The 54,703-nt window shown below is 69.5% G+C and carries 55 protein-coding genes and 1 tRNA gene (1 of these 56 running past the window's edge); 23 read left to right on the plus strand and 33 right to left on the minus strand.

Features of this window, described 5'->3' with window-relative positions; all coding sequences use genetic code 11:
- Positions 1-218 carry the 3' end of a flavin-containing monooxygenase gene (locus ACIQMX_RS33850; protein ID WP_402483867.1) on the plus strand. Its footprint begins 826 nt before the window's first position, so the window shows 218 of its 1,044 coding nt (coding positions 827-1,044); its start codon lies beyond the left edge, outside the window; its stop codon occupies positions 216-218.
- A 48-nt stretch (positions 219-266) separates the two neighbouring features.
- Here the strand turns inward: ACIQMX_RS33850 and ACIQMX_RS33855 are convergent, their stop codons facing one another.
- Genes ACIQMX_RS33855 through ACIQMX_RS33875 form a run of 5 tightly spaced genes read right to left on the minus strand, consistent with a single transcriptional unit; the run spans position 267 to position 2,906 of the window.
- Complete coding sequence (locus tag ACIQMX_RS33855; protein ID WP_402483953.1) at positions 267-1,244, minus strand: arsenic resistance protein; 978 nt, start codon at positions 1,242-1,244, stop codon at positions 267-269.
- The gene (locus ACIQMX_RS33860) at positions 1,178-1,792 is read right to left on the minus strand and encodes a MerR family transcriptional regulator (protein WP_402483869.1); all 615 of its coding nucleotides are present in this window, start codon (positions 1,790-1,792) and stop codon (positions 1,178-1,180) included. The genes ACIQMX_RS33855 and ACIQMX_RS33860 overlap by 67 nt, the downstream gene beginning before the upstream one ends.
- A gap of 34 nt (positions 1,793-1,826) precedes the next feature.
- Positions 1,827-2,150 carry a hypothetical protein gene (locus ACIQMX_RS33865; protein ID WP_402483871.1) on the minus strand — a complete coding sequence of 108 codons (324 nt, stop codon included), beginning with the start codon at positions 2,148-2,150 and terminating at the stop codon, positions 1,827-1,829.
- Positions 2,131-2,577 carry a MerR family transcriptional regulator gene (locus ACIQMX_RS33870; RefSeq protein WP_402483872.1) on the minus strand — a complete coding sequence of 149 codons (447 nt, stop codon included), beginning with the start codon at positions 2,575-2,577 and terminating at the stop codon, positions 2,131-2,133. Before ACIQMX_RS33870 ends, ACIQMX_RS33865 begins: the two co-directional genes overlap by 20 nt.
- Complete coding sequence (locus ACIQMX_RS33875) at positions 2,574-2,906, minus strand: hypothetical protein (protein WP_402483874.1); 333 nt, start codon at positions 2,904-2,906, stop codon at positions 2,574-2,576. The genes ACIQMX_RS33870 and ACIQMX_RS33875 overlap by 4 nt, the downstream gene beginning before the upstream one ends.
- Before the next feature lie 274 nt (positions 2,907-3,180).
- Between ACIQMX_RS33875 and ACIQMX_RS33880 the strand changes: the two genes are divergently transcribed.
- On the plus strand, positions 3,181-3,654 hold the full coding sequence (locus ACIQMX_RS33880) for a GNAT family N-acetyltransferase (RefSeq protein WP_402483955.1): 474 nt from the start codon (positions 3,181-3,183) through the stop codon (positions 3,652-3,654).
- Between the two features lie 57 nt (positions 3,655-3,711).
- Here ACIQMX_RS33880 and ACIQMX_RS33885 read toward each other — a convergent pair whose 3' ends face one another.
- From ACIQMX_RS33885 to ACIQMX_RS33895, 3 genes are read right to left on the minus strand one after another with little or no spacing between them, the layout of a single operon-like run.
- Complete coding sequence (locus tag ACIQMX_RS33885; RefSeq protein ID WP_402483876.1) at positions 3,712-4,791, minus strand: ArsO family NAD(P)H-dependent flavin-containing monooxygenase; 1,080 nt, start codon at positions 4,789-4,791, stop codon at positions 3,712-3,714.
- 4 nt (positions 4,792-4,795) lie between these two features.
- Positions 4,796-5,917, minus strand: coding sequence for an ACR3 family arsenite efflux transporter (arsB, locus tag ACIQMX_RS33890; protein WP_402483878.1), 1,122 nt, complete (start codon positions 5,915-5,917; stop codon positions 4,796-4,798).
- Positions 5,914-6,222 carry a helix-turn-helix transcriptional regulator gene (locus tag ACIQMX_RS33895; protein ID WP_145764059.1) on the minus strand — a complete coding sequence of 103 codons (309 nt, stop codon included), beginning with the start codon at positions 6,220-6,222 and terminating at the stop codon, positions 5,914-5,916. The genes arsB and ACIQMX_RS33895 overlap by 4 nt, the downstream gene beginning before the upstream one ends.
- Before the next feature lie 95 nt (positions 6,223-6,317).
- On the opposite strand from ACIQMX_RS33895, the gene ACIQMX_RS33900 reads away from it, so the two are divergent.
- A complete protein-coding gene (locus ACIQMX_RS33900; protein WP_402483881.1) occupies positions 6,318-6,740 on the plus strand; it encodes an arsenate reductase ArsC in 423 nt (140 codons plus the stop codon).
- Positions 6,737-7,741: a thioredoxin-disulfide reductase gene (trxB, locus tag ACIQMX_RS33905; protein WP_402483883.1), complete on the plus strand. Its 1,005-nt coding sequence runs from the start codon at positions 6,737-6,739 to the stop codon at positions 7,739-7,741. Before ACIQMX_RS33900 ends, trxB begins: the two co-directional genes overlap by 4 nt.
- Positions 7,742-7,788: 47 nt before the next feature.
- On the opposite strand, the gene ACIQMX_RS33910 is transcribed toward trxB, so the two are convergent.
- The 7 genes from ACIQMX_RS33910 to ACIQMX_RS33940 all read right to left on the minus strand — a co-directional run bounded on the left by ACIQMX_RS33910 (position 7,789) and on the right by ACIQMX_RS33940 (position 14,164).
- Positions 7,789-8,862 carry a serine hydrolase domain-containing protein gene (locus tag ACIQMX_RS33910; RefSeq protein ID WP_402483885.1) on the minus strand — a complete coding sequence of 358 codons (1,074 nt, stop codon included), beginning with the start codon at positions 8,860-8,862 and terminating at the stop codon, positions 7,789-7,791.
- 99 nt (positions 8,863-8,961) lie between these two features.
- Entirely contained in the window at positions 8,962-10,083 is a 1,122-nt protein-coding gene (locus ACIQMX_RS33915) for a glycosyltransferase family 4 protein (protein ID WP_402483887.1), read from the minus strand.
- Positions 10,080-10,616: a dCTP deaminase domain-containing protein gene (locus ACIQMX_RS33920; RefSeq protein ID WP_402483889.1), complete on the minus strand. Its 537-nt coding sequence runs from the start codon at positions 10,614-10,616 to the stop codon at positions 10,080-10,082. The genes ACIQMX_RS33915 and ACIQMX_RS33920 overlap by 4 nt, the downstream gene beginning before the upstream one ends.
- Positions 10,613-11,152, minus strand: a complete 540-nt coding sequence (gene dcd, locus ACIQMX_RS33925) for a dCTP deaminase (RefSeq protein ID WP_402483891.1) — start codon at positions 11,150-11,152, stop codon at positions 10,613-10,615. Before dcd ends, ACIQMX_RS33920 begins: the two co-directional genes overlap by 4 nt.
- Entirely contained in the window at positions 11,133-12,383 is a 1,251-nt protein-coding gene (locus ACIQMX_RS33930; RefSeq protein WP_402483893.1) for a metallophosphoesterase, read from the minus strand. The genes dcd and ACIQMX_RS33930 overlap by 20 nt, the downstream gene beginning before the upstream one ends.
- Positions 12,380-13,663 (minus strand): UDP-N-acetylglucosamine 1-carboxyvinyltransferase, encoded by a 1,284-nt coding sequence (locus tag ACIQMX_RS33935; RefSeq protein ID WP_402483957.1) that lies wholly within the window; start codon positions 13,661-13,663, stop codon positions 12,380-12,382. Before ACIQMX_RS33935 ends, ACIQMX_RS33930 begins: the two co-directional genes overlap by 4 nt.
- A 39-nt stretch (positions 13,664-13,702) precedes the next feature.
- Positions 13,703-14,164 carry an ATP-binding protein gene (locus ACIQMX_RS33940; protein WP_402483895.1) on the minus strand — a complete coding sequence of 154 codons (462 nt, stop codon included), beginning with the start codon at positions 14,162-14,164 and terminating at the stop codon, positions 13,703-13,705.
- Positions 14,165-14,312: 148 nt separating this feature from the next.
- Here ACIQMX_RS33940 and ACIQMX_RS33945 point away from each other — a divergent pair, with 148 nt between their 5' ends.
- Together ACIQMX_RS33945 and ACIQMX_RS33950 are read left to right on the plus strand one after the other, a co-directional pair.
- Entirely contained in the window at positions 14,313-15,584 is a 1,272-nt protein-coding gene (locus ACIQMX_RS33945; RefSeq protein WP_402483897.1) for a helix-turn-helix domain-containing protein, read from the plus strand.
- The gene (locus tag ACIQMX_RS33950) at positions 15,581-16,138 is read left to right on the plus strand and encodes a flavoprotein (protein WP_402483899.1); all 558 of its coding nucleotides are present in this window, start codon (positions 15,581-15,583) and stop codon (positions 16,136-16,138) included. The genes ACIQMX_RS33945 and ACIQMX_RS33950 overlap by 4 nt, the downstream gene beginning before the upstream one ends.
- Here ACIQMX_RS33950 and ACIQMX_RS33955 read toward each other — a convergent pair whose 3' ends face one another.
- From ACIQMX_RS33955 to ACIQMX_RS33975, 5 genes are all read right to left on the minus strand, one after another.
- Complete coding sequence (locus ACIQMX_RS33955; RefSeq protein ID WP_402483901.1) at positions 16,139-17,842, minus strand: mobilization protein; 1,704 nt, start codon at positions 17,840-17,842, stop codon at positions 16,139-16,141. It abuts the gene before it with no gap.
- 4 nt (positions 17,843-17,846) lie between these two features.
- Positions 17,847-18,248, minus strand: coding sequence for a plasmid mobilization protein (locus ACIQMX_RS33960; RefSeq protein ID WP_402483903.1), 402 nt, complete (start codon positions 18,246-18,248; stop codon positions 17,847-17,849).
- 392 nt (positions 18,249-18,640) lie between these two features.
- On the minus strand, positions 18,641-19,510 hold the full coding sequence (locus ACIQMX_RS33965; RefSeq protein WP_402483905.1) for a DUF2637 domain-containing protein: 870 nt from the start codon (positions 19,508-19,510) through the stop codon (positions 18,641-18,643).
- Positions 19,511-19,980: 470 nt separating this feature from the next.
- A complete protein-coding gene (locus ACIQMX_RS33970) occupies positions 19,981-21,294 on the minus strand; it encodes a DUF3631 domain-containing protein (RefSeq protein WP_402483907.1) in 1,314 nt (437 codons plus the stop codon).
- Positions 21,295-21,509: 215 nt separating this feature from the next.
- Positions 21,510-21,740, minus strand: a complete 231-nt coding sequence (locus tag ACIQMX_RS33975) for a hypothetical protein (protein ID WP_328900683.1) — start codon at positions 21,738-21,740, stop codon at positions 21,510-21,512.
- A 94-nt stretch (positions 21,741-21,834) separates the two neighbouring features.
- On the opposite strand from ACIQMX_RS33975, the gene ACIQMX_RS33980 reads away from it, so the two are divergent.
- Positions 21,835-22,515 carry a transcriptional regulator gene (locus tag ACIQMX_RS33980; protein WP_402483909.1) on the plus strand — a complete coding sequence of 227 codons (681 nt, stop codon included), beginning with the start codon at positions 21,835-21,837 and terminating at the stop codon, positions 22,513-22,515.
- Positions 22,512-24,173: a tyrosine recombinase XerC gene (xerC, locus tag ACIQMX_RS33985; protein ID WP_402483911.1), complete on the plus strand. Its 1,662-nt coding sequence runs from the start codon at positions 22,512-22,514 to the stop codon at positions 24,171-24,173. Before ACIQMX_RS33980 ends, xerC begins: the two co-directional genes overlap by 4 nt.
- A 47-nt stretch (positions 24,174-24,220) precedes the next feature.
- Here xerC and ACIQMX_RS33990 read toward each other — a convergent pair.
- Both ACIQMX_RS33990 and ACIQMX_RS33995 read right to left on the minus strand, forming a co-directional pair.
- Positions 24,221-24,293: transfer RNA gene (locus ACIQMX_RS33990), tRNA-Arg, on the minus strand.
- 499 nt (positions 24,294-24,792) lie between these two features.
- Positions 24,793-26,493 carry an FG-GAP repeat domain-containing protein gene (locus ACIQMX_RS33995; RefSeq protein ID WP_402483913.1) on the minus strand — a complete coding sequence of 567 codons (1,701 nt, stop codon included), beginning with the start codon at positions 26,491-26,493 and terminating at the stop codon, positions 24,793-24,795.
- Between the two features lie 224 nt (positions 26,494-26,717).
- Between ACIQMX_RS33995 and ACIQMX_RS34000 the strand changes: the two genes are divergently transcribed.
- The 3 genes from ACIQMX_RS34000 (at position 26,718) to ACIQMX_RS34010 (ending at position 29,332) form a co-directional block, all read left to right on the plus strand.
- Entirely contained in the window at positions 26,718-27,530 is an 813-nt protein-coding gene (locus ACIQMX_RS34000) for an RHS repeat-associated core domain-containing protein (protein WP_402483915.1), read from the plus strand.
- Between the two features lie 399 nt (positions 27,531-27,929).
- A complete protein-coding gene (locus ACIQMX_RS34005; protein ID WP_402483917.1) occupies positions 27,930-28,232 on the plus strand; it encodes a hypothetical protein in 303 nt (100 codons plus the stop codon).
- Between the two features lie 836 nt (positions 28,233-29,068).
- A complete protein-coding gene (locus ACIQMX_RS34010; RefSeq protein ID WP_402483919.1) occupies positions 29,069-29,332 on the plus strand; it encodes a hypothetical protein in 264 nt (87 codons plus the stop codon).
- 273 nt (positions 29,333-29,605) lie between these two features.
- Here ACIQMX_RS34010 and ACIQMX_RS34015 read toward each other — a convergent pair whose 3' ends face one another.
- The 10 genes from ACIQMX_RS34015 to ACIQMX_RS34060 all read right to left on the minus strand — a co-directional run bounded on the left by ACIQMX_RS34015 (position 29,606) and on the right by ACIQMX_RS34060 (position 38,584).
- Positions 29,606-31,123 carry an AMP-binding protein gene (locus ACIQMX_RS34015; RefSeq protein ID WP_363069156.1) on the minus strand — a complete coding sequence of 506 codons (1,518 nt, stop codon included), beginning with the start codon at positions 31,121-31,123 and terminating at the stop codon, positions 29,606-29,608.
- Positions 31,120-31,545 carry an acyl-CoA thioesterase gene (locus ACIQMX_RS34020; protein WP_363069158.1) on the minus strand — a complete coding sequence of 142 codons (426 nt, stop codon included), beginning with the start codon at positions 31,543-31,545 and terminating at the stop codon, positions 31,120-31,122. The genes ACIQMX_RS34015 and ACIQMX_RS34020 overlap by 4 nt, the downstream gene beginning before the upstream one ends.
- Positions 31,542-31,880: a holo-ACP synthase gene (locus tag ACIQMX_RS34025; RefSeq protein ID WP_363069160.1), complete on the minus strand. Its 339-nt coding sequence runs from the start codon at positions 31,878-31,880 to the stop codon at positions 31,542-31,544. Before ACIQMX_RS34025 ends, ACIQMX_RS34020 begins: the two co-directional genes overlap by 4 nt.
- Positions 31,870-32,835, minus strand: coding sequence for a hypothetical protein (locus ACIQMX_RS34030; protein WP_363069162.1), 966 nt, complete (start codon positions 32,833-32,835; stop codon positions 31,870-31,872). The genes ACIQMX_RS34025 and ACIQMX_RS34030 overlap by 11 nt, the downstream gene beginning before the upstream one ends.
- 26 nt (positions 32,836-32,861) lie before the next feature.
- A complete protein-coding gene (locus ACIQMX_RS34035; protein ID WP_219575382.1) occupies positions 32,862-33,122 on the minus strand; it encodes a hypothetical protein in 261 nt (86 codons plus the stop codon).
- Between the two features lie 54 nt (positions 33,123-33,176).
- A complete protein-coding gene (locus tag ACIQMX_RS34040) occupies positions 33,177-33,779 on the minus strand; it encodes a TIGR03086 family metal-binding protein (RefSeq protein WP_402483923.1) in 603 nt (200 codons plus the stop codon).
- Positions 33,780-34,075: 296 nt separating this feature from the next.
- A complete protein-coding gene (locus ACIQMX_RS34045; protein WP_363069167.1) occupies positions 34,076-35,524 on the minus strand; it encodes a cytochrome P450 in 1,449 nt (482 codons plus the stop codon).
- Between the two features lie 74 nt (positions 35,525-35,598).
- Complete coding sequence (locus ACIQMX_RS34050; protein WP_402483925.1) at positions 35,599-36,939, minus strand: PLP-dependent aminotransferase family protein; 1,341 nt, start codon at positions 36,937-36,939, stop codon at positions 35,599-35,601.
- 3 nt (positions 36,940-36,942) lie between these two features.
- Positions 36,943-37,893 (minus strand): alpha/beta hydrolase, encoded by a 951-nt coding sequence (locus ACIQMX_RS34055; RefSeq protein WP_363069169.1) that lies wholly within the window; start codon positions 37,891-37,893, stop codon positions 36,943-36,945.
- Between the two features lie 46 nt (positions 37,894-37,939).
- Positions 37,940-38,584, minus strand: a complete 645-nt coding sequence (locus tag ACIQMX_RS34060) for a TetR/AcrR family transcriptional regulator (RefSeq protein WP_363069171.1) — start codon at positions 38,582-38,584, stop codon at positions 37,940-37,942.
- A 66-nt stretch (positions 38,585-38,650) separates the two neighbouring features.
- Here ACIQMX_RS34060 and ACIQMX_RS34065 point away from each other — a divergent pair, with 66 nt between their 5' ends.
- Both ACIQMX_RS34065 and ACIQMX_RS34070 read left to right on the plus strand, forming a co-directional pair.
- Entirely contained in the window at positions 38,651-39,808 is a 1,158-nt protein-coding gene (locus ACIQMX_RS34065; RefSeq protein WP_402483927.1) for an alpha-hydroxy acid oxidase, read from the plus strand.
- 436 nt (positions 39,809-40,244) lie between these two features.
- Positions 40,245-41,549: a class I adenylate-forming enzyme family protein gene (locus tag ACIQMX_RS34070; RefSeq protein WP_402483929.1), complete on the plus strand. Its 1,305-nt coding sequence runs from the start codon at positions 40,245-40,247 to the stop codon at positions 41,547-41,549.
- A gap of 5 nt (positions 41,550-41,554) precedes the next feature.
- Here the strand turns inward: ACIQMX_RS34070 and ACIQMX_RS34075 are convergent, their stop codons facing one another.
- Positions 41,555-42,223, minus strand: a complete 669-nt coding sequence (locus ACIQMX_RS34075; protein WP_363069175.1) for a 4'-phosphopantetheinyl transferase superfamily protein — start codon at positions 42,221-42,223, stop codon at positions 41,555-41,557.
- A gap of 17 nt (positions 42,224-42,240) precedes the next feature.
- Between ACIQMX_RS34075 and ACIQMX_RS34080 the strand changes: the two genes are divergently transcribed.
- The 10 genes from ACIQMX_RS34080 to ACIQMX_RS34125 all read left to right on the plus strand — a co-directional run bounded on the left by ACIQMX_RS34080 (position 42,241) and on the right by ACIQMX_RS34125 (position 54,487).
- On the plus strand, positions 42,241-42,504 hold the full coding sequence (locus ACIQMX_RS34080) for an acyl carrier protein (protein WP_363069177.1): 264 nt from the start codon (positions 42,241-42,243) through the stop codon (positions 42,502-42,504).
- Positions 42,505-42,685: 181 nt separating this feature from the next.
- A complete protein-coding gene (locus ACIQMX_RS34085; protein ID WP_402483931.1) occupies positions 42,686-44,335 on the plus strand; it encodes a class I adenylate-forming enzyme family protein in 1,650 nt (549 codons plus the stop codon).
- Positions 44,332-45,597 carry a beta-ketoacyl-[acyl-carrier-protein] synthase family protein gene (locus ACIQMX_RS34090; RefSeq protein WP_363069181.1) on the plus strand — a complete coding sequence of 422 codons (1,266 nt, stop codon included), beginning with the start codon at positions 44,332-44,334 and terminating at the stop codon, positions 45,595-45,597. Before ACIQMX_RS34085 ends, ACIQMX_RS34090 begins: the two co-directional genes overlap by 4 nt.
- Before the next feature lie 17 nt (positions 45,598-45,614).
- A complete protein-coding gene (hppD, locus tag ACIQMX_RS34095) occupies positions 45,615-46,679 on the plus strand; it encodes a 4-hydroxyphenylpyruvate dioxygenase (RefSeq protein ID WP_363069182.1) in 1,065 nt (354 codons plus the stop codon).
- 76 nt (positions 46,680-46,755) lie between these two features.
- On the plus strand, positions 46,756-47,673 hold the full coding sequence (locus ACIQMX_RS34100) for a phytanoyl-CoA dioxygenase family protein (RefSeq protein ID WP_402483934.1): 918 nt from the start codon (positions 46,756-46,758) through the stop codon (positions 47,671-47,673).
- Complete coding sequence (locus ACIQMX_RS34105; RefSeq protein ID WP_363069186.1) at positions 47,673-48,569, plus strand: prephenate dehydrogenase; 897 nt, start codon at positions 47,673-47,675, stop codon at positions 48,567-48,569. Before ACIQMX_RS34100 ends, ACIQMX_RS34105 begins: the two co-directional genes overlap by 1 nt.
- Positions 48,570-48,638: 69 nt before the next feature.
- Positions 48,639-50,612, plus strand: coding sequence for an FAD/NAD(P)-binding protein (locus ACIQMX_RS34110; RefSeq protein ID WP_402483936.1), 1,974 nt, complete (start codon positions 48,639-48,641; stop codon positions 50,610-50,612).
- Positions 50,609-52,063, plus strand: a complete 1,455-nt coding sequence (locus tag ACIQMX_RS34115) for an adenylosuccinate lyase family protein (RefSeq protein ID WP_363069190.1) — start codon at positions 50,609-50,611, stop codon at positions 52,061-52,063. Before ACIQMX_RS34110 ends, ACIQMX_RS34115 begins: the two co-directional genes overlap by 4 nt.
- A complete protein-coding gene (locus tag ACIQMX_RS34120) occupies positions 52,060-52,920 on the plus strand; it encodes an alpha/beta hydrolase (protein ID WP_363069192.1) in 861 nt (286 codons plus the stop codon). Before ACIQMX_RS34115 ends, ACIQMX_RS34120 begins: the two co-directional genes overlap by 4 nt.
- 109 nt (positions 52,921-53,029) lie before the next feature.
- On the plus strand, positions 53,030-54,487 hold the full coding sequence (locus tag ACIQMX_RS34125; protein ID WP_402483939.1) for a DHA2 family efflux MFS transporter permease subunit: 1,458 nt from the start codon (positions 53,030-53,032) through the stop codon (positions 54,485-54,487).
- Positions 54,488-54,703 lie beyond the last annotated feature (216 nt).

The following is a 54,703-nucleotide window of genomic DNA, read 5'->3' on the forward strand; positions in this document are numbered from 1 at the left end:
TCCTGCTCGCCACCGGCTACCAGCTCACCTTTCCCTACCTGCACAGCAGCGGCGCCCTCGGCTCCGACGGCGCACCGCTCCACAAGGGCGGCATTGCCACCACCGTGCCGGGCTTCGGTTTCGTAGGCATGGAGTTCCAGCGCAGCTTCTCCTCCAAGACTCTGCGCGGCGTCGGCCGCGACGCGGGGTACGTGCTGTCCCGTCTGCAGAGGCGCTGAGCGACAGCGGCTCTGTGCGTGAGAACTGGTTCTGGCTCAACTTCTGTTTTAGCCGCGAGGCGCTGTTCCTGTACGGGAGTGGGCGCTGGGGGCTGGAAGCAGGCGTGGGACCGTGCGGACGTACACGACCATGCCGATCACCTCGACGAGGGTCTGGGTGACCACGACAACTGCGGCGACGGCCAGGGTGTCAGGCAGCGCCAGGGCGAGGGGGAGGACAACGAGGGAATTGCGGGTCGCGCCGGTGAACACGATGGCCCGCCCGTCGGGGGCGTCAAGACGGAAGAAGCGGGCGACGCCGAGTCCGGCGAAGGCCATCACGAGCAGGAACAGGACGTAGAAGGGCACCACTCGGGCCATGTCGGCCAAGCTGTCGCCGAGCTTGGGAACCTGGGAGGCCACCACGGTCAGCAGGGTCGCGGCCATCAGCGGGACCATGGTGGTCCCCATCGCATCAGCGACCTTCTGCCCGGCTGTGCGGCGGGCCGCCCATGCCTGGGTGAGCCAGGCCAGGGCGAGCGGGATGACGATCAGGATCAGGAACGCTTCGAGGAACGGGCCGGCTTCCACGATGCCGGCCAGGTCGGAGCCCATGAACAGGAACAGGAACAGGGGCAGCAGGATCATCTGGGCCAGCAGGAGCAGCGGGGTCGCGGCCAGGAGGCGCTGGCTGCTGCCGCCGGCTAGCCCGCTGAAGACGATGACGTAGTCGACGCACGGCGCCAGCAGGACCAGGAGCATGCCCAGGCGGACGGCCTGGTCGGCGGGCAGGAACGGGAACATGGCCGCCACGACAAGCGGCACTACCACGAAGTTGACCACCAGGGTCGCGGTCAGGAACCGGCCCGCGCGCAGTGAGCGGAGCAGGTCGGCGGCGGGCACCTGCAGGAACGTGACGTAGAGCAGCACGGCGAGCACCGGGTTGATGGCGTGCTCCAGGCTCGGCCCGGCAGAGGGGGCTACCCAGCCGACCAGGCCACCGGCCGCCAGGGCGCCGATGTAGACGGCGACCTGATGGCGCTCCATGGCTTCGACCAGGCCGGATGACTGCGACAACGTATGTGCTCCTTGCTCAGGGACATAGCGAGGTGGGGGAGAGCTCCTGGCCGCAGAGGCACGGAACCGAGGTGTGGGCGGTCGAGGGTCACGCCGGGGTGTGGGCGGGGACCAAAGGCGAGGAAGGCGCAGTGCGGGTCGCAGCGGTCCTCACGGTCGGGCAGCTCGTCCAGATGCTTCACTGCCTGGTGGAGGGAGGCGGTGAACGCGGCCAGCTCGACTGCCCGTCGCTCGGCCTCCGCGATCCGGGCCACGACCCGCTCGCGCAGGTCGGCCTTCACCTCCTGGCAGGCGCTCGCCTGCCACACCCCGAGCAGTTCGGCGATCTCCTCCAGCGGCAGGCCCAAGTGCTTGGCCGCCCCGATGAACGCGAGGCGGTCGACCGCGTCCTGCCCGTACAGGCGGTACCCGGCCGGGGTCCGCTCGGCGGGCAGCAGACCGGCGGTCTCGTAGAACCGCAGGGTGGTCGCCGGGACGCCGCTGCGTTCGGCGAGCTGGGAGATCCGCATCGTGCTCATCGGTCGACCGTAAACCTTCACCTCGACTCGAAGGTCAAGCCCGGCGGCCCCCGCCCGTGATCTTCAACGGGTCCCCCGACGCCTTGCAGCCACACCCTTCCCCGCCCATGGCCTTCGTCGAGGAGGAGCAGGAACAGGAGCCACGACGCCGACCGAGCCACCAGGTCCCTGCCGCGAGTACCGAAAGGACGAGGGCGACAGTAGGCAGCCAGCCCACCACCGCCCCGGCGCCTGCGCCGACGACCCCGGCCGTGATCAGGACCGGAAGCGCGCAGCACGCCACGCAGGCCAGAGCGGCCAGGCCGCCCAGGGCCTTCGGCGCCTGGTGAGGGCGTGGATCAGCAACAGGGTCCGGCATGACGGTTCTCCTCGGCAAGGTCGGTGAAGGGGATGGGGCAGCAGGGGCTTCCGGCACAGACGGCCAGGTCGTCGCACCCGGCCTCGACTGCCGCGGCCAGGGTGGTCCGGATGGTGGTCAAGTCGGAGATCTTCGCGTCGACCTCGGCGAGCTTGGCCGCAGCGCGGTCATGGAGCCCCGCGACGGGGCGGCCGTGCCGATGGCGACCCGCCTCCAGCAGCTCGGCGACCTCCTCCAGCGTGAACCCGAGTCGCTGCGCGGCCTTGATCACCCGCAGCGCGGTCACCGCTTCCTCGCCGTACAGGCGGTGACCGCCGTTACTGCGGTCCGGCTCGGCCAGCAGACCGCGCCGCTCGTAATAGCGCAGGGTCTGGACGTTCACCCCGGCCGCCTCTGCGACCTGCCCGCTGCGCAGCCCCGCACTCACCGCCGGCCTCCGGCGGCGGTCCGTGCGGCCAGGGCCTCCAGGACCACGGCGTGTTGCTGGTCCACCGCAATGTCCAGGCCGATCAGGTTCTCGCCCGGGGTGACGGTGAAGGCGAAGAACGAGCAGCAGCCGCCCTCCCGCTCCGCCAGATCCCGCACCTGCTCCTCGATGCCGGGTCCGCCGGCCAGGTCCAGGTGCAGCCGCAGCGGTCCCGGCCGCGACATCGAGGTCAGGTGCTCGGTGAACAGCTCATCCCACTCTGCGACCCGCAGAGGGCGTTCCTCGGTGGGCAGCGTGCAGGACTGCGGCACCCACGCCAGATCACTCATCGCGCTCACTCCCGTCGTCGCGTCCCCAAAAAAGGGGGAACACCTCCGACGGTAAACCTGTACCTAGGTACCGATTGCAAGTGTCCTGCGTGACCGACCGGGCCATAGACCGGGCCGGCGGCATACGGCCGCACCCGCGTCGCATCCGTCCGTAAGCCGGAGCACTGAGATGGGAGGGGGCCTGTTCGACCCGTCGCCGCAACGCGGCACAATCGGCGCCAGCATCGTGCGGCAGGAAGGAATCGCAGTGCCCGCGCAGTTCACCCTCACCCCCATGCTTGCCGAACACGCCCAGCAGGTCCTGGCGATCTACCAGTCCGGGATCGATGAAGGCAACGCCACCTTCGAAACAGCCGCCCCCTCTTGGGAGGCGTTCGACAAGTCCAGGTTGCCTCATCACCGCCTGGTCGCGCTCACCCCCGACGCGGCCGTGGTCGGCTGGATTGCCGTCTCGGCTGTCTCTGCCCGCGCCGCATACGCCGGCGTGGTCGAGCATTCCGTCTACGTGCACCCGGACGCCCGCGGGCTGGGTATTGCTCGCGCTCTGCTGCACGCATTGATCGCGTCCACGGAGGCGGCCGGGATCTGGACCGTCCAGTCGGGGATCTTTCCGGAGAACGCGGCCAGTCTCGCCTTGCACCAGCAGGCTGGGTTCCGCGTCATCGGGACTCGGCAACGCGTCGGCCGACTCCATGGCATATGGCGGGATGTGCAACTGATCGAACGCCGCAGTCATCACGTCAATTGAGCCGCCCCAGTCGTGCCGCAATCGAGTCCGTTGCCGGAGGCGCCGGCTCGGATGCCTTCAGCGGCTGAGGAGTTCAGCGATCTCTGCGGCGGCGTCGCGGGCCGGGCGGCCGACGCCGATGAGGGTGGCGGAGGCGGGGCCGGTCCAGTCGCCGTAGCCGAGCAGGTGCAGGCGCGGTTCCCCGGCCGCCCGCGTGCCGTGCGTGGGGATGTGGCCGCGTGGTCCCCGAAGGCCCAGCGGGGCGAGGTGGGACAGGGCGGGGCGGAAGCCGGTGCACCAGATCACGGCGTCGGCTGCGGCCCGTATGCCGTCCGCCCACTCGATGCCGTCGGCGGTGAGCCGGGTGAACATCGGGGACGCCTTGAGCAGTCCGGCATCCCGCGCCTCGCGAACGGGCGGGACGGCGACGATGTCGCCCAGGGAGGCGACGCCGCCCGTATCGGTGCGCCCTTCGTCCAGTGCGCGGCGCCGGGCGGTCGCGGCGTCGAACAGGGCCCGGCCGTCGATGTCGTCGGCAAGGAAGCGTGGGGGGCGCTGGGTGACCCAGGTCAGGTCGATGGCGTCGTGAGTGGCGAGGTCGGCGGCGATCTGCGCCCCGGAGTTCCCGCCGCCGACCACGACGACTCGCTGCCCGGTGAAGTCGGACGGTCTCCGGTAGCCGCTGGTGTGCAGCTGACGGCCGGCGAAATCGTTCCGCCCGGGGGTGGCGGGCAGGAAGGGGCGCCACCAGGTGCCGGTCGCCGAGACGACGGCCCGGGCGGACCAGATGTCCTTGTCCGTCTCCACCCGCAGCCGGTCGCCGTCCCGGCGTACCTGGTGGACCCGGACCGGGCGGTGAACGGGCAGTTCGTAGCGCTGCTCGTAGTCGCTCAGGTACTCCACGACGTGCCCGGCATCCGGGTACTCGTGGCCCGGCTGGGCCGGCATGATCCGGCCGGGCAGCGAGGAGAAGGCAGCCGGCGAGAACAGGTGCAGGGAGTCCCAGGTGTGCTGCCAGGCCCCGCCGGGTGCCTCCTGCGCGTCCAGGATCACGAAGTCCAGCTTCTTGCGGCGCAGGTGGTATCCGGCGGCGAGCCCGGCTTGCCCGCCGCCGATCACCACCACGTCCGTCTGCCTGGTCACGGCGTCAGGACGCATCGCCTCAGGCGTCCTTTTGCGGGGTGGCGAGGGCTGAGGGGGCGAACTTCTTGCGCCAGGCCAGTGCGACGTACACCAGGCCGATCAGGACGGGGACCTCGATGAGCGGGCCGACGACGCCCGACAGCGCCTGGCCGGAGGTGACGCCGAAGGTGGCGATGGCGACGGCGATGGCCAGCTCGAAGTTGTTGCCCGCGGCGGTGAACGCGAGCGTGGTGGTGCGGTCGTACGCGAGGCCGAGGCCCTTGCCCAGGAGGAAGGTCCCGAAGAACATGATCGCGAAGTAGACCAGGAGCGGCAGCGCGATCCGCACGACGTCCAGCGGCTGGGAGGTGATGGTCTTCCCCTGGAGTGCGAAGAGGATGACGATCGTGAACAGTAGCCCGTACAGCGCCCAGGGGCCGATCTTCGGCAGGAACTTCGCCTCGTAGTTCTCGCGGCCCATCTTCTGCTCGCCGATGCGGCGGGTGAGGAAGCCGGCCAGCAGCGGGATACCGAGGAAGATGACGACGTTCAGCGCGATGTGCCAGACCGATACGTCCAGGCCCTGACCGTCGCCGAGGTTCATCCAGCGCGGCAGCAGGTCGAGGTAGAACCAGCCCAGCAGGCCGAATGCGAACACCTGGAACACCGAGTTCAGGGCGACGAGAACAGCGGCGGCTTCGCGGTCGCCGCAGGCGAGGTCGTTCCAGATGATGACCATGGCGATGCAGCGGGCGAGGCCGACGATGATCAGGCCCGTACGGTACTCGGGCAGGTCCGACAGGAAGATCCACGCCAGGGCGAACATGACGGCGGGCCCGACGATCCAGTTGATGACCAGCGAGGACACCATCAGTTTGCGGTCGCCGGTAACGGTGTCGAGCTTGTCGTAGCGGACCTTGGCCAGCACCGGATACATCATGACCAGCAGGCCGAGCGCGATCGGCAGGGAGATCCCGCCGATCTCGATCTTCGCGAGCGCGTCGTTCATCCCCGGGATCAGGCGGCCCAGGCCGAGACCGACGGCCATGGCGAGCAGGATCCATACCGCGAGGTAGCGGTCGAGGGTGGAGAGCTTCTTGACGATCGAATCGTCCCCACCGCCGACCGGAGCGGGAGAGGTGGTGGGCTCGGTGGACGTCACGGGCAGGCCCTCTTGTTCTCGGAAGCGGTGCGGGCGGAGTCGGCCAGTGCGGCGAACTGCTCGGAGAGCCCGGCCAGGACCTCGGGCTTGAGCTTGTAGTAGGTGAAGCGACCGCAGGGCTCGGTCTCCACCACCCCGGCCTCGCGCAGGACCTTCATGTGGTTGGAGAGGTTGGTCTGCTTCGCGCCGGTCTCCTCGACCAGGTGCGTCGTACAGAGCGTCTCGCGCGCCAGCAGGGTCACGATCTGGAGGCGGAGCGGATCGCCCAGCACCCGGATCAGATCAGGATCGACTGAAGTCAGCATGCACTGATACTCTCACATCATTACCCGCTGATACCAGCGGGGGCTGAAGTCATTGGCGGGTGAGTTCCGCCGTGCGACGAGAGAGAACGATCATCATGGCCGACTCTTCCGGCAAGCCGTCCGTCCTGTTCGTCTGTGTCCACAATGCGGGTCGCTCCCAGATGGCGGCCGCCTGGCTGACCCATCTGGCCGGGGACCGGGTCGAGGTCCGTTCCGCCGGCTCGAATCCGGGCGCCGCCGTCAACCCCGCCGCCGTCGAGGCGATGGCCGAGGTCGGCATCGACATCTCCGCCGAGACCCCGAAGATCCTCACGACCGACGCGGTCCGCGAGTCCGACGTGTGCATCACGATGGGCTGCGGCGACACCTGCCCCGTCTTCCCCGGCAAGCGCTACCTCGACTGGAAGCTGGACGACCCGGCCGGCCAGGGCGTGGAAGCCGTCCGCCCCATCCGCGACGAGATCAAGACCCTGGTCGAGGGCCTGATCAAGGAGATCGCCCCGGAGGCCACGGCGTGAGCGAGATACGTGACGTCGTCATCATCGGGTCCGGCCCCGCCGGCTACACCGCCGCCCTCTACACCGCCCGCGCCCAGCTGCGGCCCGTCCTCTTCGGCAGCAGCATCTTCGTCGGCGGCTCCCTGACCACCACCACCGAGGTCGAGAACTTCCCCGGCTTCCCCGACGGTGTCGACGGCCCCGACCTCATGGACAAGATGCGGGCCCAGGCCGAGAAGTTCGGCGCCGAGATGATCGACGACGACATCACCGACGTCGACCTCGCCGGCCCCGTGAAACTCCTCACCGACTCCGCCGGCACCGTCCACCGAGCCAGGACGGTGATCGTCGCGACCGGCTCCGGCTACCGCAAGCTCGGCATACCCGGAGAAGAAGAACTCTCCGGCCGCGGTGTGTCCTGGTGCGCCACCTGCGATGGATTCTTCTTCCGGGACCGCGACATCGTCGTGGTCGGCGGCGGGGACACCGCCATGGAGGAGGCCACCTTCCTGACCCGCTTCGCGAAGTCTGTGACCGTCGTCCACCGCCGCTCCGCCCTGCGCGCCTCGAAGGTCATGCAGAACCGGGCTTTCGCCGACGACAAGATCTCCTTCGCCTTCGACACCGAGGTCGCCGAACTCAGACAGGACGGTCCCATGCTCGGCGGCATTGTCCTCCGGGACGTCTTCACCGGCGCCACACGCGATGTCGCGGCCACCGGGCTGTTCATCGCGATCGGGCATGACCCGCGTACCGACCTCTTCCGCGGTCAGCTCGATCTGGACGAGGAGGGATACCTCAAGGTCGCCGCACCCACCACCCGGACGAACATCCCCGGTGTCTTCGGCGCAGGCGACGTCGTGGACCACACGTACAGGCAGGCCATCACCGCAGCCGGCAGCGGCGCTTCGGCGGCTCTGGACGCCGAGCGCTACCTGTCCGCACTCACGGCCGGCGACCTGGCAGGCGCACCTGACGCGGCGAGACTGGACCTCAGCGAGGTGTCGCCCAGCGTGCTGTGAAGCGCGTACCTGGGGGCGTCGGCCGCGGGCATCGTCCTTCGCGTGTCTTATGCGACCGCGAAGGACAGCCTGCGGTCTAAGTCGAAGGCGAGCCCACGAAAGGCGTTGCGGATGTCCGTCAGGGGCTGGCGGTCGCGGGTGTAGTAGAGCTTGTTGGTCAGGAGCACTGCCCAACGTTGTTGACGGGGCGAGATCCACATGCCCGTGCCGGTGAAGCCGTAGTGGACCCAGATATCGTCGGTTGGGGTAGTACCGGGCGCGGGGTGCCAGAACAGGCCGCGTACCGGCTGCAGGTCGCCGGTCTGGATGGTCAGGGATTCCGCGGTCCAGGCGGAGCCGAACCCTGCCCGGCTGGGCGCGTTGACGGGGTCGAGCATGTAGCGCAGGAAGACGCAGAGGTCGTCCATGACGGTGAAGGCGCCGGCAATCCCGCACACTCCGCCCAAGAGCCGTGCGGAGAAGTCGTGGGCGATGCCCTTGAGGTGGGCGTCGGTCTCCGGGTCGAGTTCGGTCGGGGCGCATCGTGAGGCGGTCTCGGCGGGCAGCGGCCCGAAGCGGGTCGTATGCATGCCCAGCGGCTGCCACGTCCGCTGAGTCGCGAGCTCGTTGAGGCGCTGGCCGGCGAGATGCTCGGCGAGGTATCCGAGGATGAGAGCGGCTCGATCGGTGTACTCGACGGCCTCGCCGGGGGGACGGTGCAGGGCTTCGTGGAGGACTCCGTCACGAACGTCTTGTGGGTCCGTGCCATAGAGGTTCTTGAGCTGGGCTCGCAGCGGAACGCCGGCCGTATGGGTCAGCAGTTGGCGGGCGGTTGCGCCCCCGAGCGGATGGCCGTCGACTTCGGACCAGAAGGTGCCGAGTGGGATGTCGAGAGCGAGTTTGCCTTCCTCCCAGAGGGCGCCGATCGATGCCCACACCGCGAGGATCTTCGTCAGGCTGGCGGCATCGAAAATGGTGTCGGGCCGCATCGGCGTACCTGGGTCGTCGGGGTCTAGCACTCCGGCGGAGCCGGAGACGTGGATGCCGGCAGCGTCACCGACGGCCCATACGGCGCCTGGGTAGACCTTGTCGCGGACGCCTTCGCTCAGGAGCTGTTCGATGCTGTCGGTGCGGTACGTCATGGTCTCCCTGTTCGCCGTGTGCATCCCGCCGGGTCAGCGTAGTGACGTGGGCGGGTCCGATGGGCGATCGGCGTGGCGGCATCGTCTGCTGTGCGACGTTCATGTGAGCCGGCGGCCCAGGTCGGTCAGGGCTTGAGCAGTCGTCGAAAGTGGGTAGCGGGCGGCATTCGCGTAGCCCGCCTGCCGCAGAGCGGGCAGCAGTCCCGGTGCGGTCCGCAGCCGGTTCAGGTCGCGGGCGAGTGCGGTGGACTGCGTGAAGTCGGTGACCACTCCGGACCCTGCGAGGACCTCGGTGAGGCCGGGCACGGGCTGGTACAGAACAGGCAGGCCGCAGGCTTGGGCCTCCAGCGCGACCAGGCCCATGGCCTCCAGGGTGGTCGATGGCAGGACCAGCACGTCGTGCTCGGTGAAGGCTTTCCACAGCTGTGGACGGCGGAGCCAGCCGAGATAGCGGGCCCGCACGCCGGCCCGCTGGAGCAGCGGGGTCAAGGCGCGGAACTGGGCTCTGGGGGCGGCGAGGCTCAGCTCGACGCCCGGAATGGGAGCCAGGCCGGTGATGAGGCGCTCGACGCCCTTCTCGGATGTCAGCCGTCCTGCGTACAGGACTCGCAGATGGCTGGTTGACGTGCGGGCGGGCCGGGCCGGTGGATCAGTGAGCAGATGGTCGGGGATGCCCCACGGGATGTGGACGACCTTGCGGCGGTCTGTTTGCGGGGCGAGTTTGAGCAGGTGATCGGCCATGGCGCCGGTGGATACCACGATTGCGTCGGAGGCCCTCGCCGTCTCGCGCAGTACCTGGAGCTGGTCGCGGTGGGCTTCGGCAAACAGCAGGTCGGTGCCGTGGACCATCGCGATCCTTGGGTGTGCCGGCAGAGCCCGCAGCAGGGCGGGGGTGGCGCCGAACGCGAGATGGTGCAAGTGCAGAACGCCGATCTGCGCGGGATCGATCGCTGTCACCAGGGCGCGGCGCAGGGTCGCAACGTAGCGACTGAAGCCGGCGCCTTCCAGGCACTTCCCGGACACGGAGAGCAGGTCGAGGCCCGATGGGAGGCGAGGTCTGGGGCTCGCGGGCGCCAGCATGAAGGCGCGCGCCGGGATGAGGGGCTCGGCGCCGGTATAGAGATCGAGGAAGAGTTCGACGCTGCCGCCGGGGCTGCCGGCTGGAAGGTCCAGGAAGGTAGCTGCCAGAGGGCCCGCGGTTGGGCGAACGACGGACTTCACAACGCTCCTTGGGGGATCTCTTCGTACAGGCGGGAGATGTCGATGCCGTTCGTCGCCGCGTACTTCGCGCGTTGTTGCTGGTAACTGGACGGGCTGCCGACGGTGGTGAGGAAGACGAGCTTGCCGAAGGTCATCCCCGGGTAGACGCGGGCGGGCCTGGCGACACGGATCTCCAAGGTCCAGCGGATCGCGTGGCCCTGGTGGCCGAGCGGCGCGGAGACGTGGACCCAGATGCCGAGGGCGCCGATGGTGCGGTCCCCGTTGAGGAGCTGTGCGTATGTTTCCGAGCCGGTCTTCTCCAGGGTGACGCCGAGGTAGAGCACTCCGGGTCGCAGGACCAAACCGGAGGTGGGGATGGGGTGTTCGGTGAAGGTGGTGCGGGTGGCGGCGTCGAGGTCGCCGTCACAGATGCGGATCGTGTCGCCCAGCCGCCAGTCGTACGCATTGGGTGAGATTCGCGCGGGCTCATAGGGGGAGATGGTGATCTGTCCCGTGCTGACGGCAGCGGCGATGGCTGAGCCTGTGAGGATCACGAGGCGACCGCCTGGATGGGCGTGGTGTCCTGCCAGTAGCGGGAGGGCTGGGGGCCGGCGGCGCCCTGGTACTTGCCGCGGTACAGGTCGACGTCGCCGGTGGAGACGAAGAACATGATCTGTCCGATCTTCATGCCCGCGTACACCCGTAGAGGGCGGATGGGCGAGAGCATCAAGGTCCACTGTCCGTGGAAGCCGATGTCGCCGATCGGTGCGGTGATCTCGACGAACAGGCCGAGGCGTCCGACCGAGGAGCGGCCGAAGAGCAGGGGGACGAAGATGTCTGAGCCGACCTCCTCGACGGTGTGGCCGAGGTACAGCTCGCCGGGCTGCAGGACGTATCCGTTGTCGCCGATCTGGATTGAGCGTGTGGGATTGGTCTGGTGGGCGTCGATCACCTTGGCGGCATACGTCAGCAAGGTCGGACCGAGGCGGACGTTGTAGCTGTTGGGGTTCGTCTGGTCCGGGGTGAAGGGGGAGATTCGTAAGCGCCCGTTGGCCACGGCAGCCTTGATCTCAGGTCCGGTGAGGATCATTACTGGCCTCCTTCTTGGGAGTCGGCGGAGCTGGCGAGCGAGTGGTCAGGACATGGCTTACGGCTTGGCGAAGGCGTAAGCCTGCTTGATGAGTTCGCCCGCCGAGGTAGCTGTCGGCGAGGTAGTCGGTGGTCAGCACGGTTCGGATCGCCGGGGGAAGAGGTGCAGGGACGACGATCAGAGGGCCGACAAGTTCGGTGAGGTGGTCGAGCAGCTTGTCGTGGTCCTGGACGTGCTGCTCGGGGAGGAAGGCATGCACGAGCTGGTTGCCGAAGGGCTCGATGGCCAGCAGGTCGCCGAGGGTCAGCGTGGCGCCGAGTGGCACGGGACGCAGGGCGGTCTCGTTGAGGATGACCGCGTCAGCGCCGAGGCCGGAGTGCAGTCGGCCGGCGATCTCTTCGAGCAGTCTGCGGCGAGCCAAGGGTGCATCGCGGAGGCGCTCGTCCACAGCGCCGATGGGGCTTCTCAGCCGCAGTCCGATGGCTGAGATCTTCTCCATCAGCGAGGTGAGTTCGTGAGGAACGGAATGAGCATCGGGGAAGCACCCGATGCGGGCGCCCCAGCCGCTGCCGACAGGCTCGGCGGCGGCGTATCCGGCACCGAGTTCGCGGCCCTTGACCACGAGGGTGTCGCCGACGTGCACGGGGCCGAAGCGGTCGCTGTGGCAGTGCCCGGCGAAGATGACATCGGCGCGCGGGCAGGCTGCGGCCAGCTTCAGGTCCTCCTCGAAGCCGGAGTGGGACAGCACCATCCACGCGTCAGCGCAGTGGTGGTTCTCCTGCATCACTTCGTGCAGCGCCTGTGCGGGGTTGCTGATGCGGTGGCCGGCGCGCTGGTCGGCAGGGATGGCGTTGAACGCCTGCGGGCCCATCACCGCGGTGACAGCGACTCGTCGTCCTCCGATGTCCTGGATGCGTACTCGGTCGAAGAGTGGCGTGCCGCAGTCGTCGGTTGTGTTCGCGCACACCGTCATCCGGTGCAGCCGCGGCTCGAAGTAGTGCGGCCACCCGTGGTTTCCGGGCGCGAGCAGGTCGTACAGAGTGGTGAGGACTTCGCGCTCGATGCGTCCTTCGCCGAGGTGGTAGTAGCCGCTCCCCTCGAAGAAGTCTCCGCAGTCCACGATCAGGCTGTCGGGCCTCGCAGCGTGGAGGTGGGCGAGCATCGGAGCGGCCGAGTCGAAGGCGGAGTGGACGTCGGTGGTCGCGATGATTTGCCGTAGTTGCCGGTTCACGGGATCACCTCGCAGATGTCGGCTCCGAGGGCGTGCAGCTTGACGGGCAGGTCGGCGTGGCCGCGCCGGAGCTGTTCGAGGCCGCCGAGGGTGGTCACGCCGTGAGCGGTGAGGCCAGCGATGAGCAGGGCGGAGCCCGTGCGGATGTCGGTGGCCTCTACTCCGGCGCCGGTGAGCCGTTGCGGCCCGGCGAAGCGGCACTGTGTGGGCGAGAGCTCGTCGATCGTGGCTCCGAGGCGGGCGAGCTGGGGCAGCAGGTTGCGGTGGCGGCCGGGGTTGATGTCGTCGGCGAACAGGTGGGTGCCGGGCAAGGTGAGGGCCAGGGCCAGCAGCGCGGGCTCGAAGTCCGCGTCCAGGCCGCCAGGGGACAGAGAGGCAATGGCTCGCAGTGGTCGGCCGGTGGGCTGAGCGTCCTGGGCCTGCACGGTGAGGGTGCCGTCCTCGGCCTCGGCTGGAATGCCGAGCCAGCGCAGCGCGGTGATGAGGGGGGTGATGTCGTCGCGGTGTACGCCGAGGATGCGCGCGTTGCCGCCTGTTACCGCGACTGCGCAGGCCAGGGTGCCCGCTTCGATCTTGTCGCCGGGCACCCGCCACGCGATCTCCTCGCCGGAGATGGATCGAGGCGGCTGAAGGGTGAGGACGGCCTCGCTGACCCGGCACTCCCACCCGGAGATCCTCAACGCTTCTACGACACTGAGCACTTCGGGTGACAGGTTCGGTTGGCCCAGTCGCAGCGGCCGTCCGGCGACGACCGTGCGCAGGACAGCGGCGATGCTCGCTCCGCGGGACCGGAAGGGGAGCATGATCGACACCGTCCCGCGTCCGCCAGTGGCTGCTTCCACGAGGTAGCCGCGGTCATCGACGGTCGAGCGGTCACCGAACCGCTCGTACACCTTGAAGTGCTGCTCCATCCCGCGTTCCCCGATGGCGCAGCCGCCCGGCCACGGCAGCCGGGCCCGCCCATAGGCGCCGAGAAGTGCCGGGACCAGGTAGTACGAGGCCCTGATACGAGCAGCGACCTCGGGGGCGGGGTCCGGCCGTTGCTTGTCGCTCGGCAGGATCACCGTGGTGTGTGGATCGCTGACCGGGCGGGTCGCGTGCCAGCCGGTCTGCTGGAGGAGGGTGAGCATCGTTCTGACATCCGTGTTGGCCGGGACGTTGCTCAGGTGCACCGGGCGGTGCATGGCTGCGGCGGCGGCCAGCAGGGGCAGGGCCGCGTTCTTCGACCCGTCTACGGTCACGGCCCCGGCGAGCGGAACGCTCGGGCGCACGGCGACCACTTCAGCGGCGACTGGGGGAATGCGTACGGCTGGCAACAGTCAGCTCCTCATCTGGGGCACGTGTGTCGCGGCGGCTGGAAGCGGAGCGCTGAGATCGAGCTCGGCCCAGCAGCGCTTACCGGAAGGCAGTGGGTCGAATCCGTGGCGGTCGGCGAGTGCGGCGACGAGGAACAGGCCGCGTCCGTCTTCCTCTTCCGCATCCGGCAGGCCGACTTCCGGGATGTCGAAGCTGGTGTCGATCACGGCGATCCGCAGCGCCTTGCCGCTGAGGTAGGCGCCGGCTGTGATCGGTCCTTTGTGTGCGTGCCGTACCGCGTTGGTGATCAGCTCCGAGGCCACCAACACAGCCGCATCCAGGAGTGCAGGTCCGAGAACGGCGCCCCAACCCCGTATCTCCTCGGCGATCTGCCGGCGCGCCGACGCGGCGCCGGCAGGTGTGCCGGGGACGGGAATCCGGATGTGGTGCGCTTCCATGAGCGGCCTCCTGATCGGTTCGGCCACTCCACGTAACCGCTGGACGGGCCTCTCGAACCAGGGCGTGTGCGGGTGCTGCATCGTCTATGCAGGAGCTGCATCACAGTGCACTGCCAGTCCCTTACGCTCGGTTGGGAAGGCAGGATCGGCGACGGCGGGAGGAGCCGTGGCACAGATGGCCGAAGAGCACAGCGAAGCGAGACGGATCGGTGAAGTGATCCGTCAGGCCCGCGTATTACAGCGGCGTTCGCAGAGGGAAGTCGCCTCCGCCCTGGGCTATCACCAGTCCAAGGTGAGCCGCCTGGAAGGCGGCAGGGGCACGGACGACATCCGCATGCTGCGCGAGGTCGCGCGCGTGCTGGCGATTCCGCCCCACCGCCTCGGCCTCGCCGCCACCTCGGACATCAACCACTCCGAACCCGAGACAGAGGACATGCACCGCCGTACCGTTCTCGCCGCCGGCGTCGCCGCGCTCGCGGCCCCTACCCTCCCCGGCACCGCCCATCAGGACCTGGTCCAGTCCCTGCTGCCTGGATCAGCCCGTGTGAGTGACGAACCGGTGCCGGATCTCCAGAGCGTGCGAGACCAAGTCGCAGGTGTGCGACGCCTCTTCTGCACCTGCGATTACACAAAGCTGGAAGGCGCGCTGCCCGTCCTGATCGGGCAGTTACGGCAGGCCATCAGCGATAGTCCCGGATCGAGCGACCTGTCCGGGCTCCTCGCCACGGCGTACCAGACCTCGGCGAGCCTGCTGCTCAAGCAGAGCGACCAGGGCAATGCCTGGCTCGCGGTCGGACGCGCCATGGCCGAGGCCGAACGCTCCGGCGATCCTGTCGTCCTCGCCTCCAGCGTCCGCGTTCACGCCCACGCTCTGGCCCGTGACAGCCACACCGCTCAAGCCGTCGTTCTCGTCCGGCACACCGCCGACCAGCTCACGGGCTCGTACGACCAGCGCTCCCCGAAGTACCTCGCGGCACTCGGACTGCTGCTTCTGCGCGGGGTCACCGCCGCCAGCAGCGGCGGCGACCGCTCCGCTACCCGGGACTTCCTCACCGAGGCGAAGGAAGTCGCCCGCTACGTGGCACTCGACAGCCCCGACGCCTGGGCCAACTTCAGCCCGACCAACGTCGCCCTGCACGGACTCAGCGCGGCGGTGGCCTTCGGCGACGCCGGCGTCGCCCTGGACACCGCCCGGCCTCTCATGCGCCGCCACATCCCCGTCCCCGAGCGTCGTGCCGCCCTGTGGATCGAGGCCGGCCGCGCCTACAGCCAGCAGGGCCGCCTGGCGGACGGGTACCAGGCCCTTCGCATCGCAGAAAGCTGCGCGGCCCAGGACATCCGCCGACCTGCCGTCCGTGAGCTGGTGGCCGACATGGCCGCCCGCGACCGCCGTCGTACGCTGCCGGAACTGCACCGTTTCAGCCGTCAACTGGGAGTCCCCGCGTGAGTGATCAGCCGGACCGGCAGACCAAGAAGCCCTTCCTCTACGTCGTCGTGTGCGCCTCCGGCATCGCCGGCGACGTCGGCATCCTGATCACCGCGGCCCAGAAGGCGAACTGGGATGTGGGTGTCGTCGCCACCCCGCAGGGCCTCGGATTCATAGACGCCGAGGCGGTCGAGGCACAGACCGGCTACCCGATCCGCTCCGCCTGGCGCTCGCCCGGCGACCCACGGCCGCTACCGCCCGCCGACGCCATCGCGGTGGCCCCGGCCACCTTCAACACGATCAACAAATGGGCTGCCGGGATCTCGGACACCCTGGCGCTGGGCATCCTGTGCGAGGCGTACGGCTTCGGCATCCCTACTGCCGTCATGCCCTACCTGAACTCGGCGCAGGCCGCCCATCCCGCATACAGCCAGAGCCTGGAGCGGCTGCGCGAGATGGGCGTCCTGATCGGTTCGTACGAGCCCCATAAGCCGAAGGCCGGCGGTGGCGCGGACCAGTACCGCTGGGAAGAGGCGCTGGAGCTGCTTACTCCCAAACTGTCCGCACCGGCCTGATCACCGCCGCCGTGCTGGTAGTGGTGCCTGTGGCGGCGGAGGTGCTGCTGCCTGGTGGATAGGGGCAGCAGCGCGTAGTGGGGTGCTGCGCGCCCTGGCCGCCTGTGCGCGGGGACCAGGGGCGTGACGGTCACCAAGGCGGCGGATGCGCCAGGTCAGCGCGCGGGCGGGGCTGTGGGCGTCGTCCAGGGTGCGCTGGCCGAGGGCCTGACCGAGGACGGTCGTCGCGTTGTGCCCGACAGCCTCTGCTTCGGCGAGCACGGCGGTGAGTGCGTCCCAGGCGGGGTCGTTGAGAATGCGCTCGGCGTGCTCCGGCACGGCCTGCTGGAGGTGGTGGGCGTAGCGGTGCTTCATCTGAGGGCTGGGGGCACGCTGTGCGAGGCCAGTCAGGACCGGCTCGGCGACCTGGGCGTACGCGACCTGAAGGTGTACGAGAGCCTGTTCTGCTGCCGCTTCCTGCTGGGCGTGCTGGTGGGTGCGGTGCCAGTGCATGGCGAGCACTACTGCCGTGAGCACGGTGTCCAGCAGCATGGCGATTCCCGACCCGTCGCCGTCCGAGGGCCGGTCTCGCCAGATCGTTTGGATTCCCCGCCGCAGAGCGTGGGTGCTGGCGAGGTCGGCCGCGATGCGGGAGCGGGTGGCGCGCTCGAAGACGACAGCGGCTCGTTCCAGTTCGGCCTTCGCCGCGGTCGGTGCGTTGATCGGCAGTAGATCCAGCGTCGCGCCGAGTAGGACCAGTTGGCCTTGGGCGGTCCGGTCGTCGCCGTGGGTGAGGTGGTGGGGGATGCGCTCCGCAGCGGCGGTGGCTTGGTGCCATGGGTTGCCCGGCCGGATGGTGACCGGTTCGGGGCTGGTGGTGGCGAGGCTCTTGCGGATCTTGGGCAGAGACAGGTCGGGGGCGAGGGTGGAGCCCGCGTAGAAGACTGGCTCGCCCTTGTCGTTGGTGTCGTGGGGCAGGGCGAAGTTGCAGCCGAGCGCATCACCGGAGGGGCAGCGCTTGAAGCGCACAGCTACTCCTGTGCTCTCCAGCAGTGCGAAGAACTCGGCCTCGTCGGACGCTGCGGCAACCGCGCGGCGTACCTGCAGACGCAGGACATCACGGGCGGCGGCGCCCTGGCCCAGGCGCTTGGCCTTGAAGTGCTCCTTGCTGGTGTGGTGCTTGGCGCCGGTGCCGTCTCCTGGCTTCAACCGCCGGAGCCCGTAGTCGATTTCGATTGAGCGTGCCTCGCGCTGGACTGCGCGCTGGTCGTAGCCGCGCTCGGGCCGACGGCCGTCGTGGCGTACGAGGGTGGCGGCGATGTGGATGTGGTCGTCGGCGTGACGGACGGCCACCCAGCGGCAGGCTTCCTCGTCCCCGTCGGGGGCTATGCCGGCGGCGGCCACTATTCGGCGGGCGATGTCCGCCCACTGCCCGTCGCTGAGGATCGGGTCTTCGGGCGCGGCGCGGACGGGGCAGTGCCACACGGTGTCCCTGGGGGCCTTGTCGCCCAGCATCTTCACGGGCTGGTCGAGTTGTGCAACGAGCTGGGCCTGCACGTCCTTCGGGTCGCGGTGGGGGCTGCGGCCGGGGTCTGGGGCGAAGCCGTTCCAGGAGGCCACCAGGTGTGGGTCGGTGTGCTCGTTGGCCCGTCCCTTGCCGAAGAGGTAGGCGATGGTGTGTTGTGTGGCTTTCGGGCCCGCGCCGAGGATGATTTTGGGTATCACCAGCTCACCGGGCCTCGGTGACCTGGGCGATGGCGGTGTCCAGTTCGTCGATGGACGCCTCGACGCGGGCCAAGAGCCTTTGGACGGTAGCGGGGTGGGGCCAGGCGCCGTCCTTGTTGAGGTGATGGGTGAGCTGATTGAGGTTGCTGCCGATCTTGCCGAGCTGTCCGTTGGCGGCCATGAGCGTCTTCACCATGGCGCGATAGTCGGCGACAGCTGCGGTGGGGTCGCTGGCACGGGCAGCGGCAAGGGAGCACTCGGCCACGTAGCCACCGGTCGCCATGCCGCTCAGAGCGGCGGCGTTCTTGACGAGGGCGAACTCGTGGTCGTTGTAGCGGGGGTGGACGCGGCGCTCGCGCAACTGCTTGTCACGCAGGCGGCGACGCGGCGCTGGCTGCTGCGGCACGCTCGACGACGGCTTGGTGTCTCCTGACCCGGCCAGCTCCCCCGGGCCGGCCGACTCCGGTGCTGCCTCGGCGCCGGATGCCTCCGCCTCCCCTGGGGCGGAGGTCGGGTAAGGACTCCTTACCCGACAACTTGCTCCGTCTGAAGCAGCCCGTCCGAGTGCCTGCCGTACGCGTTCCGTCAGCGCAGGCGACTTCGTCAGCGGTATCTGTTCCTTGGGGTGGTGTGGATCGTGCGTCATGAACGGTTCTCCAGACGAGGGGGTGGGGTGGGCTCTCGGGACGGGTCCGTGAGCTGCGAGCGGTCACACGGACCCGTCCATGGGCGTGATGAGCCAGTAGTGACCGGCTGGCCGGGTGACCGGAACGGGTTCCGGTCACCCGGCGGGTTTGGTCAGCCGCTGGATGGACCGCTTTCGGCGGAGGCTGTGAGTTCGTTCCGGAGGACGTTCGTCACCTCGGTCAGCCGCTCACTGGAAATCGGAAGGCCCTTGTCCTCAACTGCCTTCCGGACAGTGGCTCGGGTGAGTTTCCCCTGCTCAGCACAGGCAGCCCTGCCGATCTCCACGAGATCCCTGAGCGGGGCGCCGGGCGGGCGGCCACCGCGGGACTTGGTCTCCGTAACGTCCGCAGGAGGTTCCGGAGGCCCATCGGGCACGGCGGCCGGTGGCTCGGTGAGCGTGCCGGGTTCCGCTGGCTCCGCTGATATTCGGGCGGCCCGGAGGGGGGTGGTGACCGATGCCCTCAGCACTTGCCCGGAACCTGCGAGCGGGTGCTGGTCCACGAGCTGGTGGATCTGCCGCATCAGTACGGCGAAGGCCACCATCGCGGCTGCCGGTGGAACCGCGGCCACCACGTAGTCGAGGAAAGGGACGTCACCGGTTTCGCGTGTGCCGCTGACCCCGGCGACGTTCAGGGCGATGGAGCCGACAGAGCCGATGGCGGTCACGGCGATGGCCCATCGGTCGGTGACCTGGCGCAGTCCTGCGCGGAGCATGAGCAGCTCACCCGCGACGATGAAGGCGTCCAGGGTGGCGGGCCACGCCCAGCGGCGGACCGGTGAATCTCCCAGCCCGTGCTGCCCGGCGACGTCGGCCAGGTGCGCGTAGGAGAGACAGAACGCTCCGGCGGTCAGGGCGACGATGACGATGCCGGCCGCGATGAGCGCGTAGCGCTCGGCAGCGCCATGGGGCGCTGCGGGCTGTCCTTCGGTCGTTCGGTTGTCCGGCTGGTGGTGCGGGGGTGAGAGGGGAGGGGTGGGCAAGCGGGTGCTCCTGGGGTGGTGGTGTGGGGCGTCTTTGGCGTCTTGGCCGTTGCAAGTGCAGGTCAGGGGCGGTACGGCAGCGGCTCGGGCTGTCCGTCTCGGCGGTGCCGCCAGCCGTCTTCAGCGCTCTCGCAGTACGCCGCAGGCGGTTCGCCGCGCCAGTGCCCCACCGGGGTGCCCCTGTCCCGAGTCGGGACACGGCGTCTGTCCCTGCTCGGGACAGGGGCAACTGTCCCGAGTCGGGACAGCGGCATTGCGTCTTCCGTCTCACTGGCCAGGGCTGTGACCTGCACCGATACGGCAAGGACGCGGGAGACGGTGCAAGACGGATCCGGACGGCGTCTTGGACGGCCACGCCGGTGGCCGTGATCGCGTTGCCGTCTTGGCCCCGGTCGCCGTCTCGCTTGCAGGCCGTATGACCTGCGAGATCACGGCAGGGACGGCAGGGACGGCAACCAGGGCGGCGGGACTCAGCCCCTGCCGGGGGCGGGGCGGGTGCCGACGGGGTGGACAGTGGGGCAGTACCGCCGCCAGCTGTCGAGGAACTTGTTGCGCGTGTAGCCCTTGCGCTGCGTTCCGTCGGCCATCCGGACGTTGCCCGGCCCCACGCCGAAGCCTCGCAGCAGCCTGCCCAACTCACGGGCGTTCAGCCCGCCGCGCCCCCACTCCGCCCACGGACTCTCGGGGTCCTGGCGCAGGTGGTGCAGGAGTTCCTCGGTGGACAGGCTGTCCACCTCCCGCTGGGCAGCGAAGATCCGACGGATGTCGGCGAGGATCCGTGCGCCGCCGGGGTTGTCCTCCTCGGCTGTCACCTCGGCGGCGACCATGCGTGCGCACGCCATTCGAGCCCGTCGCGGCCAAGACCCACCGGCCAGCTCGGCGACGATCACCAAGGGTTCCCAGGTGTCGGCGGCACGGTCCTCGACCGGCATGTCCGGCTCAAGGATTGCCGCCTCCTCCAGGAGCGGCCCGGCCCACGCGTTGACCCGGTCGCGCAGTTCGTGAAGGGCAGGAATGTCACGGCGGGAGCGGAAGGGCTTCACCTTCTCCCCCTCGGCCCGCCGACGCATCCGGATCACGACCGACCGGTCCATGATCGTGTCGGGCAGGTTGCCGATCCCCGCGATGGCCGCCATGGCGAAGGTGGCGAACTTGTGCGGGGTGTGGTCGTTACCGACGACCCGAGTCACGTAACGCCCGCGCTGATGACCGGCGTTGAGCAGGCCACGCGTCTCCTCGTTCCGCTCTGCCTGCTTCGGCGTACCGAAAATGGTGTCTGCCTCGTCCACCAGGAGCGTCGGCGGCTCCTCCTCGGTGATCGAGCGGAAGATCGCCGCCGGCGTGGTGTTGATCGTCAGCATCGGCTCGTGGACCGTCTCGGTCAGCACGTCCAGGAGCCGCGACTTGCCGCACCGCTTCTCCGGTCCCACCACCGCCAGACGCGGCGCGTGCTGCCACGCGGTCTGCAGGTGCGTGGCCACCACCCACAAGGCGATCGCATCGAGCGCCTCCGCTGACGGCGGGATCACGAACTGGGCTATCTGCGAGTGCAGTTCATCCAGCAGCGTGGAGCCCTGCGTCGGCTCCGCGTCGGGGACGTCCTCCAGCCCGCTCGGCGCCTGCGCCTCAGCGGCGCTGTCGGCGGCCGAACCGCCGGTCAGGCCCGGATCGGTGTCCACGGGCTGGGCGGCGCCCAGGTGTGCACCTGGCCGACCAGGGATGGCGGTCGTGGGCCAGCTCGTCTTGGCGGGCTCGGAATAGTCCTTGGGGTTCTCTGGTTCCACTGGGCAGCTCCTCGTCTGGCGGTGGTGGGCTTGCGCGCCCTTGCCGCCGGGTTGGTTCTTGCAGGGCCGATCGGGGTTGCTCGGGCCTCCGGCGTTGCATCGCCGGAGGCCCACCTTGTTCCCTGAGGGAACACGGACCGTACGGCCATACCTGGCAACAGTCCAGCGTTTCTGTGTCAGCTCAACGCAGAACCGTTTGCTACGCTCCCGCCCTTTCACGCAGCCAGACCCAACAGGATCAGCAGATCCGCGGTCACGACCCGATAGGCGTTGCCCAGCCGCAGGACCTTGCACGGGTACGCCCCGCGCTTCGCCAGCTCATACCCCTTGCTCCGCCCGAGCCCAAGAGCGCGATTGCTGGTTTCGAGGTCAACGGCTACCGGTAGGGCCAGCAGGTCCTCACGACTCATCCCTTTCGGCGATCCCTCTGCGGTGTTTTCGCGCATGCGCCATGCCTTTCGGTACAGCCGTCGGCGAACGCGGGCATCACGTCCGGCTCCAGGCAGCCACCAATCAGGATCCACAAGCTAATGTGTCTACATGACACAACGCCGTGTGGATGATGAAGCGGATGACTTCCCGGAGTGGGTGGACCGGGTCCAGGCAAACGTGGCCGGCGAAGTCCGCCGCAGGCGAAAGGAGATGGGGTGGAGCGCGCAGGAGCTGGCCGACCGGTGCGAGCAGCTCGGGCACCCGATCCCGCGCAATGTGATCGCCAACATGGAGTCCGGCCGCAGGGCCGGCCTGCCGCTGGTGGACGTCTTGGTCCTGGCCGCCGCCCTGGAGACGTACCCCGCCTGCCTGATCTTCCCGGTCGGCTACGTCGAGGAGACCCAGGAGCTCCCCTTCCAGAGCCTCGTCCCCACTTGGGACGCGCTGCGTCGCTTCTCCGGCGAACAGGAAGTCTTCGGGCGCGACCTGGGTCTCGTGCCCGACTTCGAAGCCCACACGAGCCTCGTACGCACCGCCCTAGCAGCGCTTGACGAAGAGGAGCAGGCACGGTTCGCGGCCAAGACGGCAACCAGCCGCGCCCAACAGGAAGAAGCCGAACGAAAACGGACCGAGTACGCCGACCAGGCCATCTCGGCCAAGTACAAGCTCCGTCACCTCCGTCGAGACCTCCTCGACGACGGAGCCGTCCCGCCCGACCTCCCACCCTCACTCCACGACGTCGACCCGCCCGAATGGACCCCCGATACCACCACGGAGGAACGCCCTTGAAGGGATCCACCCACCGCCGCTGCTACTGCCGCGACGCCGAGACTGGTAAGCCGCTCGGCAAGAAGTGCCCCAAGCTCACCAGCCGCAAGCATGGCTCCTACTCCGTACGCCAGGAGCTCCCTCCCCGAGCCGATGGCACTCGCCGATCCTTCAGCCGTGCCGGCTACGAGAGCCTCAAGGCCGCCCAAGCCGACCTCGACCACATACGCGCGCTTCTCGGCCTCGCCGACTCCGATGACTCCGAAGGTCTGGATCAGATCGCCGGGTTGCTGGAGAAGGTGGCAGACGAGAAGGCTCCGCTTCCGGACATCGAGTCGACCCGTCGGCGCCTGAGCCACGGCCTGGACCTCACCAGCCGCCTCACGGTCGGCGAGTGGCTGGACATCTGGCTGGCGGGCAAGAAGGGGCGGCAGAGTGCAATCAGCCGCGACGGGAGCAATATTCGCGTCCACCTTCAACCGCGCATCGGGCACGTTCGGCTCGACCGCCTTCGGGTCACTCACCTCTCGGAGATGTTCGAGGCCATCGCCGAGGCCAACGTCGAGATCGCCGAGGGGAACGCCGCACGACGCAAGGCGGTCGAGGATCTCGCACAGATTGCCTGGAAGGGGCGCGAGCCCCGCGCCCGCCGTAAGGCGATGAAAGCGGCCATCGCCGAGATGGACCCCTACCGCCGCATTGTCGGTCCGGCGACGCGGCAACGTGTTCGTTCCACACTGCGGGCAGCGCTGAACGCGGCGATCGCCCAGCAGCTGATCACCTTCAACCCGGCCGCCCACGTCGAGCTGGAGGCCGGCAGGCGCCCCAAGGCGCTTGTGTGGACTGAGGAGCGCATCCTCCATTGGAAGCGCACCGGAGAGAAGCCCTCGCCGGTGATGGTCTGGACGCCGGAACACACCGGGCTCTTCCTCGACCATGTAGCCGAGGACCGGCTGTACGCGCTGTTTCACCTGGTCGCCTTCCGCGGACTTCGGCGAGGCGAGGCGTGCGGTCAGAGGTGGACCGACACGAACCTGGACGCCGGGCTCCTCACGGTCGCCAAGCAACTCGTGGTGAACGGCTGGGAGGTGTACGAGGACGATCCCAAGACCGACGCCGGAGCGCGCACCATCGCCCTCGACTCCGACACCGTCCAGGCCCTCAAGCAGCACCGCGCCCAGCAGGACAAGGACCGCCAGGAGTGGGAGAGCGCCTGGGTGGAGACCGGAAGGGTCTTCACCCGCGAGAACGGAGAACTGCTCCACCCCGCCAACATCACACGGCGGTTCATCGAGCTGCACGAGGAAATCGGTCTTCCGCCGGTCCGGCTCCACGACCTCCGTCACGGTGCCGCGACGCTGGCTCACGCGGCCGGTGCCGGCCTGAAGGACATTCAGGAGATGCTCGGCCACTCCTCGATCACCATCACGTCGGACACGTACACGAGCCTGCTCCCCGAGGCAGATCTGGCGATCGCAGAGGCCGCGGCCCGGCTCGTGCCGCGAGCGCGCGCCACTGCCGAGGGCATCCCGTCCGGGGCTGGCGCCCAGCCAGGCGAGGCTGACGAGTCCGTGCCGGATGGTGCTGATCGGTTGGGGAAAATCCGGGAGATCAACTCTCCGTCCGCTCACGCACCGCTCACGCAAACGGCCTCGGACGAGAAGTCCGAGGCCGAATAAGACCCCTTCCTGGGGGAGAAACCCCAGGTCAGAGCGGTAATGCGTTGTGCCCCCGGCAGGATTCGAACCTGCGACACCCGCTTTAGGAGAGCGGTGCTCTATCCCCTGAGCTACGAAGGCGGGAACTTGCCGAAAACCCTGCCGGAATCCCCAGGGGGATACCGGGCGGAGCGAGGCAAAAGCCCTGGTCAGGCTCCCTTGCGGGCGACGCCGGGCAGGGTCCGGAGGGACGCTTTCCCGGGCGGGCGCACTGAAGGTCGACTGACCGCTGACAGCCTAGCGGATGGGAGTTGCCGAGGTCGCCCCCGTTGTTGCCAAGCGCTGCCATGGGTTGGTGGCATACGTGCTGACCTGGTCTTTTGCTGCCGGTGTGGGTAGGGCTGGGGCTGGTGCGATCAAGGTGTCGGCCGTCTGCGGGTGGCGCGGGAGGTTCGTGCTGGAGCCGAGTCCCGTAGTGAGCGGCCTTGCGACGCCTTCCCGTGCGGGGGAGTCAGCTCCTGGTGCGGTGGAGGGTGCTGCTTCCGTCGGTGCTCACCAGGGTGGGCATCGCTGCCCGCTCCGTGGGGTGGTGGTCGGCGCTTCGGAGGAAGCGCCGACCGGTGTGCGTGCGCCGACCGGATCAGGTGAGGGCGTTGTAGATCGTCCAGCCGGCACCGATACGGGCCCGGGACTGGAGCGGTGCGTTGGCGTTGCTCGTGCCGCGGTAGAGCCACAGGGCGCCGTTGGGGTCGGTGGCGAGCAGGTCGTTGATGCCGTCTCCGGTCGCGTCGCCGGTGCTGACGAGGCGGGTGTACGCGTTCCAGCCGCCGCCGACGCGGGTGCGGGCGGCGTAGGGGGTCTTGATGCTGGAGGTTCCGCGGTAGAGCCAGAGGACGCCGGTGGCGTCGCGGGCGAGGAGGTCCGCCTTGCCGTCGCCTGTGAGGTCCGCCCCGCCGGTGAGCTGGTTGTAGGTGTTCCAGCCGGCTCCGATGCGGGTGCGGGCGGTGAAGGGAGTGGTGGTGCTGTCGGTTCCGCGGTAGAGCCACAGGACGCCGTCGCGGTCGCGGGCGATCAGGTCCGGCTTGTGGTCGCCGGTGATGTCGCCGGGGCCGGTGAGCTGGGTGTAGGTGTTCCAGCCGCCACCGACCTTGCTGCGTGCGGTGAAGGGTTGGGTGATGTCGCCGGTGTCCTTGTAGAGCCAGAGGGTGCCGGTCTTGTCGCGGGCGACGAGGTTGCCGGTGCCGTCGGCCTTGAGCGTGGCGAGTTTGGTGAGGGCGTTGTACGTGTTCCAGCCGCCGCCGACCTTCGCGCGCCGGGTGTAGTGGGCGGGGTCGTTGTCCCGGCTGGACTGGTACTGCCAGAGCGCTCCGGAGCTGTCGCGGCCGTAGAACGCCGCCCGGTCGGCGGTGAAATTGAGGGTTTGGGGCCTGTTGCTGAGCTGGGTTCCATCGGGGTCGAGGGTCTGGAAGATGCCCGAGAGGTGTCCGGCGGGCAGGCCCCAGGCCGCTGTGAAGCGGAGGTGGTCGCTGATCTTGAGCGTGCCTTCTGTCCAGACCTGCTCGGAGATCTCGAGGTACACGGAGCCGTCGGCGCCGATCGTCCAGGGGCGGGCGCTGTAGGTGTTTCCGTCACTGGAGTGCTGGACGTGCACGTCGCGGGTCAGCTGCGCGGCGGTGTAGCCGGCCTTGGCGACCTGCTGTGCGGTGAAGAGCAGTCGGAGCCGGGTGGAAGGCGGCGGGGTGCTCAGCTGCATCAGGGTGTCCAGACGGACGCCCGCGGCTTTTGTCGTTCCCGCCGCGACTGTGTAGCTGCCCGGCCACTGCCAGTACGGGATCACGCTCGGCTTTCTGATGTGGACGTTGGCGTGTGCGGGGTTGATCGGTATGCGACTGCCGGTGGCGCCGTCGATGTAGTAGGCGTTGATGTTCAGACCGTCGCCCACGTATCCGTCCGCGGTGACCTGTACGTGCAGTGACCCCGGGGTGAGCGGGGCGCCGGGTATGCCGTCGTGATCGCTGTCCTCCTTGCCGAAGCGGAAGGTGACCAGGGAGTCGTCGGCGTAGACGGGATCAGGGGCCAGGACCGCCCCGGTGTCGTCGGTGACGGTCAGGTGGGCTGCGTTCTCGGTGGTCAGATCGAGTTCGACGAAGCTGTCGGCGGTGGGCGGGGTGGTGAGGGTGATGTCGATGTCCTCGGGGGTACCGACCGTGTCGATGGTGTCCGAGGTGCGCAGGGTCATGGCGACGGCAGCGGCGTTGGCCGTGGTCAGCGGGGTGACGCCGAGCGCCGTGCCGATGAGTGCCGCGGTGAGAGCGGCGCGGTGCCGCTTGGTGAGACGCATGACGGAGCCCTTTCAGAACCGGTCACCGTTTGGTGGCCAGGCGGCGGAGAAGGAGTATCGCTCAAAGGGGCGTGCGCGAAAGCAGCAGTGAGAAGGTGATCACGGCGAACCGGTGGACATATGCGACCGAGTTCTGTCGTGTGTCAGGCCCCAGCGGGGGGCCTGACACACGACATTCAGGTCAACTGAGCGATGTGAAACCGCTCCAGCCTCCTGGTCCTACCATGGCCCCGCCGGCGAGGTCAGAGTGCAGCACCCTCACCCTCCCCGACGGCAACGAGCTCACCGTCGCCGCCAACGGCACCAAGACCGGCACCCGCTACTACACCCACAACGGCGAAACCGTCGCCATGCGCACCGGCGGAACCATCTCCTACCTCATCAGCGACCACCAGGGCACCGCGATGACCGCCGTCACCGTCGTCACCCTCGCCCTGACACGCCGCAAGCAACTACCCTTCGGGCAACTCCGAACCGAACAATCCAGCGTTTTCGGCACCCGCGGCTACGTCGGCGGCACCAACGACCCCACCGGCCTCACCCACCTCGGCGCCCGCGAATACGACCCCACCCTCGGCCGCTTCCTCAGCGTCGACATCAACCAACCAGCCCAGATGAACGCCTACAGCTACGCCCACAACAACCCACTCACCCTCTCCGACCCCGACGGCCTCTGCCCCGCAGACCTCTGCGGCAACGGCTACCCCATCGGCGGCACCGGCCAGGTCAAGGGCGACAAAACTCGCTACACCAAAAACACCTCCACGGGAAACCGGTGGAAACTCGGCCCCTACGTCAGCAAGAGCGGGAAAGCCGTCACCTTCCCAGGCAAGAAGACCAAACAGCAAGCAGACGCTATGCGCCGGGCCAAGGACGCAATCGCCGCCGCAAAGAAGGCTGCAGATAAGGAACGCCGGAAGCGGGATGGAATTTTCGGTAAAATCAAGAGTGGGCTAAATGATGTTAAGGGTGCGGCGAATGGCGTTTCATCGGGTTTGTCAAGTGCGGTTGGTGGTTACGCAAAGGATCATTGGTGAGGTATAGCGCAGGTGGCAATAGTAGTGGTTGGGACTGTAGCCATCGGTGTCTGCACAGCGGCTACAGCAGGGGTATGCGCAGGGGCGGGAGGCATAATTTTGAGTGCGGCGATCGGCGCATCGCAGGGTATTGCGACATATGGGGTATCTGGCGGGCAGCATAGTGCAGAGGGATATGCGCAGTCTGGCTTGGGAGTAAGCCCTCCAATGCTCAACCAGGATCGTGATTGATCGAATTTGAGAGAGTCGAGAATCATGGAAGAGCAGCAACTACGGGTCATTCGAAACGAAAGCGGCTCAAAGACCCCTACGTCCGCTCGCCTCCTTCTTTGGTATGCAAAGAGGCGTAGGAAGTCGGGGCTGCTCTTCCAATGTGCAATGCGAGACAATTTTCGCAGCATGACGCTCAAGTGGTCGATCGTGACGATTGAGTGGGGAGGAAAGGCGCTTTGCGAGATGAGCGGTACTACGTTCAAGCGCCCCATGTTCGTGGACTTGCCGCCAGGGGAGTACGAGCTCGCCTTTCGTGTTATCCGGGCACGCAGGAATCGCGGTACTGTGTTTCGCGAAAAAGTGCTCCTTCGCGAGGGCGATATTCTCCTGGCCCTGTGTGAACCGATCCAGCCGAATGTGTTTTATCGGAAGAGCCCGACGGAAGACACCTGGAGGATCCGCCTAGTGGAGTCCGACCCTCGGGCATGACCGTCCGCGACCTGGCACCCAATTAAGAGGATGTCTTACGTGGTGGTCTGTTGATACAGCATCATGCCGCATCAACAGACCACCACGTGAGACATCCTCCTATTCTGTGCGCTGCCATTTCAGGCGAGCGCTCTCTGGACGTAGCGATCGAGCGTTTACCGTGTGGCCATCGATGGGGTGACGGCGACGAGGGCGCAGCGCACGAGAGCGAGGTGCCCCGATGCCGACACCTGAACGTCAGGTCGCGTGCGGTCTGCAGGTGGAAGTGGACTGCCACGCAAGGGCGCCCTCGCGATGAAGCACGGCGTGCACGAAGAAGCGAGATGACGAGCAGCGCCGCCAGAAGGAAGGCATCTGGAGCAGCATCAAGAAGTCTTGTTTCGGCCGAGCTGTGAGTTCGGCTGGGAAGAAGGTTTTGGATAACCGTGGAAACATCGTAAAGACGGCCGCTGGTGCAGCATTCTTGGCATGCACTGTGGGTGCAGCCGGCGTTTGCGCAGCTGTAGGTACTGCAGCATTTCCCCTATCTGTAGCGAATCGCGGTATCGCTTTCAGTCAGAGTGGAAAAAGGGTGGCGACTGGGCAGCCTTTGGCAGTGGCGTGGCGATAGATATGGTTGGCTGGAGAGTCAACGTGGTGAGACAACCAGGAATGTTCATCAAGAAAATTCCCCTCCTCGTGGCGCTTTTCACTCGAGCCGGACAGGCGCGCCTATATCAACAAACTTCAGCCTTGGGTTTGGGGAACGCTAGGCTGGTGAAGTCTAGATGTTGCGCCACATCGGCCGATGTGGCGCAACATCTAGACCATGGCAAACCTTAAAGGAGAATATTTCTGTGGCGGTTAATGTAACTCCTGACGGGATTCCCGTGGTGGGAGTTCTCGTCATGGTGGGGCTCTTTGGATTCTTTGTCTGGGATTCGCTGAGATTGCCCGCCGGGCTCTGGTTTCGTTGGTTCATGCCTATCGGACTCCTGCCGTTTATGGCGGGGGCTAACTTTGACGTCATATGGCTAATTTTGATCGGAGTTCTCGTGATGGCTACTGGCTTCGGCATGGGGAAAAGCTGGCGTCAGAAGAATCATGTGAACTGGTTCTAGGGTTGACCATAAAGGTCCTCTAGAACTGACGTGCGGCGATGCTCGGTGCGTTCCAGGAATGGCCATGGAACGTTTTCAGTCGCCTGCTTAGCAGCGGTCTGACCTGCGCTTTCAGGGTTTTCTGCAAGCCCCACGAAGGCGGGGCTCAGCCGCTCACAACCTGGTGGATAGGGGCTGCGGAGGCCGCCCCGGTAGTCGCCGTGCGCGGCCGGGCTTCGGGTGAGGGTGTCCGCGCTGGGGGTTTTCCCCTGGGGTGTGCGGGGCCGTCGGGCGTCAGCCCAGCGTGCCCTGTTCCAGTTGCGCGGCCATGTGGGTGCGGGCCGGCTTGCCGCTCGCTGTTCGGGCGACCGCGCTGTGGGACACCTCCATCACGCGCTCCGGGGCCATGCCGAAGTCGGCGGCGATGCGGGTGGCCACCTGGGTGGTGTCGATGTGCTGGGAGCGTTCGGGGACGACGACGACGGCGAACGAGTCGGCGGACGGCAGCACCACGCATTCGGCGACGCCGGGGACCGTTGCCGCGACCTGTTCGATGTCCGTGGCGAAGATGTTCACGCCGCTGACGGAGATGCGGTCGCCGCGGCGGCCGCTCAGGTGGAGGCGGCCCGAGCGCAGGCATCCCAGGTCGCCCGTGTCGAACCAGGTGGTGCGGTGGTCGGTGGTTCCGTCGTAGCCGTCGAACAGCGTGGCGCCGCGCAGTTGTACCGCGCCGACCTCCGCCTCCGCGCAGTCGAGGCCCGACTCGTCCACGATGCGCAGGTCCAGGCCGGGCATGGTCCGGCCGAGGCAGGCGGATGTGGTGGGGCCGTCCGTGCGGAAGCTGGTCGCGGCGTCGACGTAGCGGTGTGAGGTGGCCATCAGGGCGGCCTCGGCGAGGCCGTAGCAGAAGACCAGGGCCGTGGGGTCGAACCCCCAGGGGCCGGCGGCCTCCAGGAAGGTGCGTACGGACTGCGGGCGGATGGGCTCGGCGCCGCAGAACACGGTGCGCCAGACGCCGAGCAGCCCCGGGTCGACCGCTTCCCGGTCCGTGGCCGCCTCGTCGATCCGGGCCGCGAGGTAGCGCAGCATGAAGTCGGGCAGGGCGCTGTGGACGCTTTCCGCGTCGCGCATGAGCCGCAGGGCCGCCATGGGTCTGCGCAGGAAGGTGCCCGGGTCCTCGACCACCAGGTCGATGCCCTGGACCAGGGAGGTCAGCACGCCGATGAGGCCCATGTCGTGGTGGAGCGGCAGGGCGATCAGGCCGGCGTGGCCCGGCTTCATGCCCGCGACGACGCGGATGGCCTGGATGTTGCCGAGTACGGCCCGGTGGCTGAGCGGGATGGGGCGGGGCATTCCGGTGGAGCCGCTCGTGTACTGGACGAACGCGAGGCCGTCACGGTCTCCCGGAGCGGGCTCGGGCGTGGCGCGGGGGCGGAGCACCAGCTGGAGTTCGTTCAGGCCGTGTCCGGCGATGCGGAAGGCGTGGCGCACGTGCTGCTGCTGCGTCACCCTCGCGAAGTACTGCGCGGTGATCGCGCCCGGGACGCGCGGCTTCACGGAGACGGGGACCGCGCCCATGTGCATGAGGCCCAGGAGGGCGAGTACGCCCTCGCGGGAACTGCCGATGCGGATCATCACCCGGTCCCCGGGCCGTACCCCCTGCTGCACGAAGCCGCCGGCGACGGCCGCGATCTGTTCGGCGAACGCGGGGTAGGTCAGGCGCTCCCGCTTGGCGGAGGTGCCGAAGGTGACGGTCGCGTCCTGGCGGTGGGCCTGTCCGGCGACGGCTTCCTGAAGTGTGTTCGTGGTCATGCCACCCTCCCGGGCGTGCTCAACAGCGCCTGAAGGTCCGCCCGGTGGATCTTCTTGGTGTCGCGGTCGACGAGCCCCAGCCGGACCTTGCCCCGGGCGGCCACCGTGCCGTCGGTCCGTTCGATGTCCTGGTTCAGCGTGAAGCTGTACGCGGACTGGCCCGCCAGCGACGTACGGACGACGAGGTGGCCCACCGGGTCCCAGTCGACGGTCTTGAGGTAGTCCAGCTGGAGCTGGAGCACGACGGCGACCAGGGAGCTGTCGCGCAGGTCGGCGCCCAGGGCGAGTCCCCACTGCCAGCGCCCCGACTCCAGGAGCTGGACGTGCACGCTGTTGTTCAGGTGCCCGGCCCAGTCGAAGTCGTTGGGGCGCAGGGCGATTTCGCAGGTGTGCTCGAAATCCTGTGGTGTGACGGCGTTCATGGGGTCGGGCCTCCGCTCCGTGCCGGTCCGGTCAGGAGGACGACCACCGCACCGGCGAGATCGCCGGTGTGGCTGATCGACAGTTCCACGGCGAGGTCCTGCTGCAGGCGCCACCGGTCGATCGGCCCGTGCAGCTGGATCCTGGGCTGCCCCGCGGGACCGTGCACCACCTCGATGTCGGGGAAGGTGTGGTCCGGGGCGCCGCCCAGGGAGCCGATGGCCTTGACGAAGGCCTCCTTGGCCGAGAACAGTCCGGCCAAGGAGGCGTGCGGGTCGGGGCGGGAGTGGCAGTGCGCCAGCTCGCCGGCGGTGAACAGCGCGCCGCTAGTGAGCAAGTGCCGCTTCGCGCGCAGCTCCGTCACGGACTGCAGATCGAATCCGGTCGACATCGTTCGTGCGGAGGCTGGCGAAGTAGGCACGCTTGAGGTCCTCATACGATTGGGTCTGGATGCCGGTCACCTCGCGGACCAGGGCGAACACGCTGGTCAGCTTCTTGGCGTGGATCGACCCCTCGTGCAGTGCGTCGTCGGCGAGCGCGAACTCCTCGTCGCCGGAGCGGGTCCGCTCCCACCAGTTGACGTGGCCCTGGCGCTCGGTCTGGGCCTCACGTGCCGCACCGAAGGTCTCGCCCCCGTCGGGGCGGACCCAGGTGTACGCCATCGACAGGACGTCCTTCACGGGATAGACGCCGGTGTCCACCAGGGCCTTGGCGAAGGAGGCGAAGTACTGCCGGTGCTGCACCTCGTCCTTCATCACCGTGTGGAAGACGTCGCGTACCAGGGCGTCCTCGGTGGCGCGGGACTGCCAGCCGTACGACACACAGGCTTCGATCTCCACGCACGCCTGGAGCATGCAGACCCGCACGTAGTTGTCCATCGGGAGCTCGCCCCGGCACTCGATCACTTCGTCCTCGTCGATGGGGTCGATGCCCGCCATCTCCATGAGGCGGCCGAAGGCGATCTCGTGGTGCGCCTCCTCCTCCAGCCAGTAGCGGGCCGACCAGGCCGCGGCGATGTGCAGGACGTCGGCGCCGAGCGGGTTGGACTCGCGGATCTCGTTGGCCAGCTTCACGCCGTCGACCGCCAGCCGGAGGCCGGCCGGCTGGGTGGTCAGTTCGGCGCGGGAGGCGTGCCACAGAGCGGCCTTGTCGCCGGCGCGCGGCCGGTCGAGGCGGCGGCCGTCGAAGAGGCTGTCCGTTCCCCAGCGCCGCTGCTCGTGGTAGCTCTGCTGGACGCGCAGCACATCGGTGATGGTGGCCCCGGCGCGGAGCTCCTTGGCTATGTCGGTCATGATCAGCACGGTTCGCGCCTTCCGGTTCAGGAGGAGGTGGTGGCGAGCTGCTTGCCGAGGGCCGACACGACTTCCTCGGCGGTGTGGTCGAGGGTCATCGTGGGCAGTTCGACGTCGTCGTCGACACCGACGTCGGCGAGCGCCCCGGCGAACGCGTCCAGCAGGTCGATGGAGTTGATGGCGCTCGGCGAGGCGACCAGGACGGCGGAGAGCGGCTGGCCGGCGAACACCTCTTCCTCGGTCAGGCCGAGCCGGCGTGCGACATGCGTTCTGAGGTCGGCGAGCATGCGTGTCTCCCTGTGGATGTCGGGGTGTGGGCGGGCGGGACGTTCGAGCGCGCCCTAGCGGGGGGCCGGGGCGGACCAGTCGGGCGAGCGCCCGAGCGTGGTCAGGACCAGGTCGAGCGAGTGCGCGCCGGGCGCCGTGGGCAGGGCCGGGCGGAACTGGGCGTCCGGGCCGAGCCGGCGTTCGTCGTCCGGTACGCGCAGGGCGATCACCAGGGCGGCGTCGACGGTGCCCTCGTCCAGGTCGAGGCTCACGCCGAGGGTCCGGGCCAGGTCCCAGCCGTGGACCACGTGGTCGAGGAAGTGGAACCCGATCGCGACCGTGGCGGGGAAGCTCCGCGTGTCGCTGATCTCGGGGAGGCTGAACTCGCGGGTGAGTACGGCCTGTTCGGCGAAGGCCGCGAGGGCCGCCTCGGACGCGGCGCGGTAGGACTTCAGCGGATCGTCGACGGGTGGGCCGGGGTGCCAGGCGGCGAGGCCCGTCCTGATTCCCGCGGCGGCGGCCGCGAAGCCGTGGTGTTGGGCCGTCATATGGGCCACCAGCTGGTGCAGCGTCCAGTCGGCGCACGGCGTGGGCCGGTCCCAGTCCTCGGGGGCCGCCTGCTCCAGGATGCGCAGGGTCTCCAGCACGGCCGCTCGGTCCAGCTTCCGGATGTCCATACGGATCCTTTCGGCGAGTGTGGGCACACGCAGCCGCCTCTCCGGTGGAGTGCGCGAGCAGAAAAACAATAGCACGACCGTACGTTTAGTTAGTGTGTTGCGGGGAGGCAGGTGAGGGGGCGGGTCGGTGGGTGTTGTGAGCAGGGCGGTTCCGGCCGGGGGAGGGCTTCCCCCGGCCGGAAGCGGCGGGTGCCGGGGTGCCGGTGTGCCGGCCGGTCCCGGTGCGGGGAACGGGCGCGGGTCCGTGGTTTCGACCAGGTCGCGAGCCCGGCCTGACCCGGACGAGAAGCCCCAGGTCAGGAAAGTACGCGGGTGATCCGGCAGCGCGCCGTACCGGCCACCCGGAGGCTGATTCCCGCGGCGACCGCGAGATCGGTGTCCACGGCCTCGAACTCGTACGACCGCAGGATCATCGCCATGGCGATCACCGCCTCCAGCATCGAGAAGTGCTGCCCGATGCAGGCGCGCGGACCTCCGCCGAAGGGGTAGTAGGCGTAGCGCGGGCGGGTCGCCTCCGCCTCCGGGGTGAACCGGTCGGGGTCGAAGCGCTCCGGGTCCGGCCAGTAGCGGGGGTGGCGGTGGGTGGCCCACGGGACCAGCATGACGTCGGCGCCCGCCGGGATGGTGTGGCCGTCGATCTCGCTCGCGGCGACCGCGCGCCGGCCGGTGACGGGAGCCGCCGGGTAGAGCCGCATCGCCTCCTTGAGTACGCGCATCAGGTACGGGAGACGGTCGAAGTCGGAGGCGTCCGGCGTCCGGTCGCCGAGGACGCGGCCGATCTCGTCACGGGCCCGGGTCTGGATCTCCGGGTGGGTGGCCAGCAGATGCAGGGCGAACGCCATCGAGGTGGCCGTCGACTCGTGCCCGGCGAGCAGGAAGATGAGCATCTGGTCGCGCAGTTCGGTGGCGTCGAGCTCCCCGTCCTCCTCGTTCGTGGCGGCGGCGAGCAGGGAGAGCAGATCGTCGCCCTGGGGGGCCTCGGCGCTGCGCCGCTCGGCGACGATCCGGTCGCACACCCCGTACAGCTCGTTCACCGCGGCGGCGGCCCGCCTGTTGCCCGGGGTGGGCCAGTTGCGGGGGAGGGTCGCCGGGGAGTAGCCGCGGCGCATCGTGTACTCGGTGATGACCGGGAAGCAGCGGTCGACCACGTCGATGGTGGCCTCCACGTCGGTGCCGAACAGGATCCGGGCCACCGCGCGCAGCGCGAGGCGCATCATCTCGTGGGAGAGCTCGACGACGCCGTCCGGTGCCTGCTCCCAGGAGGCGAGGGTCGCCTCGGTCTCGGTGACGACGGCTCCCGCGTACCCGTCCACCCGGCGCTTGGTGAACAGTGGTTGCACCAGGCGTCGTTGGCGCAGGTAGTCGTCGTCCTGGCTGGTCAGCAGGCCGTTGCCGAAGGAGTCGCGGATCTCCTGGTAGAAGTGGTTGTCCTTGCGGAAGTTGGCCGCCTGCGATCCCAGTACCTGGTGGGCGCCCTCCGCGGAGAACACGCAGTGCATCTCGGCGCGCAGTCCGGGCGGGCCCGCGGTGATCCGTACGACGTCGCCGTGCGCGTGCATCGCGCGTAAGTACGTGCCGAGCGAGTCCGACTTCATGTCGAAGAGCGAGCCGAGCAGTGGAACCCCGGCGAGCGTGGGTATGGCCGCGGGGGCGCCGGCGGCGCTGCCCGGGGACGGCTCGGGCGGGCTGGGAGGTTCCGGGCGGGGACGGGCGTCCGACGCGTCGGATTGCTGTCGTTGACTCATGCCGATTCGGCTCCTTGTCGCAGGTGGTTCCGTCGCCGTCGCCGGCGCTGTCTCCGTCGTGGGCCCGCTGGTCCCTACCGGCCTGCGCGGGACGCCTGTCCGGTGATGAACTCGGCCAGTCTGCTGACGCCGTCCTTGATCTGTTCCGGAGTCAGCGCGCTGCAGGAGAGCCGGAGCTGGGTGCTTCCGCCGCCGTCGAGGTAGAAGTCGCTCATCGGCGTCCAGAGCACCCCGTAGTTCCGTGCCGAGTGTTCGAGCGCCTTGGTGTCGGCGAGGAACGGGACGGTGACGACGAGGAAGAACCCGCCGTCCGGCCTGTTCCAGCCGACCCCGAGTTCGCGGCGGCGGTCGGCGGGGAAGTGCCGCTCCAGCTCGTCCAGGAGGGTGTTCAGATTGGTGCGGTAGAAGGCGATGGCATCGGCGTTGGCCGCGCGGAGCCGACAGCCGGACTCGATGAGCAGCCCGCCGATGACGGCCTGGCTGAGGGCCGAGGTGTTGACCGTCGTCATGCTCTTGATCTTGGACAACTGGTCGGCGAGCAGCGTGCGTTCGCCGGCCGGTCCGATGACCTCCTGGTCGGCGACGACATAGCCGACGCGCGCGCCAGGCAGCGCGGTCTTCGAGAACGATCCGAGGTGCAGGACCCGCCGCTCGCGGTCCAGCGCCTTGAGCGTGGGCCTGGAGGATCCTTCGCGTACGAAGAACCCGTAGGGATCGTCCTCCAGGATCAGCAGGTCCTCCTGAGCGGCGATCTCCAGGAGCTGCTCGCGGGCGGCGACGGTCATGCTCGCGCCCGACGGGTTGGCGAAGTCCGGCACCACGTACAGGGCGCGGGGCCGTCCCCCTGCCGCCCGGGTCTGCCGTACAGCGGCCAGGATCGCCTCCGGGTCCGGTCCGGCGGGGCCTTCCTGGACGGGGCACAGCGCGATGTCCAGCAGCCGGGCCGCGCCGGTGACCCCGACGTAGCAGGGAGAGCTGACGAGCAGGGTGTCCTCGGGCCGGGCGAACAGGGCGCGCAGCGTGAGCAGCATCGCCTCCTGGCAGCCGGTCGTGACGACGACCGACTCCGGACTGACGTGGATGGACTCGTCGTTGGCCAGGGTGCGGGCGATGAGGTCGTGGATGATGCCGTTGGTCCGGCCGTACTGGAACAGCTGGGTGCGGACCCGGTCCTGGGACCAGCCGAGTTCGTGCTCCAGGTGGTCGGTGTAGGTCCGGAGGTGGCGCGCCGGGTCGTCCGTGGCGAAGTTGCCGGCGGACGGTCTGCCCGGGGCGAAGGAGAGGGCATCGGGGAAGCGGGAGACGACCTCGTTCAGGAAGTTCATCGCGTCGAGCACCGGATCGGTGAGGGACGCGTGCAGTTCGGTGAGGTCGAGGGGCACGGCGGCCCGGACGGGGTCGGTGCTGTCGCCCATGGGTCAGCCTCTCGTCGGGGTGTCGGCGAAGGTCCTGCGCAGGTAGGCCGCGGCCTGCCCGATGGCGCGGCGTCCCGCGTCCAGGCTGCCGGCCATGGCGAAGAAGCCGTGGGCCACGCCCGGGTAGCGGGTCGACTCGACGAGGACGCCGCAGTCGCGCAGCCGCACGGCGTACTGCTCGCCCTCGTCACGCAGCGGGTCGTACTCGGCGGTGATCACCAGCGCGGGCGGCAGACCGGAGTGGTCGGGGGCCCGCAGCGGCGAGACGAGCGGGTGGGCGCCGTCCTCGGGGGATGCCAGGTAGTTGTCCCAGTACCACTGCACGGACTTGTCGTTGAAGAGCAGCGGGTCGGTGTTCTCCCGGCGCGAGAGGGTGTCCGCGAGGTGGTCCGTGTTCGGGTAGACGAGCACCTGGGCGAGCAGGTCCGGACCCTTGGCCTCCTTGGCCATCAGGGTCACGGCGGCGGCGAGGTTGCCTCCGGCGCTGTCGCCGCCGACGGCCACGCGCGTGGTGTCGCCGCCGAAGCGGCCGCCGTGCTCGACGGCCCAGCGCACGCCGGCGAAGCAGTCGTCGGGGGCGGCGGGGAACTTGTGCTCCGGCGCGAGCCGGTAGCCCACCGCGATGGTCAGGCAGCCGGCGGCGTTGGCCAGGCTCCGGCAGATCGCGTCGCTGGTCTCGATGGATCCCAGCGTCCAGCCGCCGCCGAAGAAGTAGACGAGGATCGGCAGCGGGCCCTCGCCCTCGGGCCGGTAGATCCGGACGGGAAGCGGCCCGTCCGGACCGGGAATCGACTCGTCGGTCACCTCACGCACCGGCTCGGGGGTTCCCGCGTCGGCCTGGATGGCGGCGAGGTCGGCTGCCCGGGCCTCGTCGAGCGTCATGGTGTAGAGCGGCCGGACGTCCTGCGCCGTGCGCTGGTCGTACAGGGCCTGGAACTGTGGGTCGAATGGCATGGTGCCTCCGGGACATGGCTCACGGTCCGCGGGACCGCGGACGGTGTCAGGGTCTGTCGGGCAGCAGTGAGGGGTCCGTCGTCACGCCGTGCAGGCGGGTCAGGATGCCGTTGGCCGCCCTGCTGTAACAGGTGAAGTTCTTGTGCAGTACCGATTCGGCGTTGGCCATCTCCAGGAGGGCGACGAGCTCGAACGCGAGCTGCGGGATGTCCGTGTCGTCCCGGACCTCTCCCACCTGCCGGGCGTCGTCGATCGTCTGCTCGACGAAGGAGAACCAGTTGCTGTGCGCCGCGGCGACCGTGTCGTGCACCCTGCCCTCGCGGGCGTCGTACTCGGCCGAGACCGAGTAGAAGAAGCAGCCTCCCGGGAAGACGCGCTGCTCGGAATAGGTCAGCCAGTTGCGGCAGAGCAGCAGGATCCGGCCAAGTCCTGCGGGCAGTTCACGGGTCGGCTGCACCACGTGCTCGATGAGGACCTTGATGGCGGCGTGCACGGTGGCGACCTGAAGCTCCTCCTTCGAGCCGAACAGGGCGAACACCCCGCTCTTGCTCAGCTTGAGTTCATTGGCCAGCCGTCCCAGGGACAGCCCTTCGAGGCCTTCGACCGATGCGATGCCTACCGCATGCTGCAGGATCAACTGCCTGGTCTGGTTGCCGCGTTCGATCCGTCCATCAGGGCGCGCCAGAGTCACGCGACACCTCCTCATCTCCCTTGCGGGGATCACCTCCCCGTGCGGCGGGCCCGCCCACTGTACTAAGTGGACGACCGTGCGGTCATTGTGCAAGAGTACATTTACCGTACGGCCGTGCGGTTAGTTGTAACGGGGGGATGCAGAGTGGCGGAGTTGGCCTTACGCGACTACGAGGCTTCGGCCAGGGAGCGGCTGTCCGGTCCGGTGTGGGACTTCCTGGAGGGCGGCAGCGGCACCGAGTCGATGCTGACCTCGGGGCGTGACGCGCTCGACCGGCTCCGGCTGCGGCCCCGGTGTCTCGTGGACGTCTCGGCGTGCGATCCCGGCACGACGCTGCTCGGCGCCCGCCTGGCGGTCCCGCTGGGTATCGCTCCCGTGGCCTACCACCAACTCGCGCACCCCGAGGGCGAGGTGGCCACCGCGCGTGCCGCCGGCGCCGTGGGCGCGCTCCTCACGGTCAGTATGTTCGCCAGCCGCACGATCGAGGACATCGCGGCGGCGGCGACCGGCCCGCTCTGGTTGCAGCTCTACTGGCTGAAGCGGCGCGAGTCGATGATCGACCTGGTCCGGCGGGCGGAGAACGCGGGGTTCCGGGCGCTGGTGCTGACGGTCGACGCTCCGGTCGTGGCGCATCGGCCGCGGGACGCGCGGAACGGGTTCGCCGTTCCGGCGGGAATCCGTGCGGTGAACGTCGACCCTTCCGTCATGTCCGCCTCGCACGAGGCGGAGGCGGGGGAGTCCGCTATCGCGAGGCATTCGAGGGAGCAATTCGACCCCTCGATTACCTGGGAAGATCTCGAATGGCTGCGCGGGCGCACCTCGCTGCCGCTGGTATTGAAGGGCGTCCTCTCGGGCGAAGACGCCGTCCGGGCCGTCGAGTGCGGAATCGAAGGGCTTGTCGTCTCGAACCACGGAGGCCGGCAGCTGGACTTCGCGCTGCCTGCGGCCGATGCCCTGCCGGAGATCGCCGAAGCCGTCGCAGGCCGATGTCGGCTGATCCTGGACGGAGCGGTTCGGCATGGCGCCGATATCGCAAAAGGGTTGTGTCTGGGTGCGGACGCCGTCTTTGTCGGGCGTCCCGCGCTCTGGGGTCTCGCGCATTCCGGAAGTGACGGGGCCGAGGCCGTACTGCGGACCCTGCGGGACGAGTTCACCGAGGTCATGGCCCTGATGGGTGCTCCTCGCGTCAGTGATTTCCGCAGTTCGGGAATTGTTCGCCGCTGAGTCGGGCCGAACTGGCCGGGCTCCGGGGCGTACTCGCCCGGGTCGAATCAAACGTATACGGCAGTCACGTCGAACCTCATTCATTTTTTGTTCACCAAATGAATGAGGGCTTTTGGCGTGGCCGAAAAAGGTTTTCCGATGCCGCGATCAGGGCTACCAGCGAGTATTATTTTGCTTCAGGCTTTACTTGATTACTCGCTGGTAGTCCGCAAGCATGAATGTGTCGCCAGGGGGAATGTGGTGGCACTGTACGTCCGTATTGCCGATGGACAGAGTCGTCCGATCGCAAGTCGGGTCGTTCCGCAATCTGTGATAGGTGGGGATTCCTGTGGGGGGAACGGTGCCCAGCGGGCCCGTTTGCGCCGAGGGCGCCTGGGTCGACGAGATATTACTTCAGGGGGAAGGGCGGGATATCGCCCTCCATCTGGGTGAACCCGTGAGCCGGGCGCAGCTTCGGATCCTGGTCGAGGAGCAGCAGCAGCGCCTTCAGGCGGCCGGACTGGTCGCCGGAGGCAGTGTCGCCGTACGGCTGCCGCCCTCGCTCGGCTGTATCGTCGCGATGCTGGCGGGCTGGCGCACCGGGGCCCAAGTAGTCCTGCTGGACTACCGGTTGACGACCCATGAGGTCGGCATGGCGGTCGCACGCCTGTTGCCGCAGCTGGTCGTCGAGCCGGTTGCCGAGGTCAGTGGCACACTGCGCGGATTCTTCGAGGTCGACACCCGTGTCACCCCGCTGCGCGGCGGCCGGCCGGCTGCCACGGAACACATACTCCTTCAGCTGAGCTCGGGCTCCACGGGCCCGTCCAAGGTCATCGGCCGTACCGCGGCCAGCCTCCTCGCGGAGATCGACCGGTACGGACGGCTCGACGGATTCCCGCGCCGCGGCGAACGCACGGTGGTGCTCGCCTCGATCGTCCATGTGCTCGGCCTGGTGGGCGGGCTGCTCTACGGACTCGCCAGCGGAACGCAGGTGGTGCTGCCCAGGCGGCAGACCGTCGACGGCATCCTCAAGGCCGTGGCGGCGGGCAGCGAGCCGACGACCGTCCTCGGTGTCCCGTCCCAGGCGGCCGTGCTCGCCGCGGCCCAGAACCCACCGCGACTTCCCCAGCTGCGCCGCATGATCACCGGAGGCGAGCTGGTCAAGCCGGCCGTCCGGGACCGCTTCATCCAGGGCTACCGTGCCGAACTCGGCGCCATGTACGGCATGACCGAGGCCGGCGTCATCGCCACCGACCTCACCGGAGCCAGCAGCCCCGGCCTGACCCCGGCGCCCGGACTGCGGGTGCGGGTCGAGGGCGACGAGATCCTGCTCGGCCTGCCGGCCACACCGTACGTCGGACTGGCCGACCCGAGCCGGTACGTGGACGGCTGGCTGCGCACGAAGGACGCCGGAAGCTTCGACGAGGCGACGGGCCTGCTGACGGTCCACGGCCGGCTCGACTCCCAGGTGTCCATCGGCGGACTCAAGGTGGACCTCTCCGAGATCGAGGCGTCCATCTCCGCGCTGCCCGGCGTCACCGAGGCCGTGGTCGTGCACGGCACCGGCATCGAGGCGTTCGTGACGGTCACCGAACAGGCCGCCTTCGACGGTCTCGCCGCCTGTCTGGCGTCCCGCCTGGCGCCCTACAAGCGGCCGCGCACCCTCAACCTCCTGCCGGAACTCCCGCGCACCGCGACGGGGAAGCCGGTGCGGAACACCGAGATCCTGCGCGCCGCCGTCCGGTCGGCAGCCACCGTGTGACCAGGTCAGGTGTACGCGACGGGGGAGACCTGATGAAGCCTGAGACGTACGGGAGCGGGGCGCGGCCCGGCCTCGCCACCACCGTGCCGGGCGACACCGACGACAAGACGTCCGTCCCCGACGACGGCGGCCGCCGACGCGGTCTCCGGATCGCCGGGCAGCGGCCGCAGGACCGGCGGGGCGCCCTCGACGGGAGGCCAGGGCTCCGGCAGCGGAACCCGGCGGCTCATGCCTCCCCGGCGCAGCCCCCGGCCGAGCGCCTTGCCGGCCGACTCCTTCTGCGTCCACAACCACAGGAAGGCGACTGACCGGTCCTCCTCGGGCAGACCCGCCACCCAGGCCGCCTCGACCGGGGCGAGCCAGGCCCGCGCCATCGCCTCGGCCCTGAGCCGGCGTACGACTTCCACGTCCACACCCACAGGGGACCCGCCGGTCAGCGCGACGGCCAGTGCCCCGCGCGCATGAGTGACGCTGACCCGCAGCGCCTCGCCGGCGCCGCCGAGAACCGGGCGGCCGTCCTCCATGTGCGTCAACCAGAGCTCGGACAGCGGGACATCGAGCATGTCGGCTGCGGTCCGCACCAGCAAGGTGTGCGCCTTCCGACGCTCGTCCCCATCCGTGGTGCACCACAGCACCGTCACCGTGTCCGGGGCCAGTCCCGGGTGCATGTCCATGAAGAGGAGTCAATCAAATGTCCACTGAGGTCGAGAAGTTCATCATCGAGGCTCTGGCGAACATGAACTACGACGTTTCGGATGTCACCGGCGACACCCCGCTGGGCCCGGCCGGTCTGGACCTGGAGTCGCTCTCCGTGGCCGAGGTCGCCATCCAGGTCGAGGACACCTACGGCGTGAAGTTCGAAGAGGACGAGATGGAGACCGTCGCGCTGCTGACGGTCGCGGGCCTGGTCAAGGAGATCGTCGACCGGGTCGCTGCCGCCGCCCCGGCCAAGTGAGCCCACGGCCGGTCCCGTACGCCCGGGAGTCAAGCCCTTCCTGCCCGCTCGCCTCCGGGCACGGGCGGGAGGGCGCGGCACGGGACCGGTAGGCGCGGCAGCAGGCCGCGCCCCCCTGTACACCCCGCCCGCAGCGCGTCGTACCCGAAGAGTCCGATTCAGAAAGTGGAGACACCGAGGAATGAATCCGAAGAACGAGCGCGTGGAATTCGCGGCCGATCAAGGGCTGGGCGTCGGCAACGTGGTGACCACACTCCTTGAGCGGGGCACCGGCCTCGACGCGCCGACGCTGACCTTCGACACCGACGTGGACGGGCACCCGGCCTGGCAGGCCCTGTCACTGGCACAGCTGGGCGAGCGGGTGGCGGCCCGGGCGGCCACGCTGCACGAGCTCGGCATCAAGCCCCGGGACCCGGTCGCGGTCTTCGTGACGACCGGTGCCGACCAGGTGCTCAGCTATCTGGCCCTGGTCCGGCTGGGCGCGATCCCCGCCCTCGTCAACGGCAAGGTCGCCGCCGAGCTCGCCGCCGAGTACATCAAGCGGCTGCGCGCGGTCGGCGTCATCGCCGACACCGCGCACAGCGAGGCGCTGTCCGCCGCCGGATCCACGACCCCGCTGCTCGCGGACCCGGCCGACCTCGGCAAGGGCGACCCGGACGCGGCCCCCAAGCCCTACCGGCACCACGGCAGCGAGCCCGCCGTCATCACCCACTCCTCCGGGACCACGGGCCTGCCCAAGGCCGTGACCCACACCCACCACAGCCTGTTCGCGGCCATCCGGCACCGCCTGACCCTGCCCAAGGGCCAGGGCATCGACCGGATGCTGGGCGCCCTCCCGTCCGCGCACGCGGCCACGGTCATCGCCGTGAACCTCGCGCTGACCAACCGCGCCCAGCTGGCCGTCCTCTCGCAGCAGACCGCCGGACCGGTGCTCGACGCCATCGAGTCCTGGCAGCCGCTCAGTGTGCTCGGCTTCGCCACCACCTGGTCCGAGCTGGCCGGCATCGACCTGTCGACGCGCAAGCTGGACTCCGTCGGCACCTGGTGGAACACCGGCGACTGCGCGCACGAGGCGCACATCCGCAAGCTCATCGCCGTCGGCACGCGGGATTCCGTCACCTCGAAGGGCCGCGTCCGCGTCGCCGGCTCGTTCTTCGTGGACGGTCTCGGCTCGTCGGAGATGGGGCACTCCCAGTTCTTCATCACCCACACGTCCGAAACGGCCCGGTACGGACGGTGCATCGGCAAGCCGCACGCCTTCTCCGACGTGGCGGTCATGGACGACGACGGCGAGAAGCTCGGCACCGGCCAGGTCGGTCAGCTCGTCATCAACGCGCCCACGCTGTCGCCCGGTTACTGGAACGACTCCGTGACCACCTACCGCACCCGCCGGGACGGCTACTTCCTCACCGGCGACCTCGTCTTCCGGGACCAGGAGGGGTACTACTACCACGTCGACCGCCTGGTGGACGCCGTGGACCTCGGTGAGGGCAGGAAGCTCTTCACGATGCTCTGCGAGGAGCAGGTCCTCGCGCAGTGCCCGGACGTGCGCGAGTGCACCGTCGTCGCCCTGCGGACGGAAGGCCGGGTCGTCACCTCGGTCCTGCTGGTCCTCGACCCGGCGGCTGACCAGGACGCCGACCGTACCGAGGAGGTGCTCGCCGCCCTCGACCCCCATGTCCGCCGCACCGTCGAGCGCGTGGTCGTCGTCGACCCCGAGAGCATTCCGCTCGGGGCCACCGGCAAGGTCCGCAAGATCCTGCTGCGCCAGCGCTTCCTCGACGGTGAGCTGCTCGGCACCGAGAAGACCGCCCAGGAGGTGGGCGCATGAGCGGGGGCACCTCGGAGTCGGCCGCCGTCATCACGGGCATCGGCACCTTCACCTCGCTGGGCCGCGGCGCGGCGGACACCTTCGACGCGCTGTGCCACGGCAAGTCCGGCCTGGTCAGGCCGCCGGAGGGACACCTCCTCGACGGAAGCGTGGACGTGGCCGGCATCGCGCCGGACATCTCTGCCGGTGAGGTGCTGCCGCCGAGCGAGGGCCGCCTCGTCGACCGCTACGCCCTGATGGCCCTGGCCGCGGCGGACGACGCGATGGCCGACGCGGGCCTGGTCGTCGGGCGCGACGCCGACCCGCACCGGGTCGCGGTGATCATCTCCAGCGGGGCGGGCGGTCTGTCCACGTACGAGGCGCAGTCGCTGGCGCGTGCGGAGCGCGGCCCGACCGCGGTCAGCCCCTATCTGCTCCCGGGCATGCTGCCGAACATGGCGGCCGCCCGGATCGCCATCAAGTACGGCATCCGCGGCTGGAGTTCGGCGATCGCGACCGCGTGCGCCGCCGGTGCCCACGCGGTGGCGGAGGCGGCGCGGCTGATCCGCTACGGCGAGGCCGATGTGGTGGTCTGCGGCGGCTCCGAGGCCCCGCTGAACCCCACGTCCGCGCTGGCGTTCGCGCACGCCCGGGCGCTGTCCCACGGCTGGGAGGACCCGGAGGCGGCCAGCCGCCCCTTCGACCGGCGCCGCAACGGGTTCGTGCTGGCCGAGGGCGCGGGCGTGCTCGTCGTCGAGCGGGCCGACCACGCCCGGGCTCGCGGTGCGGCGGGCTATGCCGATCTCCTGGGCTGGGGCGCCACCACCGACGCGTACCGGCCCACGGCGCCGCGCCCCGACGGTGAGGGCGCCGCGATGAGCATGCGCGGGGCGCTCGCCAAGGCCGGGCTCGCCCCGCAGGACGTCGGTTACGTCAACGCGCACGGTACGTCGACCAAGCTGGGCGACATCGCGGAGACGAAGGCCGTCCACGCCGTCTTCGGCGACCACGCGCCGGCCGTCAGCAGCACGAAGTCGATGACGGGCCACCTGCTCGGCGGTTCCGGGGCGCTGGAGGCGGCCGTCTGCGCGCTGGCGATCTCGCAGGGCCGGATGCCCCCGACGCACAACCTCGACGAGGTGGACCCGGCCTGCGATCTGGACCACGTGCGCGGCGAGGCCAGGCATCAGCGGATCGAGGCCGCGATCTCCAACTCGTTCGCCTTCGGCGGTCACAACGTCAGCCTCCTGCTCGGTGCGGCAAGTACCCCCAAGAAGCGCTAGAGGAAAGGGAACAACGCGTGAACATCGGAGCCGTGGACCATGTCGAGTTCTACGTGGGGGACGCCCAGCAGTCGGCGTTCTACCTCTGCACCGCGTTCGGATTCCGTGTGTGCGGCCAGGCCGGTCCCGAGACGGGGCAGGCCGGCCGGCGCTCCCTGCTGCTGAAGCAGGGAGGCATCAAGGTCGTGCTGACGTCCGCGCTGACCGCGGAGCACCCGGCGGCCGCCTATGTGGCCCAGCACGGTGACGGCGTGGCCAACATCGCGTTCGAGGTGACCGATGCCGCCAAGGCGTTCGCGCTCGCCGTCGAGCGGGGTGCCGTCGCGGTCGAGGAGCCGAGAACGTACAGCAGGGACGGTGCCGAGGTCGTCACCGCGTCCGTGCTCGGCTTCGGCGACGTCGCCCACCGGTTCGTACAGCGCAGCGGGGACCCGGAGCAGTTCCTGCCCGGCGAGATGGACATCTTCGCCGAGGACCCCGACGAGGGCGAACACCGGCTGAGCACGGTGGACCACGCGGCGATATGCCTGCCGGTGGGCCAGCTGCGTCCCACGGTCGCCTTCTACGAGAAGGTCTTCGGCTTCAGCCAGATCTTCGAGGAGTTCATCGAGGTCGGCGAGCAGGCCATGGACTCCATGGTGGTGCAGAGCCCTTCGGGGAAGGTCACCTTCACCCTCATCGAGCCGGTCGCCGACCGCAAGCCCGGCCAGATCGACGGCTTCCTGGAGCGTCACAACGGCGCCGGTGTGCAGCACCTCGCCCTGCTCACCGACGACATCGTGGCGACGGTGCCGGCGCTGGAGGCCCGCGGGGTGAAGTTCCTCGGGACGCCCGAGGCCTACTACAGCGAGCTGGTGGAGCGCCTGGGCAGCCCGGACCTGAGGATCGACGACCTCAGGCGCACCAACGTCCTGGTCGACCAGGACCACTGGGGCCAGGTCTTCCAGATCTTCACCCAGTCCGTGTACGTGCGGAAGACCTTCTTCTGGGAGGTCATCGACCGGCACGGCGCCCGGACCTTCGGCAGCGGCAACATCAAGGCCCTTTACGAGGCGGTCGCCCGCGAGAAGGCGACCGCCTGACCACCCGGGCGTGGTCTGCCGCGCGCAGAGCCGCCACTCCCGAACGAATTCGTCTCACTTGTACCGAAGGAAGACCGTGACTGTTCAGGACGCCTCTCTGTTCACCCTGACCGAGGAGGAGCGAGCGCTCCTTCCCACCGACGAAGACGTCGACTTCTACGCCGAGCACGGCTGGTACCTCTCCAAGAAGCTCTTCACCGACGAGGAAGTGGATCTCCTCGAGTCGGCCAGTGAGCGCTTCTACGCCGGCCACCGCGACCGCACGCTGCCGGTGCGTCCGTCCAAGCTGGCGTACTGGGAGCCGGAGCACGGCGATGTGCAGCGGCACAACGACTACATCCACTACGAGGACGTCACGATCGGCCGCATCCTGCGCAAGCCGCTGCTCGGCGCCGTGGCCGCGCGGCTCGCCGAGACCGAGGAGATCCGGGTCTTCCAGTCCACCCTGATCCTCAAGCCGCCGGTCGCGGAGGAGCAGTCGAACATAGTGCCCTGGCACTTCGACCGTCACTACTGGTCCACGTCGACGTCCGAGCGGATGCTGACCGCGTTCATCCCCTTCCACGACTGCGGTGAGGAGATGGGCACGATCACGATGGTGGACGGCAGCCACCGCTGGAAGGAGACGGCCGACAACGATGCCACCTCCCTGCACTTCGCCGAGCGCGACCGCAGCGAGCTCGACCTCATGCTGGAGGAGAACGCCCAGTACAACGGCGTCGAGGTGAAGAAGATCCCTGTCCACATCCCGAAGGGGCATGTGAACTTCCACCACTGCCGGACGTACCACGGCAGCGGTGCGAACGTGAGCGACCGTCCGCGCCGCGCCATCTCCTTCCACCTGCAGGACGGCGAGAACCGCTACCGCACCTTCCTGCGCTCGGACGGCACCCAGGTCGCGTACAACCACGACGAGCTGGTGCGCAGGACCGCGGACGGTACGCCCGACTACAGCGACCCGGAGTATCTGCCGGTGTTGTGGAGCAGCCGCTGATGCGCAGTGCCGCAGTGGTCGGAACCGGCCTGATCGGTACGTCGATAGCCCTGGCCCTGCGGGGCCGGGGTGTGGCCACCTATCTCATCGACCGGGACCCGGAGGCGGCCCGCACCGCCGCCGGTCTCGGGGCCGGCCTGGTGGCCGTGCCGCCGGTGCCGGCGGACCTGGCGATCCTCGCGGTTCCTCCGCAGCACGTTGCCTCGGTGCTGCGCGAGCACCAACTGCGCGACCTGGCTCATGACTTCACCGATGTGGCGAGCGTCAAGGTCAGGCCGCAGGAGGAGGCGGCGGAGCTGGGCTGCGACGTGAGCCGCTATGTGGGCGGGCATCCCATGGCGGGTCGGGAACGGTCGGGACCGCTCGCGGCCCAGGGTGACCTCTTCCAGGGCAAGCCCTGGGTGATCACGCCGGGCGCGGGCGCCCGCCGGCAGGCCGTCGACCGGGTGACGGAACTCGCCGAACTCTGCGGTGCCCGCCCGGTCGTGATGAGCCATGCGCAGCACGACCGGGCGGTGGCGCTCATCTCGCACACCCCGCACATGGTGGCGAGTCTGCTGGCCGCCCGTCTGCTGCACGGGGACGAGTCCGAACTCCAGCTCGCCGGACAGGGGTTGCGCGATGTGACCCGGATCGCGGCCGGGGACGCCGAGCTGTGGACCGACATCCTCGGCTCCAACGCGACGGCCGTCGCGGACGTCCTCGCGGAGATCGCGCTGGATCTCCGCGAGGTCGTGGACGCCCTGCGCGACCTGGGCGCGGCCGCTCCGGAGCGGCACCGCACCAGCAGGGCGTACCTGACCACGGCCCTGGCCCGCGGCGTGCAGGGCCATGGCCGGATCCCGGTGCGGGCGCCGGGCGGGATGCGGCTGAGCGGTGTTGCCGCGGCCAAGTGAGGCATGGCCGGCCCGCGGGACCGGTGGTGGGTCCACAACGACTTTTCCGACTCAGTGGAGAGAGCGACTATGACCAGCCGACAGCTCAACGTCTGCCTCATCGGTGCCGGGCCCCGCGGGCTCTCGCTGCTTGAACGGCTGTGTACGAACGCCGGGTCGGCGCCGCGGGAGGTGTCGATCACCGTGCATGTGGTCGATCCGTTTCCGCCCGGGGCGGGGCAGGTGTGGCGCACCGACCAGTCCGAGCACCTGCTGATGAACACGGTGGCGTCCCAGGTCACGATGTTCACCGATGAGAGCGTCGACGTCGAGGGCGTGCTCGCCCCGGGCCCCAGTCTGTACGAATGGGCACGCTTCCTCATCCTCATCGGGCCGATGGACGACCAGCACTACGACGAGCGGGTCCTGGCCGAGGCGCGTTCTCTGGGACCCGACTCCTATCCGTCCCGCGCCTTCTACGGCCACTACCTGGAATGGGTCTTCCGGCGCGTCACGAAGACTGCGCCGTCCCTGCTGACCACCGTCGTGCACCGCGCCCGCGCGGTGTCGATCGAGGAGGAGCCGGCGGGCGACGGCGGGCCGGACGGCGTGCAGAGCGTGCTCCTGGACAACGGCACGCTCATCGACGGTCTGGACGCGGTCGTCCTGGCTCAGGGGCATCTTCCCGTGCGCCGGTCCCGGCGGCAGCGCGAGTTCGGCGGCTTCGCGCGGGCCAACGGTCTCGGCTATGTGGTGCCCGCCAACCCGGCGGACGTGGACCTCTCGGGGGTGCAGCCGGGTGAGACCGTCGCGCTGCTCGGGCTGGGCCTGAACTTCTTCGACTACATGGCGCTGTTGACGCTCGGCCGTGGCGGCCGCTTCGTCCGGCGCCACGACCGGCTCGTCTATCTGGCGTCGGGCCGTGAACCCCGCCTGGTGGCGGGCTCCCGCAGAGGGCTGCCCTTCCACTCCCGGGGGGAGAACCAGAAGGGCGCCCACGGCCGCCATGTGCCGACCGTACTGACCGCCGAAGTGATCCGGGAGCTGCGGGAGCGGTCCCGGCTCCACGACGGCCTCGACTTCCACGCCACGCTGTGGCCGCTGGTCTCCAAGGAGGTCGAGACCGTCTACTACAGCGCCCTGCTCACCGCCGAGGGACGGGCCGGCGACGCGCGACGGCTGCGGGCCCGCTACCTGGCGGCCGCGCCGGGCAGCGGTCAGGAGCAGGACGTGATCGCGGAGTTCGGGATCGCCCCGGGCGAGCGCTGGAACTGGGACAGCATCGCCCGCCCGTATGCGGACCGCGCCTTCTCCTCGACGCAGGACTTCCAGGACTGGCTGCTCGGCCATCTGCACGAGGACCTGCGTGCGGCGCGCGACGGCAACGTGGAAGGGCCGCTCAAGGCGGCCCTCGACGTCCTGCGCGACCTGCGCAACGAGCTCCGGCTGATCGTCGATCACGGCGGTCTGACCGGGAGTTCGCACCGCCGGCACCTGGACGGCTGGTACACCCCTCTCAACGCGTTCCTCTCCATCGGTCCGCCCGCCCGCCGGATCGAGGAGGCGATCGCCCTGATCGAGGCCGGGGTGCTGCGGGTGCTCGGCCCCGACGTCCGGTCCGGCACGGACGAGGAGGCCCGGGCGTTCACCATCGAGTCCGCCTCGGTGCCGGGCTCGCTGACCCGGGCCACCACGCTGATCGAGGCACGCCTGCCGGAGATCGACCTGCGGGTGACCGCCGATCCGCTGCTGCTCCAGCTCCTGGCCTCCGGGCAGTGCCGTACCTACGAGGTCACCGACCCCGACGGTTCGGTGTACGAGACGGGCGGTCTCGCCGTCACCGACGCGCCGTTCCACCTGATCGACGCACACGGCCGGGCCCATCCGCGGCGCTTCGCCTTCGGCGTCCCCACCGAATCCGTGCACTGGGCCACGGCCGCAGGCATAAGGCCGGGAGTGAACTCGGTGACCCTTCAGGACTCGGACGCCATCGCGCACGCCGTACTCGGCCTGGACCGCGGCCTTCTACCGGACACCGAGATGATGGGAGAGCTGACAAGGTGAGCACGACCACCCCGCCCTCTTCGCCCCCGCCGCACGTCCTGGACGCCGGGCTGCTCAGTCCCGTGCGGGCCGGCACGCCCGCGGAGGCCGCCACCTCCGACGGGGCCTGGCTGCAGGCCTTGCTCGACGCGGAAGCCGCGCTGGTCCGCGCCCAGGCGAGCCTCGGCAACGTGCCGGTGGAGGCCGCCGAGGCGATCACCGCGCTGGCCCGGGCCGACAAGCTGGATCTGCGGGAGATCGCCGTGCTCGGCCGGGGAGCGGCCAACCCGGTGGTGGCCCTGGTCCAGGCGTTCACCGCCCTGGTGGCCGCCAAGGCCCCGGATGCCGCCGACCACGTGCACCGCGGTTCGACCAGCCAGGACATCTTCGACACGGCGCTGATGCTCGTGGCCGGGCGGACCCTGGATCTCCTGGTGGCGGATCTGGAGGGCATCGCGGAGTCTCTGGGCGCGCTGGCCGAGGAGCACGCGCGGACGCTCATGGCGGGCCGCACGCTCGCCCTGCACGCCGTGCCCACGACCTTCGGCCTGAAGGCGGCCGGCTGGCTGGCTGCGGTGTGCGAGGCCGCCGACCGGCTGCGCAGGGTGAGGGCCGAGGGTCTGGTGGTCCAGCTGGGCGGGGCGGCGGGCACGCTGGCGGGCTACGCCGAGTACGAGAAGCTGCACCGGGACGCGCGAGGGGAGGCGGTTGCCGAGGGGTACGCGGCGCGGCTCACCGAGCGGTTCGCCGCGGAGACGGGCCTGTCCGCCCCGGCCCTGCCCTGGCACAGCCACCGTGCCCCCATCGCGGCGCTGGCTGCCGAACTCGCCCTGACCACGGGCGTGCTGGGGAAGATCGCGGTGGACGTGCAGTCGCTGGCCCGGACCGAGACCGCGGAGGTCGCGGAGCCAGCCGCGGCCGGCCGTGGGGTTTCCTCGGCGATGCCGCAGAAGCGGAACCCCGCACTGGCCACGCTGATCCGCTCGGCGGCCCTCCAGGTTCCCGCGTACGCCGGTGTGCTGACGCACGCGATGCTGTCCGAGGACGAGCGTTCGGCCGGTGCCTGGCACGCCGAATGGGTGCCGCTGCGGGAGTGCCTGCGGCTGGCCGGAGGCGCCGCGCACACCGCACGCGAGCTGGTGGCCGGTCTGGAGGTGTCGCCCGGACGGATGCGGGCGAACCTGGACCTGACCGGCGGCCTGATCGTCTCGGAGCGGCTGGCCGCCGTGCTCGCGCCGGTGCTCGGCAAGGCCGCCGCCAAGGAGGTCATGAGCCGGGCCTCGCGCGAGGCCACGGCCTCGGGCCTGTCCCTGGCGGAGGTTCTCTCGAAGGAGGACGCGATCGCCGAACGGTTCGACGCGGAGGCTCTGCGCGGGCTGCTCGACCCGGCCGGCTACACGGGCGCCGCCGAGGAGCTGACGGAGCAGGCGCTGCGGCGGTACGCGGCCCGGCCCCACGGAGCCGGAGCATGACGCGCGGGGCGCGGCACGCGGGTGCGGTGCTGAACGCGCTGTCCGGCCCGGCGCCCGGTCTCGCCGGCCGTGCGGTCTTCTCCCTCTTCTGCAATCCGGTCCGGCGGGGCCGGATCCTGCCCCGCGAGCAGGCCGTTCACGAGCAGGCCGTCACCGAGGAACTGACCATCGGCGGGCAGCGGGTCCGGGTGTACCGCTGGGGCGACGGCGAACGCCCCGTCCTGATGCTGCACGGCTGGCAGTCCAGGGCCTCCCGGTACGCCGCCTTCGTGCCGCGGCTGCGGGAACTGGGCCTGACGCCCGTCTCCTTCGACGCGCCGGGGCACGGTGAGTCGGGGGGCCGGGGCGCGACGATCCTTCAGTACCGCGAGATCATCCGCCGGCTCCAGGACGGGTACGGCGCCTTCCACTCGGTGATCGCCCATTCGCTGGGCGCCACCAGCGTGCTCCTCGCGCTGCGGGGCGGCACCGAGGCGGGCCGTCTGGTCACGGTCGCCGCGGTGAAGGACTTCGGCCACTTTCCCGACAAGTTCGCGGACATCCTGGGTCTGCGGCCCGCGTTGCGGCGGGACCTGCGCGACCGGATCGAGCACCGGCTGTTCGCGGAGGTCGCCCGCCCGTGGGAGCTCTTCGACGCCACCCGCAGCCCCGACGAGATCAAGGTGCCGATGCGGATCATCCACGACGAGGACGACGAGATGGTCCCGGTCGAGCAGGCGTACGCGCTCAAGGCGGCGTACGGCGACCGCGCGGAGCTGGTCGTCACGGCGGGGCTCGGGCATCGCAAGGTCCTCGGCGAAGCGGCGGTCGTCGACGCCGCGATGGACTTCATCGCCCGTCCGGTGCCGGGCGAGTGAACGCCTGTGACCCCTGCCCGCAACCGAATCGGCCTTTTAAATGCACGCACGGTCGTTTAGTTTTACCTGTGGGTCCAACGCCGTGGATCCATTGACGAAGGGACCACGCATGACCACCGCTTCACCGCAGTCACCCGGGGCCGGCCCGGCTGACGTCGCGGCGTCGGCCGGGGAACAGGCGCCGCAGGGCTCACCGGAGGCATCGGCCGCCTCGAAGCTGGCGCTGTTCGTCGCGTCGGGGGCGACCTTCCTCGCGGTCCTCGACACCACGGTCGTGAACATCGCGTTCTCCGACCTGCGCGTCGACTTCCCCGACGCCTCGCTGTCCCAGCTGACCTGGGTCGTCACGTCGTACACGGTCGTGTTCGCCGCACTGCTCGCCGTCGCGGGGCGGGTCGCCGACGTCATCGGACGCAAGCGGCTCTTCCTCTGGTCCACGGCCCTGTTCACCCTCGCCTCCGTGCTGAGCGGCTTCGCCACCGGGGTGCCGATGCTCGTCGGGGCCCGTGCGCTGCAGGGCGTGGCGGCGGCGGGGATGATTCCCTCGGCGCTCGGTCTGGTGCTCCAGCACACACCCGCGGCCCGCCGCCAGGTCGCCGTCGGCGTCTGGGGAGCGGTCGGCAGCATGGCCGCGGCCGTGGGGCCGAGCCTGGGCGGTCTGCTGGTCGACGTGTGGGGCTGGCGCAGCGTCTTCCTGATCAACCTGCCGATCGGGCTGGCCATCGTGGCGGTCTCGGCACGGCTCGCGGGTGACGAGCCGAGCGGGCGCAGGCTGCCCGACCCGGTGGGCACCCTCGCCCTCGCCCTGGGCATCGGCGGCGTCGTCTTCGGTGTGACCCAGGGAACGGACTGGGGCTGGGGCAGCGGACGGGTCCTCGCTCTGCTCGCGGGCGGCGCCGTCCTGGTGCTGGTGGCCCTGCTGCTGTCCCGCCGGCACGTCGCGCCCGCCATCGAGTGGGACCTGTGGCGCAACCGCGCGTTCGCCGCCACCAACGTGTCCTCGCTGCTCTTCGGCGCGGCCATGTACTCCTACCTCCTCTCCTCGCTGCTCTTTCTCAACGCCGTATGGGGGTACTCGGAGCTGAAGGCCGGCCTGGCCGTCACGCCGGGCGCCTTCAGCGCCGCGGTCGGTGCCCTGGTGGTGGGGCGCCGGGTCGCAGCCGGGGCCCAGTGGGCCGCGCTGGCGGTGGGCGCCGGGCTCTTCGGCGTCTCGTGCGCCGCGATGTACCTGCTGCTCGGTACGGATCGGCAGTACGCGGCGGTCTGGCTGCCCATCGGAGTCGTGGCCGGTATCGGCATCGGCGCGGCCCTGACCGCCATCTCGAACGCGGCCACCGCCTCGCTGGAGCCGCAGCGCTTCGCCTCCGGTACCGGACTGCTCATGACGACGCGCCAGATCGGCGGCGCGCTCGGCATCGCGGCCCTCGCGGCCATCCTCGAACGCCACAACGTCCTGGACGACCAGGGCTATCTGCAGGTGTTCCTCGCGTGCGCCATCGGGTCCCTCGCGGCCGCGGTGGTCGCGCCGGTGATCCGGTCCAAGGGCCGGCGGGCCCCGGCCCCGTAAGGAACGGCTCCACAGAACCGCGGCAGGGGATCCGCGGCGGTGGGGCCCGCCCGGGCCCCCCCCCCCGCCCCCCCCCCCCCCCCCCCCCCCCCCCCACCCCCCCCCCCCCCCCCCCCCCCCGCCCCCCCCCCCCCCCCCCCCCCCCGGCGCGCCCCCCCCCCCCCCCCCCCCCCCCCCCCCCCCCCCCCCCCCGAGCGGCCCGCCCCCCCCCCCCCC

It is taken from the genome of Streptomyces sp. NPDC091416 (assembly GCF_044756845.1).
Taxonomy (GTDB): domain Bacteria; phylum Actinomycetota; class Actinomycetes; order Streptomycetales; family Streptomycetaceae; genus Streptomyces.

What these genes read in the sequence shown, in the direction of transcription:
- ACIQMX_RS33855 (WP_402483953.1), bottom strand. Translation starts at nt 1,244, where the DNA reads ATGGAGCGCCATCAGGTCGCCGTCTACATCGGCGCCCTGGCGGCCGGT.
- ACIQMX_RS33860 (WP_402483869.1), bottom strand. Translation starts at nt 1,792, where the DNA reads ATGAGCACGATGCGGATCTCCCAGCTCGCCGAACGCAGCGGCGTCCCG.
- ACIQMX_RS33865 (WP_402483871.1), bottom strand. Translation starts at nt 2,150, where the DNA reads ATGCCGGACCCTGTTGCTGATCCACGCCCTCACCAGGCGCCGAAGGCC.
- ACIQMX_RS33875 (WP_402483874.1), bottom strand. Translation starts at nt 2,906, where the DNA reads ATGAGTGATCTGGCGTGGGTGCCGCAGTCCTGCACGCTGCCCACCGAG.
- ACIQMX_RS33880 (WP_402483955.1), top strand. Translation starts at nt 3,181, where the DNA reads ATGCTTGCCGAACACGCCCAGCAGGTCCTGGCGATCTACCAGTCCGGG.
- ACIQMX_RS33885 (WP_402483876.1), bottom strand. Translation starts at nt 4,791, where the DNA reads ATGCGTCCTGACGCCGTGACCAGGCAGACGGACGTGGTGGTGATCGGC.
- ACIQMX_RS33895 (WP_145764059.1), bottom strand. Translation starts at nt 6,222, where the DNA reads ATGCTGACTTCAGTCGATCCTGATCTGATCCGGGTGCTGGGCGATCCG.
- ACIQMX_RS33900 (WP_402483881.1), top strand. Translation starts at nt 6,318, where the DNA reads ATGGCCGACTCTTCCGGCAAGCCGTCCGTCCTGTTCGTCTGTGTCCAC.
- ACIQMX_RS33910 (WP_402483885.1), bottom strand. Translation starts at nt 8,862, where the DNA reads ATGACGTACCGCACCGACAGCATCGAACAGCTCCTGAGCGAAGGCGTC.
- dcd (WP_402483891.1), bottom strand. Translation starts at nt 11,152, where the DNA reads ATGATCCTCACCGGACCTGAGATCAAGGCTGCCGTGGCCAACGGGCGC.
- ACIQMX_RS33945 (WP_402483897.1), top strand. Translation starts at nt 14,313, where the DNA reads ATGGCCGAAGAGCACAGCGAAGCGAGACGGATCGGTGAAGTGATCCGT.
- ACIQMX_RS33975 (WP_328900683.1), bottom strand. Translation starts at nt 21,740, where the DNA reads ATGCGCGAAAACACCGCAGAGGGATCGCCGAAAGGGATGAGTCGTGAG.
- ACIQMX_RS33980 (WP_402483909.1), top strand. Translation starts at nt 21,835, where the DNA reads ATGACACAACGCCGTGTGGATGATGAAGCGGATGACTTCCCGGAGTGG.
- ACIQMX_RS33995 (WP_402483913.1), bottom strand. Translation starts at nt 26,493, where the DNA reads ATGCGTCTCACCAAGCGGCACCGCGCCGCTCTCACCGCGGCACTCATC.
- ACIQMX_RS34000 (WP_402483915.1), top strand. Translation starts at nt 26,718, where the DNA reads ATGGCCCCGCCGGCGAGGTCAGAGTGCAGCACCCTCACCCTCCCCGAC.
- ACIQMX_RS34005 (WP_402483917.1), top strand. Translation starts at nt 27,930, where the DNA reads ATGACGCTCAAGTGGTCGATCGTGACGATTGAGTGGGGAGGAAAGGCG.
- ACIQMX_RS34015 (WP_363069156.1), bottom strand. Translation starts at nt 31,123, where the DNA reads ATGACCACGAACACACTTCAGGAAGCCGTCGCCGGACAGGCCCACCGC.
- ACIQMX_RS34020 (WP_363069158.1), bottom strand. Translation starts at nt 31,545, where the DNA reads ATGAACGCCGTCACACCACAGGATTTCGAGCACACCTGCGAAATCGCC.
- ACIQMX_RS34030 (WP_363069162.1), bottom strand. Translation starts at nt 32,835, where the DNA reads ATGACCGACATAGCCAAGGAGCTCCGCGCCGGGGCCACCATCACCGAT.
- ACIQMX_RS34035 (WP_219575382.1), bottom strand. Translation starts at nt 33,122, where the DNA reads ATGCTCGCCGACCTCAGAACGCATGTCGCACGCCGGCTCGGCCTGACC.
- ACIQMX_RS34040 (WP_402483923.1), bottom strand. Translation starts at nt 33,779, where the DNA reads ATGGACATCCGGAAGCTGGACCGAGCGGCCGTGCTGGAGACCCTGCGC.
- ACIQMX_RS34045 (WP_363069167.1), bottom strand. Translation starts at nt 35,524, where the DNA reads ATGAGTCAACGACAGCAATCCGACGCGTCGGACGCCCGTCCCCGCCCG.
- ACIQMX_RS34050 (WP_402483925.1), bottom strand. Translation starts at nt 36,939, where the DNA reads ATGGGCGACAGCACCGACCCCGTCCGGGCCGCCGTGCCCCTCGACCTC.
- ACIQMX_RS34055 (WP_363069169.1), bottom strand. Translation starts at nt 37,893, where the DNA reads ATGCCATTCGACCCACAGTTCCAGGCCCTGTACGACCAGCGCACGGCG.
- ACIQMX_RS34075 (WP_363069175.1), bottom strand. Translation starts at nt 42,223, where the DNA reads ATGGACATGCACCCGGGACTGGCCCCGGACACGGTGACGGTGCTGTGG.
- ACIQMX_RS34080 (WP_363069177.1), top strand. Translation starts at nt 42,241, where the DNA reads ATGTCCACTGAGGTCGAGAAGTTCATCATCGAGGCTCTGGCGAACATG.
- ACIQMX_RS34085 (WP_402483931.1), top strand. Translation starts at nt 42,686, where the DNA reads ATGAATCCGAAGAACGAGCGCGTGGAATTCGCGGCCGATCAAGGGCTG.
- ACIQMX_RS34090 (WP_363069181.1), top strand. Translation starts at nt 44,332, where the DNA reads ATGAGCGGGGGCACCTCGGAGTCGGCCGCCGTCATCACGGGCATCGGC.
- ACIQMX_RS34105 (WP_363069186.1), top strand. Translation starts at nt 47,673, where the DNA reads ATGCGCAGTGCCGCAGTGGTCGGAACCGGCCTGATCGGTACGTCGATA.
- ACIQMX_RS34110 (WP_402483936.1), top strand. Translation starts at nt 48,639, where the DNA reads ATGACCAGCCGACAGCTCAACGTCTGCCTCATCGGTGCCGGGCCCCGC.
- ACIQMX_RS34120 (WP_363069192.1), top strand. Translation starts at nt 52,060, where the DNA reads ATGACGCGCGGGGCGCGGCACGCGGGTGCGGTGCTGAACGCGCTGTCC.
- ACIQMX_RS34125 (WP_402483939.1), top strand. Translation starts at nt 53,030, where the DNA reads ATGACCACCGCTTCACCGCAGTCACCCGGGGCCGGCCCGGCTGACGTC.